The 42,988-nt window shown below is 66.1% G+C and carries 40 protein-coding genes; 23 read left to right on the top strand and 17 right to left on the bottom strand.

Annotated elements, in window-relative coordinates; all coding sequences use genetic code 11:
- Positions 1 to 31: 31 nt before the first annotated feature.
- From RSO01_RS32540 to acnA, 6 genes are all read right to left on the bottom strand, one after another.
- Positions 32 to 1,372 carry an amidase gene (locus RSO01_RS32540; RefSeq protein ID WP_147154746.1) on the bottom strand — a complete coding sequence of 447 codons (1,341 nt, stop codon included), beginning with the start codon at positions 1,370 to 1,372 and terminating at the stop codon, positions 32 to 34.
- On the bottom strand, positions 1,369 to 3,306 hold the full coding sequence (acs, locus tag RSO01_RS32535; RefSeq protein ID WP_147154744.1) for an acetate--CoA ligase: 1,938 nt from the start codon (positions 3,304 to 3,306) through the stop codon (positions 1,369 to 1,371). Before acs ends, RSO01_RS32540 begins: the two co-directional genes overlap by 4 nt.
- An 88-nt stretch (positions 3,307 to 3,394) precedes the next feature.
- Positions 3,395 to 4,066, bottom strand: a complete 672-nt coding sequence (locus tag RSO01_RS32530; RefSeq protein WP_147154742.1) for a nitroreductase — start codon at positions 4,064 to 4,066, stop codon at positions 3,395 to 3,397.
- A 6-nt stretch (positions 4,067 to 4,072) separates the two neighbouring features.
- Positions 4,073 to 5,194, bottom strand: coding sequence for an alpha/beta fold hydrolase (locus RSO01_RS32525; protein ID WP_147154740.1), 1,122 nt, complete (start codon positions 5,192 to 5,194; stop codon positions 4,073 to 4,075).
- A complete protein-coding gene (locus RSO01_RS32520) occupies positions 5,194 to 5,748 on the bottom strand; it encodes a DinB family protein (protein WP_147154739.1) in 555 nt (184 codons plus the stop codon). The genes RSO01_RS32525 and RSO01_RS32520 overlap by 1 nt, the downstream gene beginning before the upstream one ends.
- Positions 5,749 to 5,760: 12 nt before the next feature.
- Positions 5,761 to 8,448 carry an aconitate hydratase AcnA gene (acnA, locus tag RSO01_RS32515; protein ID WP_147154737.1) on the bottom strand — a complete coding sequence of 896 codons (2,688 nt, stop codon included), beginning with the start codon at positions 8,446 to 8,448 and terminating at the stop codon, positions 5,761 to 5,763.
- A gap of 156 nt (positions 8,449 to 8,604) precedes the next feature.
- Here acnA and RSO01_RS32510 point away from each other — a divergent pair, with 156 nt between their 5' ends.
- Positions 8,605 to 9,558 (top strand): tetratricopeptide repeat protein, encoded by a 954-nt coding sequence (locus RSO01_RS32510; RefSeq protein ID WP_170303522.1) that lies wholly within the window; start codon positions 8,605 to 8,607, stop codon positions 9,556 to 9,558.
- Positions 9,559 to 9,748: 190 nt separating this feature from the next.
- Here RSO01_RS32510 and RSO01_RS32505 read toward each other — a convergent pair whose 3' ends face one another.
- Positions 9,749 to 10,546 (bottom strand): alpha/beta fold hydrolase, encoded by a 798-nt coding sequence (locus RSO01_RS32505; RefSeq protein ID WP_147154734.1) that lies wholly within the window; start codon positions 10,544 to 10,546, stop codon positions 9,749 to 9,751.
- 93 nt (positions 10,547 to 10,639) lie between these two features.
- Here RSO01_RS32505 and RSO01_RS32500 point away from each other — a divergent pair, with 93 nt between their 5' ends.
- The 8 genes from RSO01_RS32500 (at position 10,640) to RSO01_RS32465 (ending at position 20,090) form a co-directional block, all read left to right on the top strand.
- On the top strand, positions 10,640 to 11,332 hold the full coding sequence (locus RSO01_RS32500) for a response regulator (protein ID WP_147154733.1): 693 nt from the start codon (positions 10,640 to 10,642) through the stop codon (positions 11,330 to 11,332).
- Positions 11,333 to 11,339: 7 nt separating this feature from the next.
- A complete protein-coding gene (locus RSO01_RS32495; protein WP_246158974.1) occupies positions 11,340 to 12,710 on the top strand; it encodes a sensor histidine kinase in 1,371 nt (456 codons plus the stop codon).
- An 89-nt stretch (positions 12,711 to 12,799) separates the two neighbouring features.
- Positions 12,800 to 14,779, top strand: coding sequence for an AMP-binding protein (locus tag RSO01_RS32490; RefSeq protein ID WP_147154731.1), 1,980 nt, complete (start codon positions 12,800 to 12,802; stop codon positions 14,777 to 14,779).
- Between the two features lie 5 nt (positions 14,780 to 14,784).
- Complete coding sequence (locus RSO01_RS32485; protein ID WP_147154730.1) at positions 14,785 to 15,576, top strand: ABC transporter ATP-binding protein; 792 nt, start codon at positions 14,785 to 14,787, stop codon at positions 15,574 to 15,576.
- 133 nt (positions 15,577 to 15,709) lie between these two features.
- Complete coding sequence (locus RSO01_RS32480) at positions 15,710 to 16,636, top strand: branched-chain amino acid ABC transporter permease (RefSeq protein WP_147154728.1); 927 nt, start codon at positions 15,710 to 15,712, stop codon at positions 16,634 to 16,636.
- A 12-nt stretch (positions 16,637 to 16,648) separates the two neighbouring features.
- Positions 16,649 to 17,725, top strand: a complete 1,077-nt coding sequence (locus RSO01_RS32475; protein WP_147154727.1) for a branched-chain amino acid ABC transporter permease — start codon at positions 16,649 to 16,651, stop codon at positions 17,723 to 17,725.
- A 68-nt stretch (positions 17,726 to 17,793) separates the two neighbouring features.
- On the top strand, positions 17,794 to 19,119 hold the full coding sequence (locus RSO01_RS32470; protein WP_147154725.1) for an ABC transporter substrate-binding protein: 1,326 nt from the start codon (positions 17,794 to 17,796) through the stop codon (positions 19,117 to 19,119).
- A 140-nt stretch (positions 19,120 to 19,259) separates the two neighbouring features.
- The gene (locus RSO01_RS32465) at positions 19,260 to 20,090 is read left to right on the top strand and encodes an ABC transporter ATP-binding protein (protein ID WP_147154724.1); all 831 of its coding nucleotides are present in this window, start codon (positions 19,260 to 19,262) and stop codon (positions 20,088 to 20,090) included.
- Between the two features lie 190 nt (positions 20,091 to 20,280).
- Here RSO01_RS32465 and RSO01_RS32460 read toward each other — a convergent pair whose 3' ends face one another.
- On the bottom strand, positions 20,281 to 20,646 hold the full coding sequence (locus RSO01_RS32460; RefSeq protein WP_147154723.1) for a phosphopantetheine adenylyltransferase: 366 nt from the start codon (positions 20,644 to 20,646) through the stop codon (positions 20,281 to 20,283).
- Positions 20,647 to 20,810: 164 nt separating this feature from the next.
- Between RSO01_RS32460 and RSO01_RS32455 the strand changes: the two genes are divergently transcribed.
- Positions 20,811 to 21,605, top strand: coding sequence for an ATP-grasp domain-containing protein (locus tag RSO01_RS32455; RefSeq protein ID WP_147154721.1), 795 nt, complete (start codon positions 20,811 to 20,813; stop codon positions 21,603 to 21,605).
- A gap of 28 nt (positions 21,606 to 21,633) precedes the next feature.
- Here the strand turns inward: RSO01_RS32455 and RSO01_RS32450 are convergent, their stop codons facing one another.
- Together RSO01_RS32450 and RSO01_RS32445 are read right to left on the bottom strand one after the other, a co-directional pair.
- Positions 21,634 to 21,957, bottom strand: a complete 324-nt coding sequence (locus RSO01_RS32450; protein WP_147154719.1) for a DMT family transporter — start codon at positions 21,955 to 21,957, stop codon at positions 21,634 to 21,636.
- A gap of 136 nt (positions 21,958 to 22,093) precedes the next feature.
- Positions 22,094 to 22,576: a carboxymuconolactone decarboxylase family protein gene (locus RSO01_RS32445; protein WP_147154718.1), complete on the bottom strand. Its 483-nt coding sequence runs from the start codon at positions 22,574 to 22,576 to the stop codon at positions 22,094 to 22,096.
- A gap of 122 nt (positions 22,577 to 22,698) precedes the next feature.
- Here RSO01_RS32445 and RSO01_RS32440 point away from each other — a divergent pair, with 122 nt between their 5' ends.
- The 5 genes from RSO01_RS32440 (at position 22,699) to RSO01_RS32420 (ending at position 25,755) form a co-directional block, all read left to right on the top strand.
- Positions 22,699 to 22,926: a hypothetical protein gene (locus RSO01_RS32440; RefSeq protein WP_147154716.1), complete on the top strand. Its 228-nt coding sequence runs from the start codon at positions 22,699 to 22,701 to the stop codon at positions 22,924 to 22,926.
- Between the two features lie 10 nt (positions 22,927 to 22,936).
- Positions 22,937 to 23,182, top strand: coding sequence for a hypothetical protein (locus tag RSO01_RS32435; protein ID WP_147154714.1), 246 nt, complete (start codon positions 22,937 to 22,939; stop codon positions 23,180 to 23,182).
- An 89-nt stretch (positions 23,183 to 23,271) separates the two neighbouring features.
- A complete protein-coding gene (locus RSO01_RS32430) occupies positions 23,272 to 24,507 on the top strand; it encodes a phenylacetate--CoA ligase family protein (RefSeq protein ID WP_147154712.1) in 1,236 nt (411 codons plus the stop codon).
- Complete coding sequence (locus tag RSO01_RS32425) at positions 24,504 to 24,953, top strand: GNAT family N-acetyltransferase (protein ID WP_147154710.1); 450 nt, start codon at positions 24,504 to 24,506, stop codon at positions 24,951 to 24,953. Before RSO01_RS32430 ends, RSO01_RS32425 begins: the two co-directional genes overlap by 4 nt.
- A gap of 7 nt (positions 24,954 to 24,960) precedes the next feature.
- Positions 24,961 to 25,755, top strand: coding sequence for an SDR family NAD(P)-dependent oxidoreductase (locus RSO01_RS32420; protein WP_147154709.1), 795 nt, complete (start codon positions 24,961 to 24,963; stop codon positions 25,753 to 25,755).
- On the opposite strand, the gene RSO01_RS32415 is transcribed toward RSO01_RS32420, so the two are convergent.
- Positions 25,756 to 26,760, bottom strand: a complete 1,005-nt coding sequence (locus RSO01_RS32415) for a Bug family tripartite tricarboxylate transporter substrate binding protein (protein WP_246158972.1) — start codon at positions 26,758 to 26,760, stop codon at positions 25,756 to 25,758. It lies immediately after the preceding gene.
- Between the two features lie 147 nt (positions 26,761 to 26,907).
- Between RSO01_RS32415 and RSO01_RS32410 the strand changes: the two genes are divergently transcribed.
- From RSO01_RS32410 to RSO01_RS32380, 7 genes are all read left to right on the top strand, one after another.
- Positions 26,908 to 27,780, top strand: a complete 873-nt coding sequence (locus RSO01_RS32410) for a protein-L-isoaspartate O-methyltransferase family protein (protein ID WP_147154707.1) — start codon at positions 26,908 to 26,910, stop codon at positions 27,778 to 27,780.
- 80 nt (positions 27,781 to 27,860) lie between these two features.
- Positions 27,861 to 30,554 (top strand): hypothetical protein, encoded by a 2,694-nt coding sequence (locus tag RSO01_RS32405; protein WP_218037524.1) that lies wholly within the window; start codon positions 27,861 to 27,863, stop codon positions 30,552 to 30,554.
- Positions 30,551 to 31,579, top strand: a complete 1,029-nt coding sequence (locus RSO01_RS32400) for an alpha/beta hydrolase (RefSeq protein WP_147154706.1) — start codon at positions 30,551 to 30,553, stop codon at positions 31,577 to 31,579. Before RSO01_RS32405 ends, RSO01_RS32400 begins: the two co-directional genes overlap by 4 nt.
- Positions 31,576 to 32,124 carry an HD domain-containing protein gene (locus tag RSO01_RS32395; RefSeq protein WP_147154705.1) on the top strand — a complete coding sequence of 183 codons (549 nt, stop codon included), beginning with the start codon at positions 31,576 to 31,578 and terminating at the stop codon, positions 32,122 to 32,124. Before RSO01_RS32400 ends, RSO01_RS32395 begins: the two co-directional genes overlap by 4 nt.
- Before the next feature lie 2 nt (positions 32,125 to 32,126).
- Positions 32,127 to 33,050 carry a threonine/serine dehydratase gene (locus tag RSO01_RS32390; RefSeq protein ID WP_147154704.1) on the top strand — a complete coding sequence of 308 codons (924 nt, stop codon included), beginning with the start codon at positions 32,127 to 32,129 and terminating at the stop codon, positions 33,048 to 33,050.
- 6 nt (positions 33,051 to 33,056) lie between these two features.
- Positions 33,057 to 34,169, top strand: a complete 1,113-nt coding sequence (locus RSO01_RS32385) for an acyltransferase family protein (protein WP_147154703.1) — start codon at positions 33,057 to 33,059, stop codon at positions 34,167 to 34,169.
- Positions 34,169 to 34,612 (top strand): NUDIX hydrolase, encoded by a 444-nt coding sequence (locus RSO01_RS32380; protein ID WP_147154701.1) that lies wholly within the window; start codon positions 34,169 to 34,171, stop codon positions 34,610 to 34,612. The genes RSO01_RS32385 and RSO01_RS32380 overlap by 1 nt, the downstream gene beginning before the upstream one ends.
- Positions 34,613 to 35,046: 434 nt before the next feature.
- On the opposite strand, the gene RSO01_RS32375 is transcribed toward RSO01_RS32380, so the two are convergent.
- From RSO01_RS32375 to RSO01_RS32350, 6 genes are read right to left on the bottom strand one after another with little or no spacing between them, the layout of a single operon-like run.
- Positions 35,047 to 35,595 (bottom strand): hypothetical protein, encoded by a 549-nt coding sequence (locus RSO01_RS32375; RefSeq protein ID WP_147154700.1) that lies wholly within the window; start codon positions 35,593 to 35,595, stop codon positions 35,047 to 35,049.
- Between the two features lie 25 nt (positions 35,596 to 35,620).
- Complete coding sequence (locus RSO01_RS32370; protein WP_147154699.1) at positions 35,621 to 37,216, bottom strand: ABC transporter substrate-binding protein; 1,596 nt, start codon at positions 37,214 to 37,216, stop codon at positions 35,621 to 35,623.
- Positions 37,217 to 37,258: 42 nt separating this feature from the next.
- Positions 37,259 to 37,702 carry a PaaI family thioesterase gene (locus tag RSO01_RS32365; protein WP_147154698.1) on the bottom strand — a complete coding sequence of 148 codons (444 nt, stop codon included), beginning with the start codon at positions 37,700 to 37,702 and terminating at the stop codon, positions 37,259 to 37,261.
- Positions 37,699 to 38,712 (bottom strand): zinc-binding dehydrogenase, encoded by a 1,014-nt coding sequence (locus RSO01_RS32360; RefSeq protein WP_147154697.1) that lies wholly within the window; start codon positions 38,710 to 38,712, stop codon positions 37,699 to 37,701. The genes RSO01_RS32365 and RSO01_RS32360 overlap by 4 nt, the downstream gene beginning before the upstream one ends.
- 2 nt (positions 38,713 to 38,714) lie before the next feature.
- Positions 38,715 to 40,241: a class I adenylate-forming enzyme family protein gene (locus RSO01_RS32355; RefSeq protein WP_147154695.1), complete on the bottom strand. Its 1,527-nt coding sequence runs from the start codon at positions 40,239 to 40,241 to the stop codon at positions 38,715 to 38,717.
- 6 nt (positions 40,242 to 40,247) lie between these two features.
- Entirely contained in the window at positions 40,248 to 41,090 is an 843-nt protein-coding gene (locus RSO01_RS32350) for a VOC family protein (RefSeq protein WP_170303520.1), read from the bottom strand.
- Positions 41,091 to 41,314: 224 nt separating this feature from the next.
- On the opposite strand from RSO01_RS32350, the gene RSO01_RS32345 reads away from it, so the two are divergent.
- Positions 41,315 to 42,922 carry an ABC transporter substrate-binding protein gene (locus tag RSO01_RS32345; protein ID WP_147154693.1) on the top strand — a complete coding sequence of 536 codons (1,608 nt, stop codon included), beginning with the start codon at positions 41,315 to 41,317 and terminating at the stop codon, positions 42,920 to 42,922.
- The last annotated feature ends 66 nt before the right edge of the window (positions 42,923 to 42,988 follow it).

Genomic DNA, 42,988 nt, shown 5'->3' with positions numbered 1-42,988 from the left:
GAGGCCGGCCAGAGGCCGGCGGTCCGGAAGATCAGTGCGCCCGCACCACCGGTGCCACGCTCCTCGCCATCGCCAGCACGCGCTTGTCAGCCATCGCCTCGCCCATCAGCGAGAAGCCGACGGGCAGCTCGCCCGGCGCGTGGCAGGGCAGGCTGATGCCGCAGCGGTCCAGGAAGTTGCCGACGGTGGTGTTGCGCAGCAGCAGCATGTTCTTCTTGGTGAAGCCGTCGGGAGTCGAGACCTCGTCGAGGGTCGGCGCCACGATGGCGCAGGTCGGCATGACGACGGCGTCGTAGTTCGAGGTGATCGCCGACACGCGCTTCTGCAGGTCGGCGCGCGCCGCCAGCAGGTCGATGTAGTCGGCGGCACTCATCTCCTTGCCGCGCATGATGCGCGGGTAGACGAGCTGGTCGTAATCCTTGCCGCGGCGCTCGATCAGCGTGCGGTGCCAGGTATAGGCCTCGGAAGCGGCAAAGGTGCCGCGGGCGTTGATGGTGTTGAGCTCGTTCAGCTCGGGCAGGTCGATCTTCTCGACCTTCACGCCGATGCCCGACAGCGCCTTCAGCGCCCGCTCGAAGGCGGCGGCGACCGTGGAATCGAGATCGTCCATCACGAAGTGCATCGGCACGGCGAAGCGCAGGCCGGCGAGCGGCGCCGGCTGGGGCACCGAAATCGGCTCGCCCGCGAACACCGCATCGACGATGGCGCAGCATTCGACCGAATTGGCCAGCGGGCCGATGGAATCGAGCGAGGTCGAAAGCGGCACGACGCCGTCGATCGGCACGCGCCGCGCCGTCGGCTTGAAGCCGGTGATGCCGCAGACGGCGGCAGGGATGCGCACCGAGCCGCCGGTGTCGGTGCCGAGCGCCGCCACGGCCATGCCGTCGGCGACCGAGACCGCCGCGCCCGACGAGGAGCCGCCCGGCACGCGCTTGCGGTCGGCCGGATTGCCCGGCGTGCCGTAGTGCGGGTTGAAGCCTACGCCCGAGAAGGCGAACTCGCTCATGTTGGTGCTGCCGACGATCACCGCGCCGGCCGCGCGCAGCCGCGCCACCACCGGTGCGTCGGCCTTGGCCGGCGGCGCATCGTCGAGCGCCTTGGAGCCGGCGAGTGTCGTCTCGCCAGCGACATTGCACAGGTTCTTGATCGAGACCGGGATGCCGGCGAGCGGCGAGGGCACGAGGCCCGCCTTGCGCTGGACGTCACTGGCATCGGCCGCGGCCAACGCCTGGTCGCGCCAGACTTTAATGAAGGCGCGACCGCCTTCGCCCTTGGGATCGGCGATGCGGGCCAGCGCCTGCTCGGTGAGCGTGCGCGAGGTGGTGCGGCCGGCGGAGAGGTCCGCGGCCAGTTGCAGGATCGTCGGGTTCACTTCGCTCGGTTCTTCACAAGATCGTCCACCGCGGCGGGATCGGCGAGGGTCGACGTGTCGCCGAGGTTGCTGAAGTCGTTCTCGGCAATCTTGCGCAGGATGCGGCGCATGATCTTGCCCGAGCGCGTCTTGGGCAGACTAGGTGCCCACTGGATGACGTCGGGCGTGGCGATCGGTCCGATCTCCTTGCGCACCCAAGCGACCAGCTCCTTGCGCAGGTCCTCCGAGGATTGCTGGCCGGCCTTCAAGGTCACATAGGCGTAGATGCCCTGGCCCTTGATGTCGTGCGGGTAGCCCACGACGGCGGCCTCGGCCACCTTGACGTTGCCGACCAGCGCGCTCTCGACCTCGGCGGTGCCGATACGATGGCCCGAGACGTTGATCACGTCGTCGACGCGGCCGGTGATCCAGTAATAGCCGTCCTCGTCGCGGCGCGCGCCATCGCCGGTGAAGTACTTGCCGGGATAGGTCTTGAAGTAGGTATCGATGAAGCGCTGGTGGTCGCCATAGACCGTGCGCATCTGGCCCGGCCACGAATTGATCAGGCAGAGATTGCCGGTGGCCGGTCCCTGCAGCACGTCGCCGGCGGCATCGACCATGACCGGCTGCACGCCGAAGAACGGCTTTGTTGCCGAGCCCGGCTTGAGCTTGGTGGCGCCGGGCAGCGGCGTGATCAGAATGCCGCCGGTCTCGGTCTGCCACCAGGTGTCGACGATCGGGCAGCGGCTGTCGCCGACGACGCGGTAGTACCACAGCCATGCCTCGGGATTGATCGGCTCGCCGACCGAGCCGAGCAGGCGGAGACTCTTGCGCGTCGCCTTCTTTACCGGCGCCTCGCCTTCACGCATCAGGGCGCGGATGGCGGTGGGTGCGGTGTAGAAGATGTTGACTTGGTGCTTGTCGATCACCTGCCAGAAGCGGCTGGAATCGGGATAGTTGGGCACGCCTTCGAACATCAGCGTGGTCGCGCCGTTGGCGAGCGGTCCATAGACGATGTAGCTGTGGCCGGTCACCCAGCCCACGTCGGCGGTGCACCAGTAGACGTCGCCGTCGTGGTAATCGAAGACGTAGTGGTGCGTCATCGAGGCGAAGACGATGTAGCCGCCGGTCGTGTGCAGCACGCCCTTGGGCTTACCCGTCGAGCCCGACGTGTAGAGGATGAACAGCGGATCCTCCGCGCCCATCGGCTCGGGCGCGCACTCCGCCGGCACCTTGGCCGCGATCTCGTGCCACCACACGTCGCGGCCGGCATCCCAGCCGATCTTGCCGCCGGTGTGGCGGACGACCAGCACCTTCTTGACGCCCGGCGCCTTCTTGATCGCCTCGTCGGTGTTTGCCTTGAGCGGCACCGGCTTGCCGCCGCGCAGGCCCTCATCGGCGGTGATGACGACGTTGCTCTCGCAATCGACGATGCGGTTGGCGAGGCTGTCTGGGGAGAAGCCGCCGAACACCACGGAATGAATGGCACCGATGCGCGTGCAGGCCAGCATCGCGTAGGCGGCCTCGGGGATCATCGGCAGGTAGATGGTGACGCGATCGCCCTTCTTGACGCCGAGCTCCTTCAGCGCGTTGGCCATGCGGCAGACTTCGGCGTGCAGCTCGCGATAGGTGATGTGCTTGGACTTCGACGGATCGTCGCCTTCCCAGATGATCGCCGTCTGGTCGCCGCGCTTGGCGAGGTGCCGGTCGACGCAGTTGGCCGACACGTTCAGAACGCCGTCGTAGTACCAGCGGATATGGACGTTGCCGGTATAGTCGACGTCGCGCACCGCGCCGTCGCTGTAGGGCTTGATCCAGTCGATGCGCTTGCCGTGCTCGCCCCAGAACCTGGCGGGGTCCTTGATCGAGGCCTCGTACATCGCCTTGTACTTGGCGTCGTCGACATAGGCGCGCTTGGCCCAGTCGGCGCTGACGTCGATCAGTTCATCGGCCATGGTTCCCTCCCGTCGGCTTTTGCCGCGAATTAAGCGGGTTTTAGCCCGCTCGCGCCGGCCTCGGCAATTCGACTTTGGTGCCCTGGTTTTACTCGTGAAACCAGGTCGTGAAATCCTGGAGCGGCGCGCGCTCGGTGATCAGGCTGTTGGGTACCTCGTCGGGATCGGCGTAGCCCAGCGCCAGGCCGCAGATCACGACCTCGTCGTCGGGGATCTTCAGCTCGCGACGCACGACGTGCTGGTAGCGGCTGAAGGCGGCCTGCGGGCAGGTATGCAGGCCCTTCTCGCGCGCCAGCAGCATGAGCTGGTCGAGGAAGATGCCGCAGTCGATCCACTGGCCGTTGCCCATGCGGCGTTCGACGCACAGGATCATGCCGACCGGCGCGTCGAAGAAATCGTAGTTCTTGCGGAACTGCTTCAGCATGCCGGCGGCATCGCCGCGCGGCACGCCGAGCAGGGTGTAAAGCTGCTTGCCGACCAGCTTGCGGCGCTGGTCGTACACCGGCGTGAATTCCTTCGGATAGACGTTGTATTCAGCGCCCGGGCCGTTGTCGCCGTCGTCCATCGCCTTGAGGATCGCGGCCGACAGCCGCTGCCGCGCCTTGCCCGTGGTGACATAGAGTTTCCACGGCTGCAGGTTGCCGTTCGACGCCGCGCGGCTCGCGGTCGAGATGATCCATTCGATATCGGCCTGCGGCACGGGATCAGCCTTGAACACGCGCATCGAGCGGCGGGAGTTGATGGCTTCGGACACGCGCATGAAAGATCAGCTCCGATTGAGATGGCGGCGCAGGAAGTCGAAGAGCTTACGCCGGGCGGCGGCGTTCTGCTGCTCCGTGAAGAAATGCGTACCGCCTGGCACAATGAAGGTCTCGACCTCCTTGCCATGGCTCTTCAATGCTTCGGCCATCGCCTGCGCCTGGTCGACCGGCACGTTCTCGTCGCGATCGCCATGGACCAGCAGCACCGGTGCGTCGATCTGTGCCACCCGCAGGATCGGCGAGCGCACCGGCAGGCCTTCGGGGCCGCAGAGATCGTCGAGATAGTCGCGGATGAAGGGATTGGCTTCGCGCCAACGCGACAGGTCCATCGGCCCGTAGAACGAGGCGACGGCACGGATCGGCGGCTTGTGGGCGGCCGCCAGCAGCGCCACCTGGCCACCCATCGAGGCGCCGACCACGGCGATACGGTCCTTGTCGACCAACGGCCGCTTGGCCAGCCAGTCGATCGCTGCCAGCACGTCGAGCGGCTGGCGCAGCCCCTGGTCGCTCTCGCCGTCAGAGCCCAGCCAGCCGCGCAGTGACAGGGCCAACGCCGCGTAGCCGTTCGCCGTGCAGGTCCGCGCCAGCCCGACCATGTTGTGGGCATGACCAGCGAAGCCGTGCAGCAGGATCACCGCGGGATAAGGCGGCGCGCCGGCCTGAGGCTTGAAGAAGTAGCCGCCCAGCGTGACGCCGTGGCCCGGCACCTGGACCTGCTCCGCGTCGGCCACCTCGGGCAATTCGTCCCAGCGATGCGCCACCTCGATCGGCACGCCGTCGGGATCGCGGAACGCCACCGAGTAGTAGCCGGGCGCGAAGTAGTCGAGCTCCTTGGGCGGCTGCAGGATCTCCGCGCCGGCGTCGCGCAGCTCGGCGAACACCTGGTCGACCTGGGCGCGGCTCTCGGCCGACACGGCAAGCCACAGCGCGCCCGGTCCGTAGGAGATGCCTTCCTTGGCCTGGCGCATGACGAAGTGATCGTAGCCGCGCGACCACATCACGCGGTCGGGCCCTGCCCAGACGCGACGAAAGCCAAGCATGGGCAGCCACAGGCGATGGAACGCCACCGAGCGGCCGAGGTCGCTCACTTCCACGGCAGCACCGGCGAAGGAGGGACGCGGCCGCATCAGCGTTGCGGCAACCCGAGCAGCCGCTGCTCGTCGCGCCGCAGATCCTCTTCGCCGGCCAGGAAGAACTCGTCGAGCTGCGGCGGCTTGACCGACGTGCTGCTGAGCATCGCATGCGCCTGGCCGCGATGATGGATCTGATGCTGGAACAGATGCTCCAGGATAGAGGCGATACTGCTGGGCGGCGGCGTGCGGTTGGGCCGCGGCCGCACCAGCCCTTCCGCCAGAGTCGCGTCGGTCTGGCGTTCGCAGAAATCGATCAGCCGCCGATCGCTCTTGCGCTGCGCATCATAGAGCTGATGGGCGTCGGGAAAGTCCGGCGGCGGGTCGTCGTAGCGTTTGAGCACCGTCGGATCGCGATGCAGCGCGTCAATATAATAGATGTCGACCCACAGGATGTGGTTCAGCGTCGCCCGGAGCGACGGGAAGAAGCCCGTGCGCCGCTCGGCGAACTCGGCCGGTGTCAGTTCCTTGCAGGCCGTCAGCAGCCGGTGATTGGACCAGGCATTGTTGCCGGCCATGGCGACGAAGTGACTGACCAACCCCGTCGCCATGGCCGTTATTTCTTACGCCGCCTGCGCGAGATTGCGCAGCACGTAGTGCAGCACGCCGCCGTTCTTGAAGTACTCGATCTCCTCGGCGGTATCGATGCGGCAGGTCAGGACCACCTTCTCGCTCGTGCCGTCGCGGCGATGGATGGTGAGCGGCACGTCCATGCCGGGCTTCAGCCCGCCATCGATGCCGCCGACGTCGAAGCTCTCGTGGCCGGTGAGGTTCAGCGTCTTGCGCGTCATGCCGTCCTTGAACTGCAGCGGCAGGACGCCCATGCCCACGAGGTTCGAGCGATGGATGCGCTCGAAGGTCTCGCACACCACGGCCTTCACGCCGAGTAGGTTCACGCCCTTGGCCGCCCAGTCGCGCGACGATCCGGTGCCGTACTCCTTGCCGGCGATCAGGATCTGCGGCGTGTGCTCCTTCTTGTAGCGCATCGCCACGTCGTAGATCGGCTCGGGCTGGTCGGTCTGGAAGTGGTGGGTGAAGCCGCCCTCGACACCCGGCACCATCTCGTTCTTGAGACGGATGTTGGCGAAGGTGCCGCGCATCATCACCTCGTGATTGCCGCGCCGCGTGCCGTACTGGTTGAAGTCCTTGGCCTCGACGCCGTGCTCGCCCAGGTACTTGCCGGCCGGGCTGTCCTTCTTGATCGAGCCGGCGGGCGAGATGTGGTCGGTCGTGATCGAATCGCCGAACTGGCCGAGCGGGCGTGCGCCCTCGATGTTGGCGATGCTGCCCGGCGTCTTGCCCATGCCGTCGAAGTACGGCGGGTTGCGCACGTAGGTCGACTTGTCGTCCCAGCTATAGGTCAAGGTCGGCTTGGTCTTGATGCTGCGCCAGAACTTGTCGCCCTTGAAGACGTCGGCATAGCGCTTCTTGAAGGCCTTGGCCGTGACGTACTTGTCGACCAGCTTCGAGACTTCCAGGTTCGAAGGCCACAGGTCCTTCAGGTAGACGGGCTTGCCGCCCTTGCCGATGCCGATCGGATCCTTGGTGATGTCGATCTTCATCGAGCCGGCCAGCGCGTAGGTCACGACCAGCATGGGCGAGGCGAGGTAGTTGGCGCGGGTCAGCGGATTGACGCGGCCTTCGAAGTTGCGGTTGCCCGACAGCACGGCGCAGACCACGAGGTCGGCATCGTTGATCGCCTTGGTCACCGGATCGGGCAGCGGGCCGGAATTGCCGATGCAACTGGTGCAGCCGTAGCCCACGAGGTTGTAGCCGATCTTGTCGAGGTCCTTCTGCAGGCCCGAGGCCGCGAGATATTCGGTGACGACCTGCGAGCCCGGCGCCAGCGAGGTCTTGACCCACGGCTTGACCTTGAGCCCGTGCTTGACCGCGTTGCGCGCGATCAGGCCGGCGCCCAGCATGACGTACGGGTTCGACGTGTTGGTGCACGAGGTGATGGCGGCGATGACGATGTCGCCATGGCCGAGATCGTAGTCGGTGCCTTCGCACTTCACGCGCTTGCCATCGTCCTTGCGGTCGAATTCCTTCTCCATGTTGGTGACGAACTGCGACGCCGCCTGGGAGAGCGGCACGCGGTCCTGCGGACGCTTCGGTCCGGCGAGGCTCGGCTCGACCTCGGCGAGGTCGAGATGCAGCGTGTCGGTGAAGATCGGCTCGGGCGACTTCTTGGAGCGCCACAGGCCCTGCTTCTTGGCGTAAGCCTCCACGAGCTTGGCGGCCGGGCCGCGGTTGGTGGTCTTGAGGTAGCCCAGCGTGATCTCGTCGGCCGGGAAGAAGCCGCAGGTGGCGCCGTACTCCGGTGCCATGTTGGCGATGGTGGCGCGGTTGGCGAGCGGCAGGTCGTCGAGGCCCTCGCCGTAGAATTCGACGAACTTGTTGACCACGCCCTTCTTGCGCAGCATCTGCGTAACGGTGAGCACCAGGTCGGTGGCGGTGGCACCCTCGCGCAGCTTGCCGGAGAGCTTGAAGCCCACGACATCGGGAATCACCATCGGCATGGCCTGGCCGAGCATGGCGGCCTCGGCCTCGATGCCGCCGACGCCCCAGCCCAGCACGCCCAGCCCATTCACCATCGTGGTGTGGCTGTCGGTGCCGACCAGCGTGTCGGGATAGGCGATCGTCTCGCGGCCTTCCTTCTTGGTCCACACGACCTGCGCCAGGTATTCGAGGTTCACCTGGTGGCAGATGCCGGTGCCGGGCGGCACGACGCGGAAATTGTCGAACGCCATCTGGCCCCAGCGCAGGAACTGGTAGCGCTCGAGGTTGCGCTCGTACTCCAGCGCGACGTTGGCCTTGAAGGCGCCGGTGTTCCCGAAATTGTCGACGATCACCGAGTGGTCGATCACGAGGTCGACCGGCACCAGCGGATTGATCTTCTTGGCGTCGCCGCCGAGCTTGCCCATGGCGTCGCGCATGGCGGCGAGGTCGACCACGGCGGGCACGCCGGTGAAGTCCTGCATCAGCACACGGGCGGGGCGGAAGTTGATCTCCTTGACCGACTTGCCGCCGTTCTTCAGCCAATCGGCGAAGGCGGCAATGTCGGTCTTCTTGACGGTCGTGCCGTCCTCATGACGGACAAGGTTTTCCAAAAGCACGCGCAGCGAGAACGGCAGGCGGCTGAGGTCGCCGACCTGCTTTTCGACGGCCTTGAGGCTGAAATAGGTGTAGCTCCTGCTGCCGACCTTCAGTGTCTTGCGAGCCTTGAAGCTGTTGGGATGGGCGGCGGCCATGATGATACTCCTGACGGTCGATCGCGTGCGGGCGGGTGGCAAAATAGGGGCATGGAAGGGCACAGGCAATCGGCGGATGCGGTCACCGGTCCGTTGTGCCAGATTGCCCGCATGCAGCCGAAAATAGCCCGGATTCTTGTGGCTTTTGCACTGCTCGTGACCGCCTGCAGTGGCGCGTCGGCGCAGCGCAATGCCGTCGAGGCCTGGGATCCGTCGGCGCGCGACTTCGGCCGCCTGCCGGTCGAGCCCAACATGCCGTCCGATGCCCGGAATTCGACGCTCGAGGCGCTGAACAAGATCCTGGCGAGCTCCAAGCTCTCCGATTTCGACCGGTCGATCTATCTCAGCATCCGCGCCTATCAGCTCAACCGGGTCGGCCGCCAGACCGACAGCCAGAAGGACATCGCTGCGATGGGCAAGGTCCTGCCCACGGCCTGGCAGCTGGTGCTGTCGAGCACGCTGCCGGAGCTGGCCGGCGGCGGCGATCGTGCGGCGGCCTTGCGCACCCTCGACAGCGCCCTGCAGCAGAAGCCGGGCGATTCCTGGCTGGTGATCGCCCAGGCCCGCGTCTACATGCAGCTCGCCGATTTCCAGCGCGCGCTTGCCCTGCTCGACGAGGCGCTGGCCGGCTCGACCTCGCCGGCCGATCGGCGCAGCGCGCTCTACTATCGCGGCCATGCTTATTTCGATCTCGGCCAGTACGCCCAGGCGGCGGACGATTTCGATGCCACCCTGGCCGGCCGGCCGTCCTTCCGGGCGCGGTTGGGACCGCTCCTGTGGCGCTACGCGGCGCAGGTCCGTGCCCGGCGCGATGCGCGCGCCCTGCTGGCCAAGGATGTCGGCAACGAGAATCTCAGCGAATGGCCGGCGCCGATCGCCAAGTTTCTGCTGGGCAAGATGTCTGCCGGCGAGCTCGAGGTCACGGCCGAGACCGATGAGGCGGCCAGCCGCACCAACGGCAAGTGCGCGGCCTCCTTCTTCATCGGCATCGACGCCCTCCGCCGCGGCGACAAGCAACGCGCCCGCGAGCAGCTCCAACTGACCCAGGCCCGCTGCCCGACCGTGTCCGAGTTGAACTGGGCCGCCGCGAGCGAGCTCAAGCGGCTTTGATCTTCCGGACCGCCGGCCTCTGGCCGGCTCATGCGGAGCGCGGACCTCCAAGTCCGCTCATAATCTTCGTCTTCCGGACCGCGCGCCTCCCGCGCGCTCATGAGCGCGCGGTCCAGAAGATAATGAGCGGACCTGGAGGTCCGCGCTCCGAAGACTATGATGCTGGCCAGAGGCCGGCGGTCTGGAAGACTCAGACCACCACCGCCAGCGGCGCGATGAACCTCGTGATCTCCGACAGCACATACGCCGGCTGCTGGAGGTGCGGGCTGTGGCCGCAGTCGGGGACCAGGCGGGTCTCGCAATAGCCGCCGACCTTGCCGGCGATGATGCCGAGCTGCAGCTCGCTGCCGTATTCGTCGTCCTCGCCCTGGATCGCCTGCACCGGCACGACGACGCCGGGCAGGCGGCCGTCGGCGTCCATCGGCTCGAAGCCCGGCGCCACCCAGGCGTCCGACCACAGGTGAAAGGCGCCGTCGGTATTGTCGCCGTGATACCTCATCAGGCGCCGGCGCAGGTCGCCCGTGGCGAACGCCTCGCGCGCCGCGACGATGCTCGCCACGCACACCGGCTCGTTGATGGCATGGGCGGCCAGCGTCACCACGGCGCGCAATGGCTCGGGATCGCGCGCGGCGTAGTTCAACGCGATGGTGCCGCCGTCGCTGTGGCCGACCAGCACGCAGTCCTCGACTCGCAGCGTCTGCAGCAGGCGCGGCAGCACCTCGTCGGCCTCGATCTCCATGTACTTTTGGCCAGGGTCGGCCGGCCACCGGCTCGAGCCGCCATAACCGGTGCGGTCATAGACGATGCCGGCCGTGCGCGTGGCATCGCAGAGCTTCTGCGGAAAGTCGCGCCACATCTCGATGCAGCCCAGCCCCTCATGCAGGAACACCAGGGTCGTGCGCTCGAACCCGTCGGTCTGCTGCGGCACCAGCCGGCGCACCCGCAGCCGGCGGTCGCCGAGGTCCAGAAGTTCATCTGAAGTCGTCACCCCATCAGATGTAACCGTCGGCAGGCGTTGTGAGAAGGCAAGCCGTGCTAGGATCGTGTCAGGGGCAATCAGGCGGAAAGGAGGACCGCACCGATGAGGGTCCTTCTCGTCGAGGACAGCATCGAGCTCGTCGCGTTGCTGAAGAAAGGCCTGGCGCAGGGCGGCTTCTCCGCCGATTCCGTGCGCACGGCCGCCGACGCCGCGCACGCGCTCGCCACCATGCGCTACGCCGCGATGGTCCTCGACCGCGGCCTGCCCGACGAAGACGGCCTCAACCTGCTGCGCGACATGCGCCGGCGCGGCGATTCCACGCCGGTCCTGGTGCTGACGGCGCGCGACGGCGTCACCGACCGCGTCGCCGGCCTGCGCGAAGGCGCCGACGACTACATGGCGAAACCCTTCGCCATGGAGGAGCTCATCGCCCGCCTGCAGGCCCTGCTGCGGCGCTCCGACAACCTGCTCGGCCGACGACTGACCTTCGGCAACGTGGCGCTCGACACCGAGGGCCGCCAGGTGATCATCAACGGCGTGGTGCGCGCCTTCCCGGCGCGCGAGACCGCGGTGCTGGAGATCCTGCTCCGGCGCAGCGGCAACGTCGCGCCCAAGCGACTGTTCGAGGACCACCTGTTCGGCCTGTCGGGCGATGTCGGCTCGAACGCCGTCGAAGTCTATGTCCATCGCCTGCGCAAGATGCTGGCCGACAACGGCGCCACGGTGAAGATCCATACCGTGCGCGGCGTCGGCTACCTGATGGCCGAGGAAAAGACCGGGATAACCAACGGGTGACCGACGGGTGAACCGCTTCCGTTCGATCCTCTCGCGTGTCGTGGCGCTGCACGTCGTGGCGATCGGCGTGATCTCGATCGTGATGCCGCTGGCGCTCTACTGGCTGCTCAACGAGGCGGCCAACGGCCTGCATCGCGACGTCCTGCGCAGCCAGGCGGTGACGATCGGCGGCTTCCTGAGGCCGCACGCCAACGGCGTGGTGCTCGACATCCCGCCCGAGCTGGAGCCGCTCTATGCCGGCAGCTACGGGCTCTATTCCTACGCCGTGCTCGACTCCGAGGGCAAAGTCCTGTTCTCGTCGCGCAACGACGGCAGCGCGCTGTTCCCGCCCAAGGAGACGCGCAGCGGCGACTGGCAGATGCGCCGGCGCAGCACGGGCTCGGTGCTGTTCGGCGTCAGCGTGGCGCGCACCGTGGATGGCCGCACTTACCTGATCCAGGTGGCGCAGGACCTGTCGCATCGCGACGTCATCATCGACGACATCGTCGCCTCGTTCTTCCCCAGCGTCGCCTGGATCACCTTCCCCTTGCTGCTGGCGCTGCTCCTGATCGACATCATGATCTTCCGTCGGGCGCTGAAGCCGGTGCGCGAAGCCTCGACCACGGCGGCAGCGATCGGCCCGACCAGCACCGAGGTGCGCCTGCCCGAAACCGCGATGCCGACCGAGATCATGCCGCTGGTGCATGCCGTCAACCAGGCGCTCGATCGCCTCGAGAGGGGCTTTCGCGCCCAGCGCGATTTCACCGGCGACATGGCGCACGAGCTGCGCACGCCGCTCACCATCATCCGCGCCCGCGTCGATTCGCTGGAGCCCGGCCCCCTGCGTGAGGAGCTGCGCAAGGATCTCGAGAACATGACGCACATCGTCAACCAGGTGCTCGACATTGCCGAGCTCGAAAGCTTCATCGTCGCCGGCGACGCCCGCGCCGACCTGCAGGCGGTCTGTGCCGAGGCCGTCGCCTTCATGGCGCCGGTCGCCGTCGCTCAGTCCAAGAACATCGCGCTGGGCGGCAGCGAGGAGCCGGTCTGGGTGGTCGGCCATTCCGAGGCGCTGTTCCGGGCCGTGCGCAACCTGATCGAGAACGCCATTCGTCACGCCCCGGTCGGCGGGTCGATCGAGGTCGAGGTCTCGGCCGACGGCACGGTGCGCGTGCTCGACGACGGGCCGGGCGTGGCCGAGGCCGAGCGCGAGAGCATCTTCCGGCGCTTCTGGCGGCGCGACCGCACCAAGGCTGAAAGCCGTGGCCTGGGGCTCGCGATCGTGGCCCGCGTCGCCGAGACCCACGACGGCAGCGTCACGGTCGAGAACCGGCCGACCGGCGGTGCCGTCTTCACCTTGCGCCTGCGGCCGGCGGCCGGCTTGACCGGCGCAAATTGACTGTGGCTATGTGGTCACTGGAGCGCCGCAAAAGCCCAAAAAATCAGCGGGCAATCAAATGAAGGCGGTCCCAGGGAGCGAGAGCAGGGATGACGACGGGAACGGCCGATAGCGCGACCGACGCTCGGGACACGTTTCCCAAGCTTCTGGCCGAGCGCGCCCGTACCAGCCCCGACCGGCCGGCCTATCGCGAGAAGGAATACGGCATCTGGCAGAGCCACAGCTGGGGCCATGTCGCGGCCGAGATCCGGCTGTTCGCCGCGGGGCTGGCCGATCTCGGCTTCCGCCGCGGTGATCGTCTGATCGTGGTCGGCGACAACCGTCCCTTGCTCTACTGGTCGATGTGCGCCGCGCAGTCGCTGGGCGGCGTGCCGGTGCCGGTCTATCAGGATTCGGTGGCCGATGAGCTCGCCTACGTTGTCGAGCATGCCGGTGCGCGCTTCGCCTTGGCCGAGAACCAGGAGCAGGTCGACAAGCTTCTGGAGATCCAGAAGAAGGTGCCGACGCTCGAGGTCGTGATCTACCAGGACCCGCGTGGGCTGAGGCACTACACGGGCCTGCTGTCGAGCGACGAGGTGCAGGCGCGCGGCGCCAGGCGGCTGGAGGCGACGCCCGATCTCGTCTCCGCCGAGGTCGCACGGGGCCGCGGCTCGGACGACGCCATCATGCTCTACACCTCGGGCACGACCGGTCGGCCCAAGGGCGCGGTGCTGAGCTACGACAACCTGATCTGGGCGGCCAAGGCCGGCGGCGACTTCGACGGCCTGAAGGAAGGCGACGAGCTCCTCTCTTACCTGCCGATGGCCTGGGTCGGCGATCACATCTTCTCCTATGCCCAGTGCTACGTCGTCGGGCTGGTCGTGAACTGCCCGGAATCGGCGGCGACGGTGATGACCGATCTGCGCGAGATCGGCCCGACCTATTACTTTGCGCCGCCGCGCGTGCTCGAGAACCTGATCACCCAGGTGACGATCCGCATGGAAGACGCGGGCTTCATCAAGCGTCGGCTGTTCCAGTTTTTCATGGCGGTGGCGCGCAAGGTCGGGCCCAACCTGCTCGATGGCCGGCCGGTGTCGCTGCTCGACCGCCTGCTCTACGGGCTGGGCAACCTGCTGATCTACGGGCCGCTCAAGAACACGCTGGGCATGAGCCGCGTGCGCGTTGCTTACACGGCGGGCGAGGCGGTGGGGCCGGAGATCTTCAACTTCTATCGCGCGCTCGGCGTGAACATGAAGCAGCTCTACGGCCAGACCGAGGCCTCGGTGTTCGTCACCATCCATCCCAACGGCGAGGTCTTCCCCGACACGGTCGGCAAGCCGGTCGCCAATGTCGAGCTCAGGATCGCCGATTCGGGCGAGGTGCTCTATCGCAGCCCCGGCGTGTTCAAGGAGTATTTCAAGAATCTTGAGGCGACCAACGACACCAAGACCGCCGACGGATGGGTCCATACCGGCGACGCGGGCTACCTCGACGACCGCGGGCACCTGCGCATCATCGATCGCGCCAAGGATGTCGGGAAGCTGAACGACGGTACGCTGTTCGCGCCCAAGTTCATCGAGAACAAGCTGAAGTTCTTCCCGCACATCAACGAGGCGGTGGCGTTCGGCCATGGCCGCGACTTCGTCGCGGTGTTCGTCAACATCGACATGACGGCGGTCGGCGACTGGGCCGAGCGGCGCAACTTCTCCTATGCGAGCTACCAGGAGCTGGCGGCACGCAAGGAGGTCTACGACCTGGTGCAGGGCGAGATCGAGCGGGTCAATCGCGACCTCGGCGGCGATCCGCGCATGGCCGGCGCCCAGATCCGCCGATTCCTGATTTTGCACAAGGCGCTCGACGCCGACGACGGCGAGCTCACGCGCACCAACAAGGTGCGCCGCGGTTTCATCGGCGAGCGCTACAAGCCCCTGGTCGACGCGCTCTACGGCAACGCCCGGTCCGCCCACATCAAGGTCGACGTCACCTTCGAGGACGGCCGCAAGGGCTCGATCGAAGGCGACGTCGAGATCCGCGACCTGGCGCCCCATCCCGGCGCCGGCGGCGCGGTACCGCTGCGGAAGGCGAGCTGACGGCAATGACCGCGCGTACGCGTTCCTTCAACGAAGTCCTGCTGTCGGTCGAGAACATCAGCCTGTCGTTCGGCGGCGTGAAGGCGCTGTCCGACATCAGCTTCGACATCGCCAAGGGCGAGATCCGCGCCATCATCGGGCCCAACGGCGCAGGCAAGTCGTCGATGCTGAACTGCATCAACGGCTTCTATCATCCACAGGAAGGCGCCATCACCTACAAGGGCGTGCGCCGCAGCCAGATGCGCCCGCACGAGGCGGCCGAGCAGGGCATCGCCCGCACCTTCCAGAACATCGCCCTGTTCCGCGGCATGTCGACTCTCGACAACATCATGACCGGACGCAACCTGCGCATGAAGACCGGCCTCTTCTGGCAGGCCTTGCATGTCGGCCCGGCGGCGCGCGAGGAGATCGAGCATCGCCAGGCGGTCGAGAAGATCATCGATTTCCTCGAGATCCAGCACATCCGCAAGGTGCCGGTCGGCCAGCTGCCCTACGGCCTGCAGAAGCGCGTCGAGCTCGGCCGCGCGCTCGCCGCCCAGCCCGAGCTGCTGCTGCTCGACGAGCCGATGGCCGGCATGAATATCGAGGAGAAGCAGGACATGTGCCGCTTCGTGCTCGACGTGAACGACGAGTTCGGCACCACGATCTGCCTGATCGAGCACGACATGGGTGTCGTCATGGACATCTCCGACCGCGTCGTCGTCCTCGACTACGGCAAGAAGATCGGCGACGGCGTACCCGATGAAATCAAGAACAACCAGGCGGTCATCGACGCCTATCTCGGGGTGAGTCATTGAGCATGTTTGACGCACGGCGATCCGATCGCGAACGCTGTCATCCCGAGCGCAGCGAGGGACCTTTCCTGTTGCCTCAAAGGTCCCTCGCTGCGCTCGGGATGACAGCAATGTTGTCGAAGAGGGGTGCGCCATAATGGGTTTCTTCCTCGAAGTCCTGATCGGCGGCCTTCTCGCCGGCGTGCTCTATTCGCTCGTCGCGCTGGGCTTCGTGCTGATCTTCAAGGCGTCGGGCGTGTTCAACTTCGCCCAGGGCGCCATGGTGCTGACCGCGGCGCTCGCCCTGGTGCGCACGCTCGACATCGCGCAGAAGGAATGGCACTGGCCGTTCTGGCTCGCCCTGGTCGCGGGCTTCCTGTTCGCCGCCTTCGTCATGGCGATCATCGCCTGGGCGTCGGAGCGGCTGGTGCTGCGCAAGCTGGTGAACCAGGAAGGCATCATCCTGTTCATGGCGACGATCGGCATGACCTTCTTCATCGAAGGCCTTGCCCAGACCGTGTTCGGCGCCGACGTCTATCCCCTCAATATAGGCCTGCCCAAGGAGCCGATCTTCATTCTCGAATCGGTGTTCGACGGCGGCATCCTGGTGAATGAGCTCGACATCTGGGCCGCCGTGATCGCCGGCCTCCTGGTGGCGGGCCTGGCGCTGTTCTTCCAGAGGACGCGCATCGGCCGCGCGCTGCGCGCCGTCGCCGACGATCACGCGGCCGCCCAGTCGGTCGGCATCCCGCTGAACCAGATCTGGTTCATCGTCTGGCTGGTGGCGGGCCTCGTCGCCCTGGCTGCCGGCGCGGTATGGGGCAGCAAGCTCGGCGTGCAGTTCTCGCTGACGCTCCTGGCGCTGAAGGCGCTGCCGGTGCTGATCCTGGGCGGCTTCACCTCGGTGCCGGGCGCCATCATCGGCGGACTGATCATTGGCGCCGGCGAAAAGCTTGCCGAGGTCTTCCTCGGGCCAATGATGGGCGGCGGCATAGAAATCTGGTTCGCCTATGTGCTGGCGCTTCTGTTCCTGCTGGTCAGGCCGCAGGGCCTGTTCGGCGAGCGCATCATCGAGCGCGTATAGGGGAGGCGGGTCGTGTTCTATCGCGAGGCCGGCCAGTTCAAGGTGAGCTACGCGGCGGACCAGGCGGTCTTCCCGATCGCCCAGGACCGCATCGCCATGCTGGCGCTGCTGCTGATCGCCTTCCTGGTCGTACCGTTCGTCGCCAGCGAATACGTCTATCGCGCCGTTCTGATCCCGGTGGTGATCCTGTCGCTGGCGGCGATCGGGCTGAACGTGCTGATGGGCTATTGCGGCCAGGTCTCGCTGGGATCGGGCGCCTTCATGGCGGTCGGCGCCTACGCCGCCTACAACTTCGCGATCCGCCTGCCGTTCCTCAATCCGTTCGTCTGCATCCTGCTGGGCGGCTTCGTCGCGGCCGGTGTCGGCATCGCCTTCGGCGTGCCGAGTCTTCGCATCAAGGGCTTCTATCTCGCCTGCGCCACGCTCGCCGCGCAATTCTTCGCCGACTGGGCCTTCCTGCGCATCAAGTGGTTCACCAACTACACGCCGTCGGGCTCGATCAACGCCCCGCCGCTCGAGATCCTGGGCGTCGACCTGTCGTCGCCGACCGCCAACTACATCGTCTGTCTGGTCTTCACCGTCGTGCTGGCGATCGCCACCAAGAACATCGTGCGCGGACATATCGGCCGGCAATGGATGGCGATCCGCGACATGGACATCGCGGCCGAGATCATCGGCGTGCAGCCGATGTACGCCAAGCTGACCGCCTTCGCCGTATCGTCGTTCCTGATCGGCGTGGCGGGCGGCCTGTGGGCCTTCGTCTATCTCGGCTCGTGGGAGCCCGCGGCCTTCTCGATCGATCGCTCCTTCCAGCTCATGTTCATGATCATCATCGGCGGGCTGGGCTCGATCCTGGGCAGCGTGCTGGGCGCGGCCTTCATCGTGCTGCTGCCGATCTTCCTCAACCAGGCGCTGCCGCCGTTCGGCGCGCTGTTCGGCTGGAGGATCAGCACCGCCACGGTCTCGCACTTCGAGGCCATGATCTTCGGCGCCCTGATCATCTTTTTCCTGATCGTCGAGCCGCACGGGCTCGCGCGATTGTGGTCGGTGGCGAAGGAGAAGCTTCGGTTGTGGCCCTTTCCGCACTGAGCGGGACGGTCTAGGTTTTGGGACAAGGACGGCCTTCGGGGACCGTTCAACTTATGAGGAGGAAACGAATGGGTCTTCGCAAGCTCGCGCTGCTCGGCGCGGCGATCGCCTCGGCAGGCGTCATCGTCGCAACGGCCGCTCAGGCGCAAAACGAGCAGTTCATCCCGGGCCTGGTCTACCGGACCGGCGCCTACGCCCCCAACGGCATTCCCTTCGCCGACGGCGTGCGCGACTACATCACCATGCTCAACGAGCGTGACGGCGGCATCAACGGCGTGAAGATCACGTTCGAGGAATGCGAGACCGGCTACGCCACCGACCGTGGCGTCGAATGCTACGAGCGCCTCAAGGGCAAGGGTCCGACGGGTGCGGCCTATTTCAGCCCGCTCAGCACCGGCATCACCTTCGCGCTGACCGAGAAGGCGCCGGGCGACAAGGTGCCGTTGATCACCATGGGCTACGGCCGCTCGGAGAGCCGCGACGGCGCAGTGTTCGAATGGAACTTCCCGCTGCTCGGCACCTACTGGACCGCGGCCAACGTCGCCGTCCAGCACATCGCCAAGGAGATCGGCGGCCTCGACAAGCTCAAGGGCAAGAAGATCGCGCTGCTCTATCACGATTCGCCCTACGGCAAGGAGCCGATCGCGGCGCTCGAGGCGATGTCCAAGAAGTACGGCTTCGAGTTCCTGCCCATCCCGGTCCCGGCGCCGGGCAGCGAGCAGAAGTCGCAGTGGCTGCAGATCCGCCAGCAGCGGCCCGATTACGTGCTGCTGTGGGGCTGGGGCGTCATGAACTCCGCCGCCGTCACCGAGGCGGGCAACGTCAACTATCCGCGCGACAAGATGATCGGCGTGTGGTGGTCGGGTGCCGAGCCCGACGTCGTGCCGGCCGGCGACAAGGGCGCGGGCTACAAGGCGCTGATGCTGCAGCATCCCGCCGGCAAGTCGGCGGTCTATGCCGACCTCGAGAAGTACGTCATCGGACCGGGCAAGTCGCTCGCCAAGCCCGACGAGATCGGCTCGGTGCTGTACAATCGCGGCCTGATCAACTCGATGCTGGGCACCGAGTCGATCCGTACCGCCATGGCCAAGTTCGGCAACAAGCCGATGACCGGCGAGCAGGTGCGCTGGGGCATCGAGCATCTCGACCTCACCGCCGACCGCATCAAGCAGCTCGGCTTCGAGGGCATGATCGGCCCGATCAAGGTCTCGTGCTCCGACCACGAGGGCACGCGGCTGAGCCGCGTCCACCAGTGGGACGGCAAGAAGTGGAACGTGATCTCCGACTGGTACACGGCCGACGATTCGATCCTCGCGCCGATGGTCAAGGAAACGGCCGCCAAGTACGCGACCGAGAAGAAGATCACGCCGCGCGACTGCTCGAAGGAGAGCTGAGATCAAAGGAAACCTCGTCCTGAGGAGCGGCCCGAAGGGCCGCGTCTCGAAGGACGGCCACAGTCTTGCTGTGGCCCACCCTTCGAGACGCAGCGCTACGCGCTGCTCCTCAGGGTGAGGACTTTTCGCAAAGGGGCAGTATGAGCGTTACAACGCCGGCACCTGCCGCGGCCGCCAACGTCATCGACGTCGCCAGCATCGAGGTCATCTACAACCACGTCATCCTGGTGCTGAAGGGCGTGTCGCTCACGGTGCCGGAAGGATCGATCGTGGCGCTGCTGGGCGCCAACGGCGCCGGCAAGTCGACGACGCTGAAGTCGATCTCCAACCTGCTCCTGGCCGAGCGCGGCGAGGTCACCAAGGGCCAGATCCATTGCCGCGGCGAGCGTGTCGACGGGCTGTCGCCCAACGACCTGGTGAAGCGCGGCGTCATCCAGGTGATGGAAGGCCGGCATTGCTTCGGCCATCTCACGGTCGAGGAGAACCTGCTGACCGGGGCGTTCATCCATGGCGGCAAGCGCCGCCAGATCGCCGACGATCTCGAGAAGGTCTATCACTACTTCCCGCGCCTCAAGGTGCGGCGCGCCAGCCAGGCCGGTTACACCTCGGGCGGCGAGCAGCAGATGACGGCGATCGGCCGCGCGCTGATGAGCCGGCCCAACACCATCCTGCTCGACGAGCCGTCGATGGGGCTGGCGCCGCAGCTCGTCGAGGAGATCTTCGAGATCGTGAAGAACCTCAACGAGCAGGAGAAGGTCTCGATCCTGCTGGCCGAGCAGAACACCAACGTCGCCCTGCGCTATGCCCACTACGGCTACATCCTGGAGAACGGCCGCGTGGTGCTCGACGGCGACGCCGCCTCGTTGCGCGAGAACGAGGACGTGAAGGAGTTCTATCTCGGCATCGGCGGCGAGGGCCGCCGCTCGTTCCGCGACGTCAAGCACTACCGGCGGCGCAAGCGGTGGCTCTGAGGATGCCCATGAAAAAGTCTGAGCAGAGTCGGCGGGGCCGGGCAAGAGACGACGCGCCGCTGACCGCTGCCGAGCTTCGGACTGCGAGGCCGGCGCGAGCTGCCATCTCTCACATTGTTGAAGCCGTTCGTCGACGTCGCCGGCCAAGCGACGAAAACAAGTCGCTTGTTGCGAGGTCGAGGCCGCGCGCCTAGGTGCGCATAAGCGTCATCCACGCCGCGAAGGCAAGCGGCGGCAGCGCGACGAGGTCGGCGATGGCGATGGTGCGCAGCGCGCCCGCCGGATTGCCGTAGAGCGCATAGAAGCCCAGGAAGCCCACGACGTTGATCGCGGCGGCCAGCAGCGCGGCCGGCCGCACGCCGGGCGCCCAGCTTGCCCATAGGCAGAGGATGCCGACCAGCGCCAGCAGCAGCGCGCGATGGCGCATCAGCACCAGCAATGTCGTGTCGCTGGGCGCGATGCCGTAGAGACGCGACAGCGTCTCGGGAACGAACACCGGCGCGACCGGCATCAGGTGAATGGCGCCGACGATGGCGAAGGCAAGGGCAGTCCACATGCCGTCGAGCATTGGCGGGCGGCGGGTATTAGGCAATTACCTCGCAGGTAGAGTGACTTCGGGGGCCCCCATCTGGATGCGATTCCTCGCCCTAACCCCGTGGTTTAGGGTCGAGGAGGAGTGGGACATGGCTAGGTCCTGCGCTACTACATCGCGAGAACCTGATGCATTGGGTCATCCAAGACGATCTGCGTTACGAAAGCGGTCTGCGATTCCTCGCCGAGCACCTGCCGCGGTGGGGAATCCCGCACAGCCTGCATCAGGTCGTCCCGATCGTCGGCCAGATCATCCCCGACATCTCTCCGGAGGGGAACGTGATCGTGATCGGCTCCTACTCAATGCGCCACGTCGCCCGCGAGAAGGGCTGGGTGCCGGGCTGTTTCGACGTGGGCCATCTCCAGCACGAGGATTTCCTAGTCGCATGGAAGCACCACATGTTGAACGCGGACTGCGTGGTCTGTTCGTTACAGGATGCGCCGCACTACTTCCGTGATCCCTCGTTCGTGCGCCCGGCCAGCGACACCAAGGCGTTCCCAGCCAAGGTCTATGGTCGGGAAGAGTTCATGGAATGGCGTGACAAGGTCCAGCGGATGGTCGACACCGCCAAGCCCGATGAACGTCTCGACGTGACCACGGATACGCGTCTGGTGATCTCTCCCCCGCGAGAGATCGCTCAGGAGACTCGATGCTGGATCGTCGACCGCAAGCTGGTGACGGCCTCAGTGTATCGGCGATACGAGACGGTCATCTATGAAAGCAACGTGGACGAGGATGTGCGTGCGTTCGCTCAGTCCATGGCCGAGCAGGCGTGGCAGCCGCATCGCGCCTACGTGCTTGACGTGGGTCGGGTCGGCGGCCAGTTGAAGGTCGTCGAAGTCAACACCCTGAACAGTGCCGGCTTCTACGCCGCTGATATGCAGAAGCTGGTCGAGGCAATCGAAGCGATGGAGTTTACATGAACGACGAGTGGACGACGCTGTTGCGCGACTAAGCCGAATTATCCGACAGCTTCATCAGGATGAGGCCGCTCACGATCAGCACGGCCGCCGCGATACGTCCGAAGCTCGCCTGCTCGCCCAGGATGACGATGCCGAAGATGAAGGCGCCGGCGGCGCCGATGCCGGTCCACACCGAGTAGGCGGTGCCGAGCGGCAGCGTCTTCATCGAGATCGACAGCAGGATCATGCTCGCGACCATGCCCACAAGGCTGATGATGGTCGGCCAGAGCTTCGTGAAGCCCTCCGAATGCTTCATGGCCGAAGCCCACACGATCTCCAGCAGGCCCGCGACGCCCAGATATACCCACGCCATATCGGCTCTCCTTATCCAGAGCCGGGCCGTCCCGGACATGTGCCCATTCGATTGGGGGAGGACGTGGCCTCGCGCCGCCGCATGTAGGCAGGCGGGGCTGCAGCTTCAACCAATCGTGGATCGGTCTTAGAAAAAATCAGGCCGCCTTGCTCTCCGACGCCTTCTTCGGGATCGGCGGCGCGAAGCGGAAAGCCGCCCCCAGCCGGTTCCAGGCATTGATGTTGGCGACCGCGACGCTGAGTGCAATCACCTCGTTCTCGCTGAAGTGCCGGCGCACGCTTTCATAGGCCTCGTCCGGCACGCTGCGCCCGTCGAGCCGCGTCAGCGTCTCGGCCCAGGCGAGCGCCGCGCACTCCTTGTCGGAGAAGATGCCGGCCTCGGGCCAGGTCGCCACCAGGTCGAGCTTCTCCTGCGGCAGGCCGAGCCGCCGCGACACGTTGAGATGGATCTGCAGGCAGAAGGCGCAGTTGTTGATCTGCGACACGCGCAGCTTGGCGAGCTCGACGATCGTCTTGTCGAGACCCGATTCCTCGGTGCTCTTGCCCATGGCCAGCAGGGCAGCCTGCGCGCCAGGCGCGGTCTTCTGGAAGGTCTCGTAGGAAATTCGGATATTCGACATCGGCAACCTCAAGATATTCGAACTCTGATATAAGCGCCGAAGACGGTGGCTGGCAAGATCAGGGCGTTTGCAACCGACGATAGATTGACCGTACGGGTATGCAGGCATAGCAAGAGCGGGTCATGACGACCGACAAGACCAGCGCCCTCATTCTCGAGCATCTGCGCATCCTTCGGCTGGAGATGGGCGAGCTGCGCGCGGACGTGCGCGACATGAGGGGGCGCCTGACCTCCGTCGAGGTCTCCGTGGCGAACTTGCATGGCGATTTTGCCGGCCAATCCGAGAGAATCGACCGTATCGAGGGTCGTCTGGAGCGGGTCGAGCATCGACTGCGGTTGCGCGAAGCCTGAAGTGGAGGCCATGGCGGACGAGCGAAACGACCTGATTCTTGAGCACTTGCGCGCCATCCGATCGGAGTTTGACGAGTTCCGGGAGGACATGAAGGACGTCAAGGGACGCCTGACCTCTTTGGAAGTCTCGGTCACTAACCTCCGCGGCGAAGTTGCTAACTTGCATGGTGACTTTGCCGGTCAATCGGGCCGAATCGATCGGGTCGAGAACAGGCTCGAACGGATCGAGCGCCGTTTAGCCCTATGCGACGCCTAGCGCATCTCTCAAGCCAACTCGGCCTTTCCGCTGCCTTGGCAAAAGGCCGGCCCGGCGGCTACCGTGCCGCAAAGCCAAAGGAAGCGCCCATGTCCAAGCACTACGACACGCTGGAAACCCGCACGCCGGCCGAGCGCGAGAAGGCGCTGATGCAGGCCCTGCCGCAGCAGATCGCCCATGCCAAGGCCAATGCCTCGTTCTTCAAGGACTGGCTGAAGGACGTCGATGCCGCCGCGGTGACCTCGCGCGAGGCGCTCGCCAGGCTGCCGGTTCTGCGCAAGTCCATGCTGGGCGAGGTGCAGAAGAAGAACCCGCCGATGGGCGGCCTCATCGCCGTGCCCATGAGCAAGGTGCGGCACGTCTTCATGTCGCCCGGCCCGATCTACGAGATCGACACCGACGAGCCCGACTATTTCCGCGGCGCGCGGGCGATGCATGCCGCGGGCTTCCGGCCGGGGCACATCGTCTACAACACCTTCTCCTATCACCTGACACCCGCGGGCATCATGATGGAATCGGCCTTGCGGGCGCTGGGCTGCGCCGTCGTCCCGGGCGGCGTCGGCAACACCGAATTGCAGCTCGACGCCATCGCCGGCATCCGGCCCGACTGCTATGTCGGCACGCCGTCGTTCCTGAAGATCCTGATCGAGAAGGCGGCCGAGCTCGGCAAGGACATCTCCTCGCTGAAGCATGCCTTCGTCGGCGCCGAGGCGCTGCCGCCGAGCCTGCGCCAGATGTTCATCGACAAGGGCATGACCTGCCTGCAGAGCTACGGCACGGCCGACTTGGGCACCATCGCCTACGAATCTGAGTCGATCCAGGGCATGACGGTCGACGAGGGCGTGATCGTCGAGATCGTGCGCCCCGGCACCGGCGATCCGGTGCCCGAGGGCGATGTCGGCGAGGTCGTGGTGACGACCTTCAACCGCGCCTATCCGCTGGTTCGCTTCGGCACCGGCGACATGTCGGCGGTGCTGGCGGGCCCCAGCCCCTGCGGACGCACCAACATGCGCATAAAGGGCTGGATGGGCCGTGCCGACCAGCGCACCAAGGTGCGCGGCATGTTCGTCGATCCCGAACAAATCGCCGAGATCGCCAAGAAGCATCCGGGCCTGGGCCGCCTGCGCCTGGTCATCGACTGGGTCAACCAGGCCGACACGATGACGCTCAAGGTCGAGGCGCCGTCGCCGTCCGCCGATCTCGAGAAGGCGATGGAAGGCACCATCCGCACCGTCTGCAAGGTCGGCGGCAAGGTCGAGTTCGCCCAGCCCGGCAGCCTGCCCAACGACGGCAAGGTCATCGATGACGTCCGCAAGTACACATGATCGTTCGTGACGCGCACCCCGCCGACGTCACCGCCGTCCATCGCCTGATCGGGCAACTGGCGGACGCGCCGGACGAGGCGGCGTTCGGCGCCCGCTTCGAGCGGGTTCTCGCGGAAGATGGACATCGCATCGTCGTTGCCGAGATCGACGGTACCGTGGTGGGCGTCCTGCATGTCTTCGAGCGGCCGGCGCTCGAAAAGCCGTGTGAAGCCGTCGTGCAGGCGCTGGTCGTCGACAGCGAAGCCCGCAGCAGCGGTGTCGGCGAAGCACTGATGCGCGAGGCCGAGGCCTGGGCACGCAGCCGGAAGCTTCCGTCGGCATCGCTCTACAGCCGTGTCGACCGCAAGCGGGCGCACGCCTTCTACGAGCGCATCGGCTATCGCGTGAAGGGCACGTCCGTGCGCATGGACCGCACGTTGTCAGATCGCCGGCCGCAATTCGGGTGAGGGTGACATGGATCTGGGGCTTGCCGGCAAGCATGCATTAGTGACCGGCTCGACGGCCGGCATTGGTCTTGCCATCGCCAAGGGACTGGCATCCGAAGGCGCCAGCGTCGTCGTGACGGGCCGCAGCCAGGCGACCGTCGATGCCGCGCTGACGCGCATCAAGGAGGCGGTCGCCGATGCCAAGGTCACGGGCATCGTCGCGGACGGCGGCACAGCCGCCGGCGCCAAGGCCGTGTTCGACAAGGTGCCGGAGGTCGACATCCTGGTGAACAACCTCGGCATCTACGGCCGCAACCCGGCCTTCGAGATCGACGACGGCGAATGGCAGCGCTTCTTCGAGGTCAACGTCATGAGCGGCGTGCGCTTCACGCGTCACTATGCGCCGGGCATGGCCAAACGTGGCTGGGGGCGCGTCGTGTTCGTGTCGAGCGAATCGGCGCTCAACATCCCCAAGGAGATGATCCACTACGGCATGACCAAGACCGCGCAGCTCGCGATCTCGCGCGGCTTCGCCATGGAACTGGCCGGCACCGGCGTCACGGTGAACGCTCTGCTGCCCGGCCCGACCCACACCGAGAACACCGACCGGCTGCGCGCCGAGCGGGCCAAGGCCGCCGGCATCACCGTGGCCGAGATCGAGGCCGCCTTCTTTCGCGATTTCCGTCCGACCTCGCTGCTCCGCCGATTCACCTCGGCCGACGAGGTGGCGGCGCTGGGCGTCTATCTCTGCAGCGAGGCCGCGTCCGGGACGTCGGGCGCGGCCATGCGGGTCGATGGCGGTGTCGTCAACCAGATCATGTGATCAGTTGACGTCGAGCTTCAGCCCTTCCTTGTCGATCACGCCCTTCCAAAGCGCGATCTGCGCGGCGACGAACTTGTCGAACGCCGCCGGCGTGCCGTAGGCGGGGAAGCCCGCCATGGTCGAGAAGCGCTCCTTTGTCTTGGCATCGTCGAGCCAGCCCTTCATCTGGGCGTTGTAGGCCTCGATGACAGGCTTGGGCGTCGCCGCCGGCAGGAACACCCCGAACCAGGTCGACACGTCGAACGGCTTCAGCTCCGGCATGGTCTCGCAGATCGGCACCAGGTCGGGCGTCAGCGGATTGCGCTGCGCCGAGGTCAGCCCCAGCGCCCGGAGCTTGCCGGCCCGCACGAACTCGATCGAGGTCGTGAGGTTGTCGAAGAAGAACTGGGTCACGCCCGCCGTCAGGTCCTGCAGGGCGGGGGCGGCGCCGCGATAGGGGATGTGCTCGGCCTTGGTGCCGGTGAGCTGCAGGAACCAGGCGCCCGACAGGTGCGGCGACTGGCCGGTGCCGGAGGAGGCGTAGGAGACCTTGCCGTTCTGGGCCTTCAGCCAGGCGACGAACTCAGGGACGGTCTTGGCCGGCACCGAGGGATGGACCACCAGCACGTTGGGGGCGGTGATCACGCAGGACACCGGCGCCAGGCTCTGCGGCCCGTAGGGCATGTTGCGGTAGAGCGAGTAGGCGATCGACTGCGGGCCGATATTGCCCATCAGGGCGGTGTGGCCGTCGGCGGCGGCCTTCACGACCTCGTTGGAGCCGATGACGCCGCCCGCGCCCGACTTGTTGTCGGCCACGCAGGACTGGCCCCAAGCCTGCTGCAGGTAGGCCGCCAGCAGGCGGGCGACGATGTCGGTCGTGCCGCCGGGAGCGGCCGGAACGACGATGCGCATGCCCTGGCTCGGCTTCCACGGGCCGTCGGCCGCCACGTCGCGAGGCAACAGATTGGCCACCGGCAGAATGGTCGCAGCGGCGAGCGTAGAGCGGCGGGAAAGCAGGCGTTTCACGGGTTTCCTCGGCGTTCATTAAATATCGTTTAGGTTTCCCGTAACACGGGCGCACTGGCAAATCCGCCACATTTCCCGTATCAATTCGTTGTGCGGTTGCCCCGGATTTCCCCTCCTTCAATGGGGGCCGCGCCAAGGAGGATTATCTTGAAGAGACGCACCTTCGTCTCCGGCAGCGCGGCGCTGGCTGCCGCCGGTTTTGTATCGACGACCGCGCAGGCGGCGAGCATCAAGCCCTACAGCTGGGATCTCAATCCGCCGACCGACACGCGCGAGAATTTCATCGCCTGGGGCAAGTCCCGGGGCGAGGATCCGGTGTTCCTCGGCCAGCGCTGGGACCGCTTCCAGGCCCTGGTCCGCAACAAGGACATCTGGGGCCAGGCGACCATCCGCGCCTTCCTGCTGACGCCGCGCGAGGAGTTCTCGGCGATCAACCCGGCGATCCACAAGCGCGCCTACGAGCACGCCTTCCTCGACATCGGCTATGGCGTGACCATGTCCGGCCCGCACGTCCAGGGCCGCATGACCAACGTGATCGACGTCAAGCGCGGCGAGAAGGTGCTGGAGATCGGCACCGGGTCGGGCGTGCAGTCGGCCTACATCGCCAACCTGACCGAGAACGCCTACACGATCGAGATCATCGCCCCGCTGGCGGCCCGCACCCGCGGCCTCTACGACAAGCTGATCGAGAAGGGCTACACCGAGTTCAAGCACATCAAGACCAAGGCGGCCGACGGCTACTATGGCTGGGAAGAGGCCGGCCCCTTCGACAAGATCATCGTGACCTGCGGTATCGACCACGTGCCGCCGCCGCTGCTGCAGCAGCTCAAGTCGGGCGGCCTGATGGTGATCCCGGTCGGCCCGCCGGGCGCGCAGCGCGTGCTCAAGGTCACCAAGACCCAGGGCGCCGACGGCTCGATCACAACGACCCGCGAGGACATCTACGGCGGCAAGATCGTGCCGTTCGTGCCCTTCACCAAGCTCGAAGGCGACAAGATCGTCGGTACGCATAACCGCTAGGCGGGTGCGTTGAGGGGCTGCGCGCACTGCACGCGCAGCCCACCTCGGCCGCAACGACGGCCCAACAACGGAGTCCCCCCTTGACCGTCACGGTCGATCTCGACCATCGCCCGCCGCTTACCTTTTACCTGTCCGTAGGCCTCGTCGCCGGCAGCATCATTGCGCTGCAGATCGGCATCATGCGCGTGTTCTCCGTCGGCAGCTGGGCCCATTTCGGCTCGCTGGTGGTGAGCCTCGCCATGTTCGGCTTCGGCCTGACCAGCGCCGTGATGTGCGTCGGCAAGGGCTGGTTCGAACGCCACTGGGTAGGTGCGGTCAAGGGTGCCTTGCTGGCCTTCGGCCCGCTGATGGTGGTGTGCAACCTCGCCGCCCAGCAGGTGCCGTTCAACGCCATCTTCCTGGTGTCGGATCCGATGCAGAAGTGGCGCCTGTTTGCCAACTTCGTGCTCTACTTTTTGCCATTCCTGGCGGGCGCCCTCTATCTCGGCGTCGTCTTCCTCAAGGCGCAGAAGTCCTTCAACCGCGTCTACTTCGCCGATCTCGTCGGCTCGGGCCTGTGCGGTCTCTCCGTGCTGCTCGCCATGTACTACTTCCGCCCCGACGACCTGATCATGGCGCCGCTGCTGCTGTGGCTGGCGGGCGGCATCCTGTGGTTCGTGGCGCTGGGCGACCGGCGCGGCATCCTGGCCATCGTGGTCGTGGCCATCCTGTCGGCGGCGGTGCACTACACGGCGCCGGGCGTGCTCGGCATCCCCAAGCTCGCCGTGTCGGACTACAAGGGCGTCAGCTACGCCCGCAAGTTCCCCGACAACCAGCGCACCTACGAGCGCGCCTCGCCGTTCGGCTACCTCGAAATCTACTCGAGCTCGTACCTGCACTTCGCGCCGGGCCAGTCGGACAACGCGGCGTTCAACCTGCCGACCATGCCGAAGAACGCCTATCTCGGCCTCTACATCGATTCCGAGGGACCGTCGGGCATCATCAAGGACCTGCCGGCGAACGAGACGGCGTACTTCAAGTACCTGTCGATGTACTACCCGTACATCCTGAAGCAGAACCCCGACACCTTCGTCGTCCAGTTCGGCGGCGGCATCTCGACCGCGGTGGCGCTGAAGGCGGGCTCGGCCCATGTCACGGTCGCCGAGGGCAATCCCGCGATCCTGACGGCGTTCCGCGAGGACAAGGGGCTGCGCGACTTCACTGGCGACATCCTCAACAATCCCAAGGTCTCCGTCATCGACTATGACGGCCGCCTCTACGTCGCCCACACCAAGAACCGCTACGACGTCATCGACCTGTCGCTGGCCGATTCGGCCGGCCTGTCGAGCCCGGGCGGCTTCTCCATCGTCGAGAAGTACTCCTATACCCGCGAGGCGATGGAATCCTACATGCGGGCGCTGAAGCCCGGCGGGATTCTCTCGGTGACGCTGTGGAACAAGGAAGAACCGCCCAAGTCGGTGCTGAAGCTCTATGCAACGATGGCCCAGGCAGCACAGATCGTCGACTATCTGGACAAGGACTCGAACGGCATTGCCAACAAGTTCTACGTCGCATCGTCGTACCTTTCGACCGCGACCGTGCTCTACAAGCGTGGCGGCTTCACGCCGGAAGAGATTGCCAAGCTCAACGCCCACACCAAGGCGATGTCGTTCGACGCGATCTACTATCCCGGCATCAAGGTCGACACCGCCGATCTGAAGCAGATCCTGCAGGACTACCACGACCAGTTCTTCTTCGAAGGCGCGCCGGCCGATCCGACGGCCCCGTCGGAAGAAAAGGAGCCCAACGACAAGCCGCCGCCGGGCATGACCACGACCGGTGCCGACGCCAAGGTCGAAGCCAAGGATGAGGCGGCGCCGCAAGAGGGGCCGCGCGTGCCCGCGACTGTGCTCGGCCGGCTGGCGTGGCACTACCTGATCAACGGCGGCTGGAACAAGGTGGCGGACGAGTACGTCTTCGACACCCGCGTGCTGACCAACCACCAGCCGTACTTCGCCGCCTACATCAAGGTGAAGGACCTCTTGAACTTCACCGACCGGCTCGAGTTGGTGCAGGACGAGTGGGGCTATCTGCTCCTGTGGGCGACGCTCGGCATCGCCGCCATCTTCGCCTTCACCCTGGTGCTGTTCCCCCTGATCTTCGGCTGGCGCACCATCTTCAGCCGCTATCCCGGCAAGTTCGGGACGATGATCTATTTCCTGTGCCTGGGGCTGGGCTACATCATCGTCGAGGTGGGCATGATCTCCCACTTCATCCTGGCGCTTTCCAACGCCACGGTGTCGGCCTCGGTGCTGATCACCGGCATGCTGGTCTTCTCCGGCATCGGCAGCTTCTTCTCCGAGCGTTTCCTCGATCGCGCGCGCAGCGTGATGCCCAGGATCTTCCTGGCGATCTTTGCGATCCTGGCGTTCTACGCCTTCACCATCGACTATGCGCTCGACTGGATCGGCACGCTGCCCTACGCGCTGCGCATCGTGCTCTGCCTGCTGCTGATCCTGCCGCCGGCCTTCCTGATGGGTTTCCCCATGCCGACGGCCATGACCACGCTGGGTCGCCTGGGCAAGGACCACATGTTCCTGTGGGCCTGGGGCATCAACGGCTGCTTCTCGGTGATCGGCGCCGCGCTGGTGCCAATCGTGGCGACGAGCTTCGGCTTGCCCGCCGTGGTGCTGGTCGGCGCCTTCGCCTATCTCGTGGCCCTGCCGGCGTTCTTCTCCGTGCTGATGCCGCTCAAGCCCCAGGCAGTGGGGGTGGGCCGGCCTGCGGCGGCGTGAAGCGGCGGGCGCTGCTGCTGGGGGCCTTGCTGATGCCGACCGCCGCGCATGCCCGCACGACAAAGAAGAAGCCGAGCAAGCAGACGCCTGCGAAGGCGGCCGCGACGCCCAAGCCCTTTGGCCCGCAGCCGCTGAAGGACGGCAAGACGCAGCTCGTCGCCTTCAACGCCTCGGCCTTTCCCTATCGCAGTGCCGTTCCCGGCAGCAACAAGCCGTTCCTCGACGTCAAGAACGGCAGGCAGCTCGGCCATACCAGCCTGGGCGGCACGGTCTACTGGGAGCAGCCGACCTACAACGACCGCCGCTCGCTGCTCTATCTGCCGGCCGGCTTCGATCCGCAACGTCCGGTGCTGATCGTGCTCTATTTTCACGGCCAGGGCGCCACGCTGGAGCGCGACGTGATGGTGCGCCAGGCCGTGCCGCGGCAGATCGCCGAGTCCGGGCAGAACATCGCCCTGGTGGCGCCGCAGCTCGCCGTCGATGCCGCCGATTCCAGCGCCGGCAATTTCTGGAAGCCCGGCCACTTCGCCGCCTATGTCGACGAGGCGGCCGAGCGGCTGATGCGGCTCTACGGCGATCGCGGTGCCGGCCGGCAGCTCAACCTCGCGCCGGTCGTGCTCGTGGCCTACAGCGGCGGCTACCTGTCGGCGGCCTATGCCCTCGACCGTGGTGGCGCCAATCACCGGGTCAAGGGCGCGATCCTGCTGGATGCGCTCTACGGCGACGAGGACAAGTACGCCGCCTGGATGGCGGCGCGCCGGCGGCAGGCCTTCCTGCTCAGCGCCTACACCGAGTCGACCAAGGACGAGAACGCGGCCCTGCAGGGCATGCTCGACAAGAAGCGCGTGCCTTACGTCAAGGCCCTGCCCGCGACGCTCAATCCCGGCACCGTGGCCTTCGTGCCGTGCGGCGGCCTCGACATGCATGGCGATTTTGTTACGCGCGCGTGGCGGCCCGATCCCCTGAAAGCCGCACTGGCTATGATTCCCGGTTATGCGGTGGTTCGTGATAAGAAGAGCGCATGAGCGATCCCCTGCGCCAGGAACTCTTGGACATCTTCGTCGGCCGCGCCACCAAGCGCTACGGCTTGAGCGCCATCAACCAGCTCCAGCACGCATTGCAGTCTGCGGCCCATGCCGAGGCCGACGATGCGCCGCCCGCCACCGTGCTCGCCTCGCTGCTGCACGATGTTGGCCACATGATCCATAAACTCGGCGAGGATCCGGCCTCGCGCGGCCTCGACGACGTGCACGAGGAGCTGGGGGCGAAGTGGCTCGCCGAGCGCTTCGGTCCTGCGGTCAGCGAGCCGGTCCGCCTGCATGTCGCGGCCAAGCGTTACCTCTGCACGGTCGAGTCCGACTACTTCGGCAAGCTCGCGCCCGATTCGGTTAGAAGCCTGAAGCTGCAGGGTGGGCTGATGTCGGCCGACGAGATCGAAGCCTTCCGCGCCAACCCGCACCATGCCGAGGCCGTGCGCCTGCGCCGCTACGACGAGGCCGCCAAGGACCCGCGCGCCACCACGCCGGACTTCGACCACTACCTGCGCCACGTCGCAGCCTGCCGTCTCTGATCATGATCGGCCGCAAAGACGTCGAGGCCGCCTGGAGCCTCATCCGACCGCATGTCCGCCGCACGCCGGTGATCGAGCTGCCGGGGGGATCGCTTGGCCATCGCCAACCGATGGCGCTGAAGCTCGAATCGCTGCAAGTAAGCGGCACGTTCAAGGGCCGTGGCGCGTTCCACAAACTGCTCGCCTCGACGGTGCCGCCCGCCGGCGTGATCGCGGCCTCGGGTGGCAACCACGGCGTCGCCGTCGCCTACGCCGCTCGTGCGCTCGGACACAAGGCTGAGATCTTCGTGCCGACCATCTCTTCGCCCGCCAAGGTGGCGCGGCTCAAGAGCTACGGCGCCGTCGTGCACCAGGTCGGCGCTGTTTATGCCGAAGCGAGGGCGGCCAGCGACAAGCGCGCCGCCGAAACCGGCGCGCTCGTGGTCCAGGCTTACGAGGATCCCGTGGTGTTCGCGGGCGCCGGCAGCGTCGCGCTCGAATTCGCCGAGCAGGCGACGTTCGACACTTTGCTCGTGGCGGTCGGCGGCGGGGGGCTGATCGCGGGCTGCGCCGCCGCCATCGGCCAGGGCATCAGAATCGTCGCCGTCGAGACCGAAGGCACGCCGACGCTGCACGAGGCGTTGAAGGCCGGCCACCCGGTCGACGTGAAGATTTCCGGTATTGCCGCTGACGCGCTCGGGGCAAGCCGCATCGGCACGCCCAACTTCGAGGTGGCACAGAATCTGGTCGCTGAATCGGTGCTGGTGACCGACGAAGCGGTGCGCAAGGCGCAGCGTGCCCTGTGGGAGGAGCTGCATGTCGTCGCCGAGCCCTCCGGTGCAGCGGGCGTGGCGGCTCTGATGACGGGCGCCTATCGGCGCGCTGCCGGCGAACGCGTCGCCACGCTGATCTGCGGCGCCAACACGGAGCTGGCGAGCATCGCCTAACCAAGCATGCGCCGGCTCGCCTTCATCGACAACATCCGCTGGACCATGATCCTGCTGGTGTTGAGCATGCATGCGGCCGACACCTACAGCCCGTTCGGCAGCTGGTACTACACCGACCGCGGTGACGCGGGCTTCGGCACCATCCTGGCCTTCGGCCTCTATCAGACGTTCCTGCAGGCCTTCTTCATGGCGCTGCTGTTCTTCATCGCCGGCTATTTCGCCGCACCGGCCTTCGACCGTAAGGGATCGGCCCGCTTCAGCCGCGACCGCCTGCTGCGGCTCGGCGTGCCGACGCTGCTCTACATGCTCGTGATCGGTCCGCTGACGCAGTATTTCCTGTCCCGGACATGGGGCGGCGGCGGCTTCGGCCACCAATGGATCGTCCATCTCAGCGACGGCGAATGGCTGTCCGAGACGGGACCGATGTGGTTTTGCGCATTTCTCCTGTCGCTCGCCTACGCGCTGTTGCGGCAGGCTTGGCCGGGAGTCGCGAAGCCCGTCGGACAGCCCGGTAGCCAGACCGTCCTTGCCTTCATCGTCGGCATGGCGCTGGCGACGTTCGTGGTGCGCATCGGCGTGCCCGAGACGGTCTCGGTGCTCAACATGCATCCCGGCGATGTCCCGCAATACATCATGATGTTCGCCGCAGGCGTCATCGCCTGGCGCGGCCGCTGGCTCGATGAGCTGCCGCAGCGCCTGGCCTCGCGCTGGGCGATCGGCGCGCTGCTGCTGTCCCTGCCGCTGCTCGCCGTGCTGATCGTCGCGGGCGGTGCGCTCGATCACGACACGACGCCATACAATGGCGGCGTCAATCCGGTCAGCGCCGGCAAGTCGCTCTGGGAATCGCTGGTATGCGTGGGCATGAGCTTCGCTTTGCTGGCGCTCTACCGGCGATATTTCGACCATCAGGGCCGGCGGACGAGGTTCCTCTCGGACAATGCCTTCGCCGTCTATCTGTTTCATCCGCCGGTGCTGATCGCGCTCGCCCTGCTGCTCCATGCGCTCGCCGCACCCGCGCTCGTCAAAGCCCTGCTGCTGACGGCCGGCGCCGCCGTCGCGACCTTCGCCTTGTCCGGGCTGGTGTTCCGCCGCATCCCCGGCTTGAGCCGGATCCTGTGATGCGCCGGCGACTGTCCGCCCGGTTTCTGATTCTCGACCAGGCGGGCCGGATCCTGCTGTTCCGGTTCGTCTACAAACGCGGTCCGCTCGCCGGACAGGATTTCTGGGGCACGCCGGGCGGCGGCGTCGAGGATGGCGAGACTCTGGAGCAGGCGGCCTTGCGCGAATTGGTCGAGGAGACCGGCCTGCGGCGCGACAGTGTCGGCCCGGAAGTCGCGCGCCGTGAGGTGGTGCTGCAGCTGCCCGACGGCGAGCACGTCGTGCAGGACGAACGTTTCTTCGTGGTCCGCGTCACCGACAATGCCTTGTCGAAGGCCGACTGGACCGACCTGGAGCGCGAGGTCATGGTCGAGCATCGCTGGTGGTCGCTCGACGAGCTGGCGCAGACCGAGGCGACGGTCTGGCCCAAGAACCTGCGCGAGATGATCGGAGCGCTGCCTTAGCTTAGTTGACGCAATTAAGAACTTGAGTTATTGTCAGGACACCCGCTTCTAGGCGGCGTCGCTCTATGCATCGTTCATCCGAAGTCCATCGCGCCCGGCGGACGCCGCGCCGGCCTCTCCTCGCGTTCAAAAACCAATAGCGAAATTAGCGTAAATGTCCGAATTCCCCGACGAGCCCCATTGATAGTGGGTCGGCCTCCGAGGCACCGCTACGACCTTTCTCGGAAACCTCAGGAACCTCGGAAACCTCGCCAACAATGACGGCACTGCATGCACTCGGCCGCCAACGCACCCGCGCCGAGGACCGCGCATTGTCGTTGCTGTCCCTGTTTAGCGGACAGTGCCCGGCCGCCGCCAGCGCTGGAAGGACCCAAAGCATCAATGGCTTGCGGTGATTTTCCGAGACGCGCAGCGAACGCGATCCCGCTCGCCGTTCAGCGCGTGACGCTGGTCACAACGGCGCGGTTGGCGCGGCTGCCGTCGCTATAGTCGTAGCGGATGGCGAACTTGTCGGCCGGTGAGATCCACCAGCGCGACACCGAACGCTGCCCGGCAGGCCCTTGCTCCTGCATCTCGATCAGGAAGGTGTCGATCATGGCGTCGCCGGGCCCGGTGCGCTTTTCGGCCTGCACCACCCTCAGGATGTAATGCCAGGTCTTGCCGCCGCTGCTGAAGTCCGCCTCGATCTTCTTGCCCACGGCGAGCGGCCACAGCCGTTCCGGCTTCAGGGCATTGATGTAGGCGGTGGTGTCAGCGCCGTCGGGCGAGGGATTGTCGAACAGGAGCGCGCGCAGCTTGTAGGGCTTGCCGCCCACGATCTCCATGGTGCAGTCCATGCCGTCGCGGCCCTTGGCCACCACCTTGGTGCCGCTGTCGTAGGTGAAGGTCGTGCCGGGATCGGGGCAGGCGAAGCCCATCGTCTGGGCGGCCACGGCCGAAGGGAGCAAGGCGGCCAGCAGAACCGCGGCAGAACGTATCGTCATCGTCGCAATGATGACTGCCCGGCGATCAACTGGCCAGCCACAAGTCGTGCCAGCTGGCGGCCAGGAAGTTGGGATCGTTCGAGTGGTTCTGCACCCGGGTGCTGGCCACGGTGAGGGACTCGATCTCGACCAGCGGCAGGTTGGGGCACTCCCGGGTGACGATCTTCTGGAACTCGGCGACCAGGGCCTTGCGCTGGCCAGGATCGGTCTCGACCTTGATCTTCTCGACCAGGGCGTCGACCTCGTCGGTATGGAAGCCCGAGGCGTTGCGGAAGGGCACGCCCTTCCTGATGCCGTCCGAGGTGAAGTACTGGGTGGTGGCCGGCACCGGCTCGGACGGGTTGGCCTGGTTGGAGATCGCCAGGTCGAAATCGTAGTCGGTGTAGATGCGCCTGATCGAGGTCGATCGGTCGGGGACGGTGAGGGTGACGTCCACGCCGATATCCTCGAGACCCTGCTCGACAAGGGCGCCGATCTTGGCGTTCTCGGGGAGCCAGCCGGCCGCCACCAGGTTCAGCTTGAAACGTTTGCCGCCGGCCTTCTTCGGATAGCCCGCCGCATCCAGGAGCGCGGCCGCCTTCTTCGGGTCGAACGCGGTCTTGAAGGTGTCGGCCGCGAAGTACTCCTTGTTGGGCGAGAAGATCGGACCCGTGCCCGGCTGCGCATAGCCGTAGTAGACGGTCCTGGCGATCAGGCTGCGGTCGACAGCGAAGAACATGGCCTGGCGTACCTCGTGCTTGGCGAAGACCGGGTTGCGCAGGTTGCATTCCAGCGTGGTCGACCACACGGCCTCCTCGTAGCCCTTGGGCGTGGCGACGAACTTGCCCGTCGCGGCCAGCCGCTTGATGTCGGGCAGCGGCACCGGGTTGGACACGCCGATGTGGATGTCGCCTGCCTCCAGGGCGGCGGCGCGGCCGGCGGGATCGCGCACGTAGCGGATGATCAGCCGGTCGAGGTAGGGCGTGTCGCGGCGCCAGTAGCCCTCGTTCCTGGCGTACTCGAAATGGCTGCCGCGTACCCACTGCTTGAACGTCCACGGGCCGGTGCCGATCGGCGCGTCATTGGCCGGGTTGGTGAGCGGATCGCTGCCGGCATAGACGTGCTTGGGAAGGATGTAGTTCGCCGGGCTGCAGAGCAGAGAGGAAAAGAAGAATTCCGGCACCGGCTTGTTGAAGCTCACCACGACGGTATCGGTGTCGGGCGCGGCAACGCCCGCGAAGTCGGTGAGCGCAGCCGCCGTGGCGTGCTTCTTCCAGATCTCGTCGATCGAATAGACGACGTCGGCCGTGGTCATGTCATGGCCGTCGTGGAACTTCACGCCCTTGCGGATCCTGACGGTGTAGGACTTGAAGTCGGCCGCCGGCTTCCACGCCTCGGCGAGCTCGCCCTGGAACTCGCCATCCATGCGGCGACTGGCCAGGCGCTCGAGCAGCTTGGACGAGGAGAAGGTGGGCGATGGCCCGCCGCCCGAGGGGACGTAGCAGGCCTGCGGCTCGCCGCCGCCCAAGGTCGCGACCAAAGTGCCGCCCCGCCTGGGCGTTTCCTGCGCAAGGGCGGCCTTGCCGACCAGGCCGGCCGTCAAGAGACCGGCCCCGAACGAGCGACGTGAAACCCTGGTCACCGTGGCTGCCATAGCCTGGATTAGAAACCCAGGGCTGTGGCTTTATGCGGGCAGCGTCGAATAGGTCGCGCGGCCGATCGCCAAAAGGGCCTTTTGCTCGTTGAACACGTCGACATCGACCACGCCCACGCTCTTGCCGGCGCGGCGCACCTTGGCGGTGATGATCAAGTCGGTCTTGATAGCGGGCCTGAGATAGTCGACGCGGAAGTTGATGGTCGGCAGCGCCCGGCGCAGCGCCATGATCAGCGCATAGTCGCCGACCGTGTCGATGATCGCGGCCAGCGGACCGCCGTGCCATTGCCCGGTGCCCTTGCCGCGCTCGAACTCCGGCCTCATGGCGCAGGTCATGGTGACCTGCTCGTTGGCGGGATCGGCCTCGGTCACCTTCAGGCCGAGAAAGGCGATGAAGGGCGAGTTGTCGAGCATCCTCTGCAGCACGTCCTTGATCGGCGGCACGATCTTGTCACTTCCTTCTTTTTCGCTCATGGGGCCACCACAACCTTGCCGAACACCTCGCGATCCTCGATGACGCGCAGCGCCTCGCGCGCTTCCGTCAGAGGGAAGACCTTGTCGATCAGCACTTTCAGCTTGCCCGACTGCACCATCTTCAGGAGCTCCTCGATGTCGGAGCGCATCCAGCCGTTGGAGCCCAGCACCTTCAGTTCGAACGTCCAGATGAAGCGGATGTCCTCCGTCGGCGCGTAGCCTGCCGTGGCGCCGCAAGTGAGCAGGCGGCCACCGACCTTCAGCACCTTCAGCGACTTCACCCAGGTGTCGCCACCGGTGTAGTTCACCACCACGTCGACGCCGCGGTCGGTGCCGCTGCCGCGCCGCGTCGGCTTGCCGTAGAGCTCGTAGACCTCCTTCTGGAAGTCATGGGTGATGTAGTTGATGGTCTTGTCGGCGCCGAGCTCCATCAGGCGCTTGGCCTTGGCGTCGGTGCCGGCACAGGCGATGACCTCCGCGCCGGCCAGCTTGGCGAGCTGCAGGCAGCACACGCCGACGCCGCCCGAGGCGCCCAGGATCAGCACCCTCTCGCCCTTCGCCACATGGCCGTTGGTGGTCATCATGCGCAGCGCCGTGCCGTAGGCCACGGGCAGCGCCGCGGCATCGGCGAAGCTCACGCCATCGGGGATCCTGACGAGCTGGTGCGCGCGCGCCTTGCAGAGCTCGGCCAGGCCGCCATGCACCGTCTCGCCCATCAGGCCGCCCTCGACGCGGTTGATGGGGTCGACCAGCACGCGGTCGCCCTTCTTCCAGCCGGTGACGCCCGGGCCGACCTCGGCGATCTCGCCCGCGACGTCCAAACCCATGATCGCCGGCATCGGCACCTTGATGCCGGGCATGCCGCGGCGGGTGAAGACGTCGTGGTAGTTCAGCGACGAGGCCTTGACCGCCACGATCACGTCGCCCTCGCCGGGCGTCGGGTCGGGAAAGTCGGTCTCGTAGGTCAGACGGTCGGGAGCGCCATGCTCACGGACGACGGCTGCTTTCATTTTTAGGATTCTCCTCCGGTGGGGATCTGTTTGGCCAAGTGCTGGGCGAGCTGGCGCTTGTCGATCTTGTTGGTACCGGCAAGCGGCATCTCGTCGATGAAGATGACCTGGCGCGGATGCTGGTAGGCCGGCGCGTTGGCCAGCGCGTAGCTCTTGACCGCCTGCTCGTCGAGGTCGGCGCCGTTGGCGCGCACGACGAAGGCAATGGGCTTGTGGCCCTTCAGCTCGTCGGGGATCGGAATGACGGCCGCCTGATGGATGCCGGGGTGGCGCTCCAGCATCTTCTCGACCTCGCCGGGATAGATGTTCTCGCCACCGCACACGAACATGTCGTCGGCGCGGCCGACGAAGAAGAAGAACCCGTTCTCGTCGCGGCGGAACACGTCGCCGGTGCGGTAGTAGCCATCCGGCGTCATGGCCTTGGCCGTGACCTCGGGCAGCTTGTGATAGTGCGTCATCAGTGCGCCGCACTTCATCTCGAGGACGCCCCCTTCGGCGTCATTCCCCTGGACCTCCTTGCCGTCGCGCACGAGGCGTAGCTGGACCTCGGGATGAGGGTAGCCGGTCGACAGCTCGGGCTGCGGGACGCCGTCGGGATGCGGGCCGAACACGACGGGACCGGCCTCGGTGGTGCCGTAGCCGTTGCCGATGGCGGCCTTGGGGAACACCGTACGCACCTGGTCGATCAGCGACTGGGTGATCGGCGCCGAGCCCATGCGCACGGCCTCGACTGCCGAGAGATCGTTTGTCGCCAAAAGCTCCTTCTCGCGCAGCATCATGGCGATCATGGTCGGCACCGACGTCAGGAACTGCACGCGATGGCGCGCAGCGGCCTCGATGTAGCCCCGGGTCGTGAACTGCGGCAGCAGGACGATGGTATCGCCCTGGTTCAGCGTGGTCTGGCACATGGCAAGACCGTTCATGTGATAGAGCGGCGCCGCGACCAGCGAGCGCTGGCCCTGCGGCACCGGCCGGCGCACGCGCTGGCTGATCGCCCAGAGGTGCGAATAGTGCGACAGCACCACGCCCTTGGGCCGTCCGGTCGAGCCCGAGGTGTAGAGGAACATCGCTGGTTCCTCGGGCTGCATCTTCAGCGGCGTGAACGGGCCCTCATCGAGAAGCGCCGCAAAGTCCTTGTCGAAGGAGACCTTGGGCACGCTGTCAGGCGCGAGCTTGAGGCGCGTATCGTCGCCGATCACCAGCTTGGCGTCGCAGTCATCGACGATGTAGGCGACCGTCTCGGCCGGCAGCTTGTAGTTCACCGGCACGGAGACCAGGCCGGCCTGCATGGTGCCGAGGAAGGTGAGCAGGAACTCGGCGCGGTTCGCCGACAGGATGGCGACGCGATCGCCACGCTTCAGTCCGCGCTTCGAGAGGCCGCGCGCGACCGCACCGCTCAGGCGGAACATGTCGTCGTAGGTGTAGAGGCGCTCGCTGCCGTTGCCGCCGGCGTCGATCAGCGCCAGCGACTCGCGTGGCACGTCGCGCGAGATCGCGTCGCCCTGGTTGTCTTGCGTGATGGTCACCATGGCGGCCTATTCGATGAACTCCAGCACGGCATTCATCGCCTGCTTCGCCGGCACGACCAGCCGCCCCGACGTCTGGACCGCACCCTCGATCTTGCCTTCCTGCAACGCTCGCGCCGCCTTGGCGACGGAGACGGTGCGGAAGGTGAGACCGGCCATGTAGGCCTTGCGGCCTTCGGCATCGGGCACGGCATCGCCAAACTGGGATTTCAGCTCGGCCTCGGTGACGATGTCGAAGCGCGAGTTGGCGATCACGACGCTCTTGCCGCCCTTGATGTCGCGCACCGCCTCGACGCCGAACATGTCGGCGTAGAGCTTGGCGCCCGCCGCCGGATCGGGCTCGACGATCAGGGCGCGCACGACGGCCACGGTACCGTTGGCGTGATGGCGCCACTCATCGCGCCACACCAGCTCGCGCGTGAAGTGATGGCAGTAGTAGATGCGGCCATAAGGCACGACGCCTGCCTTCATGCGCACCGTGCGGAAGCGTGCATCGTGCTCCTTGCCGGCGACCTTGACCGGCCGTGTGAACTCGACCGGCGGATCGATGGGCACGCCGACCTTGGCGAGCGATTCATAGGTGACGGCGGAATCCTCGGACCCGAACACCAGGCCGTTCAGCCCGAAGGGGAAGGTCATCAGGTCCATGCGGCCGGTCGTGGCGCCCTTGGGCACGGCGATGAGCTCGAGGTAATCCGTGCCGAACATGGCGAGATGGTTGATCGAGCCCAGCGAATGATAGCCGCGCTCGGTCAGCGTGAAACCGAGCCGCCGATAGATGTCGGCTGCGCGATCCATGTCGTCGCGCGCATTGATGACCACGTGGTCGAGCGTTGCCGCAGGCAATGTCATTCGAAACCCCTTCTCGTCATCTTCGCACGTCGGTCCCGCCATGAATTCTCTTATTTCGACGAGCCCACCTTATCTCCGAAAATCAATTCTAATATTCCCGGTATCGAGAGAATGAAACTCCAAGATCGCAGCCCCATTCAATATGCATCTCTGCTGGCCTGCATTTTGCTGCATCGTTATTGGCTGGGCGCGCTAGGCTTCCCTTGGATGGACAGGACCACGACATGACAGCGAAATTCCGCACGACGCGCCGCGCCGCCTTGGCTGGCGCATCCGCCTTGGCGCTTGCAGGCGGCCGCGCGTGGGCGCAGACGCCGACACCGACACCCAAGAAAGGCGGCACGCTCACCTTCATGCAGAACAGCGAGCCGCAGACCCTGGTGGCGCTGACCACTGTGGCGACGCCGGCGCTCACCGTCAGCGCCAAGGTCACCGAAGGGCTGCTGGAGTACGACTACGACATCAAGCCTCGTCCTCAGCTCGCCACGGAGTGGTCGGTCAGTCCCGACGGCAAGACTTATACGTTCAAGCTGCGGCCGAATGTGAAGTTCCACGACGGCAAACCGTTCACATCGGCCGACGTCGCCTATTCGATCCAGCTCCTGAAGACCGTCCATCCGCGCGGGCGCAATACGTTCGCCAATGTCACCGAGGTCAAGACGCCCGATCCGTTGACCGCCGTCATCGAGCTCTCCAAGCCCGCGCCCTACCTGATCAAGGCGCTGACGGCGGCCGAAGCGCCGATGATGCCGCGTCACATCTATGAAGGCACCGATCCGCTGGCCAATCCCAACGGCAATGCGCCGATCGGCACGGGACCCTACAAGTTCAAGGAATGGGTGCGCGGCAGCCACATCATCTACGAGCGCAATCCCGATTACTGGGATGCGCCCAAGCCCTATATCGACCGCATGGTCTGCAAGTTCCTGCCCGATCCGGGGGCGCGCTCCATCGCTTTCGAGAACGGCTCGGCCGACATCGGCTACCGCACGCCGGTGGCGCTGTCGGATCTCGAGCGCCTGAAGAAGGTGCCGACCTTGCGCTTCGAGACCAAGGGCACGAGCTACTCGTACAATGTGTCGACGCTGCAGTTCAATCTCGACAGCCAGTTCTTCAAGAACCTCAAGGTGCGCCAGGCGGTGGCGCACACGATCGACCGCGAGCTGCTGATCAAGACCGTCGCCTTCGGTTACGGCACGGTGTGCTATTCGCCGATCGCGCCGGGCCTGAAGGAATTCCACGATCCGACGCCCAGTCCCTACAAGCTCGACCTCAAGAAGGCCGAGGCGCTGCTCGACGAGGCGGGTTTTCCGCGCGGTACCAATAAGGTCCGTTTCAAGGTGCCGCTCGACTACAACCCGATCGGCGACGAGAGCCGGCGCGCCTGCGAGTTCCTGCGTGCCGCCCTGGGCCGAATCGGCATCGCCGTCGAGGTGCGGGCGGCCGACCCATCGGCATTCGTGAAGCGCGTCTATACCGACCGCGAGTTCGACTTCACCTTCAATGGCCATTCCAACCTGTTCGATCCGACGGTCGGCGTGCAGCGCATCTACTGGTCGAAGAACTTCAAGAAGGGCGTGCCATTCTCCAACGGCTCGCACTACGACAATCCCAAGGTCGATGCCCTGCTCGAGGGCGCCGCGGTGGAGAACGATCCGGTCAAGCGCAAGCAGATGTTCATCGACTTCCAGCGCATCGTCGCCGAGGAAGTGCCGGACATCCCGCTCTACTCGCCGCTCTACCTCACCATCCACAATGTCCGCGTGCACGACCATTCGCTGACCGCCGACGGCGTCGAGGCCAACATGGCCGCGGTGTGGCTGGATGTGTAACCGTCATCCCGAGCGAAGCCGCCCGCAGGGCGGCGTAGTCGAGGGACCTGTTTTTGTCGATGCATC

It is taken from the genome of Reyranella soli, assembly GCF_007992495.1.
Lineage (GTDB): Bacteria > Pseudomonadota > Alphaproteobacteria > Reyranellales > Reyranellaceae > Reyranella > Reyranella soli.
Note: the sequence above shows the minus strand (reverse complement) of the source record. Positions and strands in the feature narration are given on the sequence as shown.

Coding starts and splice junctions, on each gene's coding strand:
- RSO01_RS32460 (WP_147154723.1), bottom strand. CDS start 20,646: ATGTGGACTGCCCTTGCCTTCGCCATCGTCGGCGCCATTCACCTGATG.
- RSO01_RS32365 (WP_147154698.1), bottom strand. CDS start 37,702: ATGAGCGAAAAAGAAGGAAGTGACAAGATCGTGCCGCCGATCAAGGAC.
- RSO01_RS32485 (WP_147154730.1), top strand. CDS start 14,785: ATGACCGCGCGTACGCGTTCCTTCAACGAAGTCCTGCTGTCGGTCGAG.
- RSO01_RS32360 (WP_147154697.1), bottom strand. CDS start 38,712: ATGAAAGCAGCCGTCGTCCGTGAGCATGGCGCTCCCGACCGTCTGACC.
- RSO01_RS32435 (WP_147154714.1), top strand. CDS start 22,937: ATGGCGGACGAGCGAAACGACCTGATTCTTGAGCACTTGCGCGCCATC.
- RSO01_RS32450 (WP_147154719.1), bottom strand. CDS start 21,957: ATGGCGTGGGTATATCTGGGCGTCGCGGGCCTGCTGGAGATCGTGTGG.
- acnA (WP_147154737.1), bottom strand. CDS start 8,448: ATGGCCGCCGCCCATCCCAACAGCTTCAAGGCTCGCAAGACACTGAAG.
- RSO01_RS32500 (WP_147154733.1), top strand. CDS start 10,640: ATGAGGGTCCTTCTCGTCGAGGACAGCATCGAGCTCGTCGCGTTGCTG.
- RSO01_RS32445 (WP_147154718.1), bottom strand. CDS start 22,576: ATGTCGAATATCCGAATTTCCTACGAGACCTTCCAGAAGACCGCGCCT.
- RSO01_RS32490 (WP_147154731.1), top strand. CDS start 12,800: ATGACGACGGGAACGGCCGATAGCGCGACCGACGCTCGGGACACGTTT.
- RSO01_RS32355 (WP_147154695.1), bottom strand. CDS start 40,241: ATGGTGACCATCACGCAAGACAACCAGGGCGACGCGATCTCGCGCGAC.
- RSO01_RS32375 (WP_147154700.1), bottom strand. CDS start 35,595: ATGACGATACGTTCTGCCGCGGTTCTGCTGGCCGCCTTGCTCCCTTCG.
- RSO01_RS32520 (WP_147154739.1), bottom strand. CDS start 5,748: ATGGCGACGGGGTTGGTCAGTCACTTCGTCGCCATGGCCGGCAACAAT.
- RSO01_RS32425 (WP_147154710.1), top strand. CDS start 24,504: ATGATCGTTCGTGACGCGCACCCCGCCGACGTCACCGCCGTCCATCGC.
- RSO01_RS32430 (WP_147154712.1), top strand. CDS start 23,272: ATGTCCAAGCACTACGACACGCTGGAAACCCGCACGCCGGCCGAGCGC.
- RSO01_RS32385 (WP_147154703.1), top strand. CDS start 33,057: ATGCGCCGGCTCGCCTTCATCGACAACATCCGCTGGACCATGATCCTG.
- RSO01_RS32345 (WP_147154693.1), top strand. CDS start 41,315: ATGACAGCGAAATTCCGCACGACGCGCCGCGCCGCCTTGGCTGGCGCA.
- RSO01_RS32480 (WP_147154728.1), top strand. CDS start 15,710: ATGGGTTTCTTCCTCGAAGTCCTGATCGGCGGCCTTCTCGCCGGCGTG.
- RSO01_RS32470 (WP_147154725.1), top strand. CDS start 17,794: ATGGGTCTTCGCAAGCTCGCGCTGCTCGGCGCGGCGATCGCCTCGGCA.
- RSO01_RS32390 (WP_147154704.1), top strand. CDS start 32,127: ATGATCGGCCGCAAAGACGTCGAGGCCGCCTGGAGCCTCATCCGACCG.
- RSO01_RS32465 (WP_147154724.1), top strand. CDS start 19,260: ATGAGCGTTACAACGCCGGCACCTGCCGCGGCCGCCAACGTCATCGAC.
- RSO01_RS32440 (WP_147154716.1), top strand. CDS start 22,699: ATGACGACCGACAAGACCAGCGCCCTCATTCTCGAGCATCTGCGCATC.
- RSO01_RS32395 (WP_147154705.1), top strand. CDS start 31,576: ATGAGCGATCCCCTGCGCCAGGAACTCTTGGACATCTTCGTCGGCCGC.
- RSO01_RS32530 (WP_147154742.1), bottom strand. CDS start 4,066: ATGCGCGTGTCCGAAGCCATCAACTCCCGCCGCTCGATGCGCGTGTTC.
- RSO01_RS32350 (WP_170303520.1), bottom strand. CDS start 41,090: ATGACATTGCCTGCGGCAACGCTCGACCACGTGGTCATCAATGCGCGC.
- RSO01_RS32525 (WP_147154740.1), bottom strand. CDS start 5,194: ATGCGGCCGCGTCCCTCCTTCGCCGGTGCTGCCGTGGAAGTGAGCGAC.
- RSO01_RS32420 (WP_147154709.1), top strand. CDS start 24,961: ATGGATCTGGGGCTTGCCGGCAAGCATGCATTAGTGACCGGCTCGACG.
- RSO01_RS32455 (WP_147154721.1), top strand. CDS start 20,811: ATGCATTGGGTCATCCAAGACGATCTGCGTTACGAAAGCGGTCTGCGA.
- acs (WP_147154744.1), bottom strand. CDS start 3,306: ATGGCCGATGAACTGATCGACGTCAGCGCCGACTGGGCCAAGCGCGCC.
- RSO01_RS32380 (WP_147154701.1), top strand. CDS start 34,169: ATGCGCCGGCGACTGTCCGCCCGGTTTCTGATTCTCGACCAGGCGGGC.